Annotated in this window: 50 protein-coding genes, 1 pseudogene and 1 riboswitch (1 of these 52 only partly in view); of the genes and pseudogenes, 30 read left to right on the forward strand and 21 right to left on the reverse strand. The window is 74.6% G+C overall.

Annotated elements, in window-relative coordinates; translation table 11 throughout:
• Together LPA42_RS00005 and LPA42_RS00010 are read right to left on the reverse strand one after the other, a co-directional pair.
• Positions 1–640 (reverse strand): PfkB family carbohydrate kinase (locus LPA42_RS00005; protein ID WP_228986204.1); only part of this gene is annotated, 640 nt, incomplete at its 3' end.
• A 121-nt stretch (positions 641–761) separates the two neighbouring features.
• Positions 762–1,400 carry an LOG family protein gene (locus LPA42_RS00010; RefSeq protein ID WP_077940014.1) on the reverse strand — a complete coding sequence of 213 codons (639 nt, stop codon included), beginning with the start codon at positions 1,398–1,400 and terminating at the stop codon, positions 762–764.
• Positions 1,401–1,573: 173 nt separating this feature from the next.
• Here LPA42_RS00010 and LPA42_RS00015 point away from each other — a divergent pair, with 173 nt between their 5' ends.
• The 5 genes from LPA42_RS00015 to LPA42_RS00035 all read left to right on the forward strand — a co-directional run bounded on the left by LPA42_RS00015 (position 1,574) and on the right by LPA42_RS00035 (position 6,435).
• On the forward strand, positions 1,574–2,545 hold the full coding sequence (locus LPA42_RS00015) for a dihydroorotate dehydrogenase (RefSeq protein ID WP_198956761.1): 972 nt from the start codon (positions 1,574–1,576) through the stop codon (positions 2,543–2,545).
• 68 nt (positions 2,546–2,613) lie between these two features.
• Positions 2,614–3,063, forward strand: a complete 450-nt coding sequence (locus tag LPA42_RS00020; protein WP_077940015.1) for a hypothetical protein — start codon at positions 2,614–2,616, stop codon at positions 3,061–3,063.
• A 24-nt stretch (positions 3,064–3,087) separates the two neighbouring features.
• Positions 3,088–4,350, forward strand: coding sequence for a Zn-dependent hydrolase (locus tag LPA42_RS00025; protein WP_077940016.1), 1,263 nt, complete (start codon positions 3,088–3,090; stop codon positions 4,348–4,350).
• On the forward strand, positions 4,347–5,201 hold the full coding sequence (locus LPA42_RS00030) for a hypothetical protein (protein WP_077940017.1): 855 nt from the start codon (positions 4,347–4,349) through the stop codon (positions 5,199–5,201). The genes LPA42_RS00025 and LPA42_RS00030 overlap by 4 nt, the downstream gene beginning before the upstream one ends.
• Positions 5,188–6,435 carry a dihydroorotase gene (locus tag LPA42_RS00035; protein WP_077940018.1) on the forward strand — a complete coding sequence of 416 codons (1,248 nt, stop codon included), beginning with the start codon at positions 5,188–5,190 and terminating at the stop codon, positions 6,433–6,435. Before LPA42_RS00030 ends, LPA42_RS00035 begins: the two co-directional genes overlap by 14 nt.
• Before the next feature lie 35 nt (positions 6,436–6,470).
• Here LPA42_RS00035 and mmsB read toward each other — a convergent pair whose 3' ends face one another.
• The 3 genes from mmsB to chvE all read right to left on the reverse strand — a co-directional run bounded on the left by mmsB (position 6,471) and on the right by chvE (position 10,480).
• Entirely contained in the window at positions 6,471–7,724 is a 1,254-nt protein-coding gene (gene mmsB, locus LPA42_RS00040) for a multiple monosaccharide ABC transporter permease (RefSeq protein ID WP_091280631.1), read from the reverse strand.
• Complete coding sequence (gene mmsA / locus LPA42_RS00045; protein ID WP_077940019.1) at positions 7,724–9,259, reverse strand: multiple monosaccharide ABC transporter ATP-binding protein; 1,536 nt, start codon at positions 9,257–9,259, stop codon at positions 7,724–7,726. Before mmsA ends, mmsB begins: the two co-directional genes overlap by 1 nt.
• Positions 9,260–9,355: 96 nt before the next feature.
• On the reverse strand, positions 9,356–10,480 hold the full coding sequence (gene chvE / locus LPA42_RS00050; RefSeq protein ID WP_096761731.1) for a multiple monosaccharide ABC transporter substrate-binding protein: 1,125 nt from the start codon (positions 10,478–10,480) through the stop codon (positions 9,356–9,358).
• A 249-nt stretch (positions 10,481–10,729) separates the two neighbouring features.
• Between chvE and LPA42_RS00055 the strand changes: the two genes are divergently transcribed.
• Positions 10,730–11,758, forward strand: a complete 1,029-nt coding sequence (locus LPA42_RS00055) for a serine hydrolase (protein WP_077940021.1) — start codon at positions 10,730–10,732, stop codon at positions 11,756–11,758.
• 46 nt (positions 11,759–11,804) lie between these two features.
• Here the strand turns inward: LPA42_RS00055 and metH are convergent, their stop codons facing one another.
• A complete protein-coding gene (metH, locus tag LPA42_RS00060) occupies positions 11,805–15,449 on the reverse strand; it encodes a methionine synthase (RefSeq protein WP_255378747.1) in 3,645 nt (1,214 codons plus the stop codon).
• A riboswitch (S-adenosyl-L-homocysteine riboswitch) is annotated at positions 15,424–15,501 on the reverse strand. Its footprint overlaps the gene before it by 26 nt.
• A 98-nt stretch (positions 15,502–15,599) precedes the next feature.
• Between metH and LPA42_RS00065 the strand changes: the two genes are divergently transcribed.
• Positions 15,600–16,469, forward strand: a complete 870-nt coding sequence (locus LPA42_RS00065; RefSeq protein ID WP_077940022.1) for an LLM class F420-dependent oxidoreductase — start codon at positions 15,600–15,602, stop codon at positions 16,467–16,469.
• A 41-nt stretch (positions 16,470–16,510) separates the two neighbouring features.
• Here LPA42_RS00065 and LPA42_RS34280 read toward each other — a convergent pair whose 3' ends face one another.
• Positions 16,511–18,100 carry an FGGY-family carbohydrate kinase gene (locus tag LPA42_RS34280; RefSeq protein ID WP_077940023.1) on the reverse strand — a complete coding sequence of 530 codons (1,590 nt, stop codon included), beginning with the start codon at positions 18,098–18,100 and terminating at the stop codon, positions 16,511–16,513.
• A 4-nt stretch (positions 18,101–18,104) separates the two neighbouring features.
• Positions 18,105–20,372, reverse strand: a complete 2,268-nt coding sequence (locus LPA42_RS00075) for an aminotransferase class III-fold pyridoxal phosphate-dependent enzyme (protein WP_077940024.1) — start codon at positions 20,370–20,372, stop codon at positions 18,105–18,107.
• 141 nt (positions 20,373–20,513) lie between these two features.
• On the opposite strand from LPA42_RS00075, the gene LPA42_RS00080 reads away from it, so the two are divergent.
• Positions 20,514–21,680 (forward strand): CdaR family transcriptional regulator, encoded by a 1,167-nt coding sequence (locus tag LPA42_RS00080; RefSeq protein ID WP_228986205.1) that lies wholly within the window; start codon positions 20,514–20,516, stop codon positions 21,678–21,680.
• A 107-nt stretch (positions 21,681–21,787) separates the two neighbouring features.
• On the opposite strand, the gene LPA42_RS00085 is transcribed toward LPA42_RS00080, so the two are convergent.
• The gene (locus LPA42_RS00085) at positions 21,788–22,396 is read right to left on the reverse strand and encodes a TetR/AcrR family transcriptional regulator (RefSeq protein ID WP_228986206.1); all 609 of its coding nucleotides are present in this window, start codon (positions 22,394–22,396) and stop codon (positions 21,788–21,790) included.
• A 68-nt stretch (positions 22,397–22,464) separates the two neighbouring features.
• Between LPA42_RS00085 and LPA42_RS00090 the strand changes: the two genes are divergently transcribed.
• Positions 22,465–22,956: an FBP domain-containing protein gene (locus LPA42_RS00090; protein ID WP_077940035.1), complete on the forward strand. Its 492-nt coding sequence runs from the start codon at positions 22,465–22,467 to the stop codon at positions 22,954–22,956.
• A gap of 107 nt (positions 22,957–23,063) precedes the next feature.
• Here LPA42_RS00090 and LPA42_RS00095 read toward each other — a convergent pair whose 3' ends face one another.
• The gene (locus LPA42_RS00095; RefSeq protein ID WP_077940036.1) at positions 23,064–23,534 is read right to left on the reverse strand and encodes a hypothetical protein; all 471 of its coding nucleotides are present in this window, start codon (positions 23,532–23,534) and stop codon (positions 23,064–23,066) included.
• Positions 23,535–23,635: 101 nt separating this feature from the next.
• Here LPA42_RS00095 and LPA42_RS00100 point away from each other — a divergent pair, with 101 nt between their 5' ends.
• Complete coding sequence (locus LPA42_RS00100) at positions 23,636–24,481, forward strand: alpha/beta fold hydrolase (RefSeq protein ID WP_077940037.1); 846 nt, start codon at positions 23,636–23,638, stop codon at positions 24,479–24,481.
• On the opposite strand, the gene crcB is transcribed toward LPA42_RS00100, so the two are convergent.
• The 3 genes from crcB to LPA42_RS00115 form a co-directional block, all read right to left on the reverse strand.
• Positions 24,478–24,840: a fluoride efflux transporter CrcB gene (crcB, locus tag LPA42_RS00105; protein WP_043968868.1), complete on the reverse strand. Its 363-nt coding sequence runs from the start codon at positions 24,838–24,840 to the stop codon at positions 24,478–24,480. The two genes, LPA42_RS00100 and crcB, sit on opposite strands and share 4 nt — an antisense overlap.
• Positions 24,837–25,376, reverse strand: coding sequence for a CrcB family protein (locus LPA42_RS00110; protein WP_077940038.1), 540 nt, complete (start codon positions 25,374–25,376; stop codon positions 24,837–24,839). Before LPA42_RS00110 ends, crcB begins: the two co-directional genes overlap by 4 nt.
• A gap of 200 nt (positions 25,377–25,576) precedes the next feature.
• Positions 25,577–26,269: a trans-aconitate 2-methyltransferase gene (locus tag LPA42_RS00115; RefSeq protein WP_228986265.1), complete on the reverse strand. Its 693-nt coding sequence runs from the start codon at positions 26,267–26,269 to the stop codon at positions 25,577–25,579.
• A gap of 332 nt (positions 26,270–26,601) precedes the next feature.
• Here LPA42_RS00115 and LPA42_RS00120 point away from each other — a divergent pair, with 332 nt between their 5' ends.
• Together LPA42_RS00120 and LPA42_RS00125 are read left to right on the forward strand one after the other, a co-directional pair.
• The gene (locus tag LPA42_RS00120; protein WP_198956763.1) at positions 26,602–27,036 is read left to right on the forward strand and encodes a DUF6766 family protein; all 435 of its coding nucleotides are present in this window, start codon (positions 26,602–26,604) and stop codon (positions 27,034–27,036) included.
• Between the two features lie 87 nt (positions 27,037–27,123).
• The gene (locus tag LPA42_RS00125; protein WP_077940039.1) at positions 27,124–28,092 is read left to right on the forward strand and encodes a zinc-binding dehydrogenase; all 969 of its coding nucleotides are present in this window, start codon (positions 27,124–27,126) and stop codon (positions 28,090–28,092) included.
• A gap of 106 nt (positions 28,093–28,198) precedes the next feature.
• Here LPA42_RS00125 and LPA42_RS00130 read toward each other — a convergent pair whose 3' ends face one another.
• Positions 28,199–29,311: a hypothetical protein gene (locus LPA42_RS00130; protein WP_144082803.1), complete on the reverse strand. Its 1,113-nt coding sequence runs from the start codon at positions 29,309–29,311 to the stop codon at positions 28,199–28,201.
• Between the two features lie 309 nt (positions 29,312–29,620).
• Between LPA42_RS00130 and LPA42_RS34680 the strand changes: the two genes are divergently transcribed.
• A complete protein-coding gene (locus LPA42_RS34680) occupies positions 29,621–30,610 on the forward strand; it encodes a nucleotide disphospho-sugar-binding domain-containing protein (RefSeq protein WP_255703649.1) in 990 nt (329 codons plus the stop codon).
• Positions 30,611–31,323: 713 nt separating this feature from the next.
• Here the strand turns inward: LPA42_RS34680 and LPA42_RS00145 are convergent.
• A pseudogene (locus LPA42_RS00145) lies at positions 31,324–32,490 on the reverse strand (adenylate/guanylate cyclase domain-containing protein); the annotation flags it as partial.
• Positions 32,491–32,678: 188 nt separating this feature from the next.
• On the opposite strand from LPA42_RS00145, the gene LPA42_RS00150 reads away from it, so the two are divergent.
• The 5 genes from LPA42_RS00150 (at position 32,679) to LPA42_RS00170 (ending at position 41,252) form a co-directional block, all read left to right on the forward strand.
• Positions 32,679–35,600 carry a helix-turn-helix transcriptional regulator gene (locus LPA42_RS00150; protein ID WP_077940042.1) on the forward strand — a complete coding sequence of 974 codons (2,922 nt, stop codon included), beginning with the start codon at positions 32,679–32,681 and terminating at the stop codon, positions 35,598–35,600.
• Positions 35,601–35,735: 135 nt separating this feature from the next.
• Entirely contained in the window at positions 35,736–36,506 is a 771-nt protein-coding gene (locus LPA42_RS00155) for a DUF5995 family protein (RefSeq protein ID WP_043968872.1), read from the forward strand.
• 102 nt (positions 36,507–36,608) lie between these two features.
• Positions 36,609–37,358, forward strand: coding sequence for a phosphotransferase enzyme family protein (locus LPA42_RS34295; protein ID WP_198956764.1), 750 nt, complete (start codon positions 36,609–36,611; stop codon positions 37,356–37,358).
• Between the two features lie 93 nt (positions 37,359–37,451).
• Positions 37,452–39,500 carry an amino acid transporter gene (locus tag LPA42_RS00165; RefSeq protein ID WP_077940043.1) on the forward strand — a complete coding sequence of 683 codons (2,049 nt, stop codon included), beginning with the start codon at positions 37,452–37,454 and terminating at the stop codon, positions 39,498–39,500.
• 189 nt (positions 39,501–39,689) lie between these two features.
• On the forward strand, positions 39,690–41,252 hold the full coding sequence (locus LPA42_RS00170) for a hypothetical protein (RefSeq protein WP_077940044.1): 1,563 nt from the start codon (positions 39,690–39,692) through the stop codon (positions 41,250–41,252).
• A gap of 171 nt (positions 41,253–41,423) precedes the next feature.
• Here LPA42_RS00170 and LPA42_RS00175 read toward each other — a convergent pair whose 3' ends face one another.
• The 5 genes from LPA42_RS00175 to LPA42_RS00195 form a co-directional block, all read right to left on the reverse strand.
• The gene (locus LPA42_RS00175) at positions 41,424–41,633 is read right to left on the reverse strand and encodes a hypothetical protein (protein WP_043968875.1); all 210 of its coding nucleotides are present in this window, start codon (positions 41,631–41,633) and stop codon (positions 41,424–41,426) included.
• A 203-nt stretch (positions 41,634–41,836) separates the two neighbouring features.
• A complete protein-coding gene (locus LPA42_RS34300; protein WP_077940046.1) occupies positions 41,837–42,541 on the reverse strand; it encodes a helix-hairpin-helix domain-containing protein in 705 nt (234 codons plus the stop codon).
• Between the two features lie 614 nt (positions 42,542–43,155).
• Positions 43,156–44,505 carry an NAD(P)/FAD-dependent oxidoreductase gene (locus LPA42_RS00185; RefSeq protein ID WP_077940047.1) on the reverse strand — a complete coding sequence of 450 codons (1,350 nt, stop codon included), beginning with the start codon at positions 44,503–44,505 and terminating at the stop codon, positions 43,156–43,158.
• Positions 44,506–44,522: 17 nt separating this feature from the next.
• A complete protein-coding gene (locus LPA42_RS00190) occupies positions 44,523–44,873 on the reverse strand; it encodes a TcmI family type II polyketide cyclase (RefSeq protein WP_077940048.1) in 351 nt (116 codons plus the stop codon).
• 94 nt (positions 44,874–44,967) lie between these two features.
• A complete protein-coding gene (locus tag LPA42_RS00195; protein ID WP_077940049.1) occupies positions 44,968–45,777 on the reverse strand; it encodes a BTAD domain-containing putative transcriptional regulator in 810 nt (269 codons plus the stop codon).
• A 422-nt stretch (positions 45,778–46,199) separates the two neighbouring features.
• On the opposite strand from LPA42_RS00195, the gene LPA42_RS00200 reads away from it, so the two are divergent.
• From LPA42_RS00200 to LPA42_RS00230, 7 genes are all read left to right on the forward strand, one after another.
• Positions 46,200–46,532, forward strand: a complete 333-nt coding sequence (locus tag LPA42_RS00200) for a TcmI family type II polyketide cyclase (RefSeq protein ID WP_077940050.1) — start codon at positions 46,200–46,202, stop codon at positions 46,530–46,532.
• Positions 46,533–46,653: 121 nt separating this feature from the next.
• Positions 46,654–47,382, forward strand: coding sequence for an SRPBCC family protein (locus LPA42_RS00205; RefSeq protein WP_077940051.1), 729 nt, complete (start codon positions 46,654–46,656; stop codon positions 47,380–47,382).
• On the forward strand, positions 47,375–47,806 hold the full coding sequence (locus tag LPA42_RS00210) for a cupin domain-containing protein (RefSeq protein WP_077940052.1): 432 nt from the start codon (positions 47,375–47,377) through the stop codon (positions 47,804–47,806). The genes LPA42_RS00205 and LPA42_RS00210 overlap by 8 nt, the downstream gene beginning before the upstream one ends.
• On the forward strand, positions 47,803–49,116 hold the full coding sequence (locus LPA42_RS00215) for a beta-ketoacyl synthase (protein ID WP_077940053.1): 1,314 nt from the start codon (positions 47,803–47,805) through the stop codon (positions 49,114–49,116). Before LPA42_RS00210 ends, LPA42_RS00215 begins: the two co-directional genes overlap by 4 nt.
• Positions 49,113–50,402, forward strand: coding sequence for a beta-ketoacyl synthase N-terminal-like domain-containing protein (locus LPA42_RS00220; RefSeq protein WP_077940054.1), 1,290 nt, complete (start codon positions 49,113–49,115; stop codon positions 50,400–50,402). Before LPA42_RS00215 ends, LPA42_RS00220 begins: the two co-directional genes overlap by 4 nt.
• Entirely contained in the window at positions 50,399–50,716 is a 318-nt protein-coding gene (locus LPA42_RS00225) for an antibiotic biosynthesis monooxygenase (RefSeq protein ID WP_077940055.1), read from the forward strand. The genes LPA42_RS00220 and LPA42_RS00225 overlap by 4 nt, the downstream gene beginning before the upstream one ends.
• Positions 50,717–51,118: 402 nt before the next feature.
• Positions 51,119–52,513, forward strand: a complete 1,395-nt coding sequence (locus LPA42_RS00230; protein WP_077940064.1) for a class I adenylate-forming enzyme family protein — start codon at positions 51,119–51,121, stop codon at positions 52,511–52,513.
• 50 nt (positions 52,514–52,563) lie between these two features.
• Here LPA42_RS00230 and LPA42_RS00235 read toward each other — a convergent pair whose 3' ends face one another.
• Entirely contained in the window at positions 52,564–53,235 is a 672-nt protein-coding gene (locus tag LPA42_RS00235; protein ID WP_096761733.1) for a 4'-phosphopantetheinyl transferase superfamily protein, read from the reverse strand.
• A 15-nt stretch (positions 53,236–53,250) separates the two neighbouring features.
• Between LPA42_RS00235 and LPA42_RS00240 the strand changes: the two genes are divergently transcribed.
• The 5 genes in view from LPA42_RS00240 to LPA42_RS00260 are tightly spaced (at most 38 nt apart) and all read left to right on the forward strand, a layout consistent with a single transcriptional unit that may run on beyond the window.
• A complete protein-coding gene (locus LPA42_RS00240; RefSeq protein ID WP_043968887.1) occupies positions 53,251–53,517 on the forward strand; it encodes an acyl carrier protein in 267 nt (88 codons plus the stop codon).
• On the forward strand, positions 53,517–53,762 hold the full coding sequence (locus tag LPA42_RS00245) for a hypothetical protein (protein WP_043968888.1): 246 nt from the start codon (positions 53,517–53,519) through the stop codon (positions 53,760–53,762). Before LPA42_RS00240 ends, LPA42_RS00245 begins: the two co-directional genes overlap by 1 nt.
• A complete protein-coding gene (locus tag LPA42_RS00250) occupies positions 53,755–54,849 on the forward strand; it encodes a beta-ketoacyl synthase (RefSeq protein ID WP_077940057.1) in 1,095 nt (364 codons plus the stop codon). The genes LPA42_RS00245 and LPA42_RS00250 overlap by 8 nt, the downstream gene beginning before the upstream one ends.
• A 38-nt stretch (positions 54,850–54,887) precedes the next feature.
• Positions 54,888–55,430 carry a beta-ketoacyl synthase chain length factor gene (locus LPA42_RS00255; protein ID WP_077940065.1) on the forward strand — a complete coding sequence of 181 codons (543 nt, stop codon included), beginning with the start codon at positions 54,888–54,890 and terminating at the stop codon, positions 55,428–55,430.
• Positions 55,427–56,835, forward strand: the 5' portion of a protein-coding gene (locus LPA42_RS00260; RefSeq protein WP_077940058.1) for a class I adenylate-forming enzyme family protein. The gene runs 208 nt beyond the window's last position; 1,409 of the gene's 1,617 nt are visible here — the first part of the coding sequence; its start codon is at positions 55,427–55,429; its stop codon lies off the right edge, out of view. The genes LPA42_RS00255 and LPA42_RS00260 overlap by 4 nt, the downstream gene beginning before the upstream one ends.

Consider the following 56,835-nt stretch of genomic DNA (forward strand, 5'->3'; position numbering starts at 1 on the left):
CTCCGTCGACCACGCTAACCGGGCGGCCGTCGAGCAGTTCGAGCAGGTCGCCGGCCTCGTGCTCGTTGACCACGAGCGGATCGGCGTGACGCAGCGTCTCGGGGGCGACCGGGACGACCGGGGCCAGGTTCAGCACGAACCTCGTGCCGGCCGCGCCGGCCGAGTCCGCCGCCCACGCGAGGACCCGGGGCGGCACCTCGCCCTGGACCACCACGACCGTCGGCGGTGCCGCGTGGTCGCGGAGGTTCGCGTCGACCGTGGCCCGGTCGATCCGGTCCACCGGCCCGGGCTCGACGACGATCAGGTTCTCGCCCGTCGCCTCGACCACGACGGTGGCCCGCCCGGTGTGCCGGCCGGGGACGACGCCGACCTGCGCGACCGAGACACCGTGGGCGACCAGTTGGTCCCGGACGAACGCCGCGCTGGCGTCGTCGCCGACGGCGCCGAGGAGTGCGCAGGACACGCCCATCCGGGCGATGGCCACCGCCTGGTTGGCTCCCTTGCCGCCGAGCCCGTCGCGGGCGCCGCCGGAGAGCACCGTCTCGCCCCGCCTCGGCAGTCGGGGGACGGCCAGCGAACGGTCGTGGTGGACCGAGCCGATGACCAGGGCTTTTGGTGTCGCCCGCACCAAGTTGATCACTAGGGCGTTCCTTCCGGCCGGCGTGAGGTCCCGTAATCTACGCGCGTTGAATCGGCGCCGTCAACGGTTGTGGAAGAGTGGTTTCCAAGCTGGTTTCGGCTGCTGGCGCACCGGCCGGAGGTCAGGAGCCGGCGGGTGGCCGGGCGGCCCCGGGCGCTCCCGGTCTGCCATCGAGGCCGGTCGGCGACCCGGCGCCGGCACACCCGCCCCCGCGCCCGTCCTGCCCGGCCTCGCCATCGCACAGGGCGGCGACGTCGCGCGCGGTGGCGACGGTGGCGACGAGGTCGGCGCGCGGCTGCCGCAGGAATCCCTGGGCGGCCATCTGGTCGAGCTGCCGCAGGAACGGGTCGAAGAAGCCCTGTGCGTCGAGCACCGCGCACCGGGCCCGGGTGAGGCCGAGCCGCCGCAGGTTGACCGCCTCGGTGATCTCCTCCAGCGTGCCGGGGCCGCCGGGCAGGGCGACGACGACGTCCGACAGGCCCAGGATGCGGGCCCGCCGGGCGGGGCGGGAGGTGGCGACCTCCACCCGGGTCAGCCCCGGATGGGGGGTCTCGTCGCCCTCGCCGGGCGGGGCCAGGATGCCGGTCACCCGGGCGCCGTGGGCCAGCGCCGTCCGGGCGGCGAGCCCCATGACGCCGTCCGCGCCGCCGCCGTAGACGAACTCGCAACCGGAGTCGGCGAGTGCCGAGACCAGCGACGCCACGGCGTGGTGCAGCTCTTCGCGTCCGCTGGCTGCGCCGCCGTACAGGCCGACCCGCACGGGTCCTCCAAGGGGGTGAGTGGGTGGGGCGGCCGGGTGGGCGGCCCCGAGGGGCCCGCCGGCGCTGGGCTTGACACGCCCGACGGGGCGGCCGATACTCCGTAGCCTACTTATGGAAGCAAGCTTTCCGCTAGACGGAAAGCTGCGGCGATTGTGTGACCGAGGGAGTTGGAGTGCAGCCACCAGCCCGGGACCCGGGTCCGTCCGACGCCCCCACGGACCCCCTCGGTGCCGACCCCGGCGTCGACCTGTCCATGCGTATCCGGGGCCTCGCCCTGGCCTCCCCGGTGATGCCCGCCTCGGGCTGTTTCGGGCCGGAGCTGGGCCGGCTGCTCCCCATGCGGGAGCTCGCCGCCGCCGTCACCAAGACGGTCTTCCTCCAGGCCCGCGCCGGCAACCCGGCGCACCGGCTCACCGAGATCCCGGCCGGCGTCGTCAACAGCGTCGGCATCCCCAGCCGAGGCCCGGGCGGCTTCCTCACCCACCAGTACGCCGACTACCAGGCGCTGCCCGCGCCGACGATCGTCAGCATCGGCGGCCACGCGCCCGCGGAGTACGAACAGGTCGCGGAGCAGCTCGGCGGAGCCGGAGCCGGATACGAGCTCAACGTCTCCTGTCCCAACCTCGACACCGACGGCCGGGACATCGGGTCCGATCCCGCCGTGCTCTTCGAGACCGTGGCCCGGGTCCGGGCGGTCACCGACAAACCGGTCATCGCGAAGCTGCCCGTCATGGTGGCCTCCATCGCCGAGTGCGCCCGCGCCGCCCAGGAGGCCGGCGCCGACGCGGTCTGCGTGGCCAACTCGGTCCCGTCGCTTCCCCTCGAACCCGGCAGCCTGCGGCCTGCGCTCGGCAACCGCGTCGGCGGCCTCACCGGCCCACACATCCGCCCCATCGTCCTGCGGCTCGTCTGGCTCGCGGCCAAGGCCGTCGACGTGCCCGTCATCGCCTGCGGCGGGATCGCCACCGCGGACCACGCCCTGGAGTACCTCTCCGTCGGCGCGTCGGCCGTGCAGGTCGGCACCGCCAACTTCAGCCGCCCCACCGCCATGGTCGACGTCGTCCGTGGCCTGCGCTCCCGGTGCCACGCGGCGGGCGTCACCACGCTGTCCGCCCTGCTGCGTACCGATCTCACGCTCGCCTGACCCGGGGCGAGCCAGCCCAGCCCGCCGCGCCCGGCCGCCGCCGCGCGCCGACCAGGAACGAGGAGACCATGCCCGAACTCGCCGACCTCTCCGCGCTCACCGCGCCGCTGACCCGAACCGACGGCGTCGAACGGTGGTTCGACCTCGGCCACGACCCGTCGGCGTCCATCCGACTCGGCGACGCGCTCGCCGCCGTCCTCTCCGCCCGCGCCGTGACCGCCGTCGTGCACTGGGAAGGCGAGGAGGAGGCGGTGCTCGCCCACGTCGTCGCGGCCGCGATGCGCACCCGCCGGGTCACCGTCGTGCAGGAACGCGGCCTCCTCTTCACCTCCGCCGACCTGCCCGCCAGCTCGACCGTCGCCCTGGTCGCCACGGCGTTCACCAGCGTCCGGGCCCTGGCACCGGTCGACGCGATGATGCGCGAGCGGGGACACCGGCTCGACTGCGCCATCACCCTGGACCCGCCCCGACTGCACCTGCCGGCCCCGCCGCACGGGCCCGCACCCGACGGTCACTAGCCCTCTCCGACAGCCAGGAGCACCATGTCCACCCTCGCCACCGTCCCCGCCCTGCAGCCGGCCCGGCTGGAGGAGACGCTGCGGCGGTTCGCCGCCCTGTCCGAACCCGGGCCGGGGGTGTCCCGCCTGGCGTACACGCGCCTCGAACGCCAGGCCCACGACCTCTTCGCGTCCCTCCTCGCCGACCTCGGCATCGCCTCGTACACCGACGCCGCCGGCAACACCATCGGCGAGCTGGCCCCCGACGCCGAGCCCCGCCCCGGCGCGATCGGCACCGGCTCCCACCTCGACAGCGTCCCGCACGGCGGCGCGTACGACGGGACCGTCGGGGTCGTGGCCGCCCTCGCCGTGGCCGCCGCCGCGAGCGCCGGACCCCGCCCCCGGCACCGCCCGTGGCGGTTCGTCGCCTTCGCCGCCGAGGAGGGCGCCCGGTTCGGGCAGGCGTGCAACGGCAGTCGCATCGTCGCCGGCCTCACCGGCGCCGCCGACCTGCGCCAGCTCACCGACCGCACCGGCACGACCATGGCCGCCGCCATGACCGAGTGCGGCCTCGCGCCGGAGCGGGTCGAGACGGCGCGGTGGGACCCCCGGGACTGGCGGGCCTTCGTGGAGCTGCACGTCGAACAGGGCACCGTGCTGGAACACCGGCGGGTGCCCGTCGGGGTGGTCGACACCGTCTCCGGCTCGACCCGGCTGCGCGTCTGCCTGACCGGGGTGGCCTCGCACACCGGCGGCACCCCGATGGACAACCGCCGCGACGCGCTCGCCGCCGCCGCCGAGTGCGTGCTCGACTGCGAACGGCTGGCCGTGGCAGCCACCGACGTCAACACCCGGATCACCGTGGGCGCCCTCACCGTCGAACCCGGCGCGATCACCATCATCCCCGGCCGGGTGGTGTTCACCGTCGACGTCCGCGAGACCGACTACGGCCGGCAACGTGCGGCGGCGCACGCCGTCGGCCAGCGGTGCCGCACCGTCGCGGCGCGGCGCGGCGTCGACGTCGAGGTGGAGGAGCTGGCCGACACCCCGCCGGTGAGCCTGTCCCGCGAGGTGGCGGCGGTGGCCCACGCCGCGGCGACCGCGCTGGGACTGCCCGCCGAGGTGCTGGCCAGCGGCGCGAGCCACGACACCCAGCAGATCAGCCGGCTCATGCCGGCCGGGATCGTCTTCGTCCCCAGCCGCGGCGGGCTGTCCCACTCGCCCGGGGAGTTCAGCACCGCCGACCAGGTCGCCGCGGGCGCGGCCGTGCTCCTGGAGACCATGTACCGGCTGGACGCGACCGCATGACCACCCTGCCACCGGCGGCCGTCCTGGACGTGCTGCCCACCCGTGACCGGCCGATGCCCGCCTGCGACCCGGCGGTCGTCGTCGGCCACGCGCCGCTCGCGCCGGCCATCCACCGGCTGGTGCTGCGCGCCCCCCGCGTCGCCGCGACCGCCCAGGCCGGCCAGTTCGTGATGCTCAGCGTGCCGCAGGCGGCCGGGGAGCTGATCCAGTTGCCCCGGCCGATGGCCGTGCACCGCCGTCGGCCCGGCGGCGACATCGAGGTGGTCTACAACGTCCAGGGACGGGGCACCGAGGCGCTCAGCCGGGTCCGGCCCGGCGACAGCCTCCTGGTCACCGGCCCCCTCGGCCGTGGCTTCGACCTTCCCGCCACCGCCGGCCCGTTGCTGGCGATCGGCCGGGGAATCGGGGTGTGTTCGTTCATGACCCTCGTCGAGGACGCCAGCGCCGCCGGCGTCCCCAGCACCGTGGTCCTGAGCGCCCGCACCGACGATCGCGTCATCGGCCGGTCCGACTGCGCGGAGCTCGGTGCCGAGGCCCTGGCCGTGACCGACCTCGACGGCACCAGCGCCGTCGAGGCCCTCGACCGCAGGCTGGCCGCCCGGTTCGCCGACCGGGCACCCGGGCTGGTCGTGGTGTGCGGCTCCCACCGGCTGACCGCACTCGCCATGACCCTCGCCAGGCGGTGGCAGGTGCCGCTGCAGGTGTCCGTCGAGGCGCACATGGCGTGCGGCCTCGGCTACTGCCACGGCTGCGCGCTGCCCCGCCCGGCAGACCCGGGGCGGGAGGGCCCCCTCGTCTGCTTCGACGGGCCCGTCTTCGCCGTGCAGGGGAGCCCCGGTGCGCCGGCTTGAGGCCGTCCGGCTGACGCCGGACGGGCCGCTGGTCGACGTCACCGTCGCCGACGGCGTGATCGGCGCGATCGAGCCGAGCGGCGGCGGGCCGCCGGCCGTCGAACGGATCGTCCTGCCCGCCCTGGTCGACCTGCACACCCACCTGCGCGACCCCGGCCACCCCGAGGCCGAGGACCTCCGCTCGGGTACGGCCGCCGCGGCGGCGGGCGGGTACTCGGACGTGTTCGCCATTGCCAACACCGCACCACCCACCGACCGCGTCTCCCGGGTCGCCGACCTGCTGGCGCGCGTGCCACGGGGGACCACCCGCGTCCATCCGGTGTCCGCGGTGACACGTGACCTCGCCGGCCGGCGGCTCGTGGACGTGCCTGCGCTCGTCGCGGCCGGGGTGCGGGTCTTCTCCGACGACGGCCGCTGCGTCGCCGACCCCGCCCTGGTCCGGGCGATGCTGGAAGCCTCCCGGGAGCTCGGCGTCGTCTTCGCCCAGCACGCCCAGGACCCCCTCGCCGCCCGCGCCGGCGTCGTCAACGCCCGGGTCGCGGCCCGGGCGGGCGCGGCACCGTGGCCGGCGGCCGGCGAGGAACGCGTCGTCGACCGGGACCTGTCGATCGCCGCCGACACCGGCGGACACCTGCACGTCTGCCACCTCTCCACCGCGGGATCGGTCGAGCTGATCCGGCAGGCGAAGCGGTCGGGCGTCCGGGTCACCTGCGAGGTGACACCGCACCACCTCGTCCTGGACGACGAGGCGGCGCTGCGCGCGGGCGGGGCGCTCAAGGTCAACCCGCCGCTACGGGCCGCCGCCGACGTGCTGGCCCTGCGCGCCGCGCTCGCCGACGGCACCATCGACGTCGTCGCCACCGATCACGCGCCGCACCCGCAGGCGACGAAGACGCGCGGGTGGGCCGACTCGGCGTTCGGGCTGACCGGGCTGGAGACGGCCCTGTCCATCGTCGCCACGGTGCTGCGCGCACCCGACACCGGCCGGGTCGACTGGGCGCGGCTCACCGAGGTGCTCTCCGTCGTGCCGGCCCGCATCGGCGGGATCGCGCCCCGGGCGGGGCGGCCCGTGCGGGTGGGGGAGCCCGCCGACCTGTGCGTGGTCGAGACGGGTGTCCCACGGCCCATCCGCGTCGACCGGCACCGCAGCCGGTCCCGGAACAACCCGTTCGGCGGCTGGACCGTACGCGAGCGGGTCGTCCGTACCCTCGTCGGCGGTCGCGTCGCGCACTGACCGCGACCGCCGACGTGACCCCGGGCCCGCACGCGTCAGCGGGCCGACCCGGCGCGGCGCTTGTTGTAGACGTCGAACGCGACGGCGACGAGCAGCACCAGGCCCTTCACCACCGACTGCATCGACTGGTCGACGCCCATGAGCTGCATGCCGTTGCTCATCACGGCCATGATGAGGCCGCCGACCATCGCGCCGACGACCGTGCCGACCCCGCCGGTGACCGCCGCGCCGCCGATGAACGCCGCGGCGATCGCGTCCAGCTCGAACATGTTGCCGGCGGCGGGCTGCGCCCCGTTGGACCGCGACGAGTAGATGATCCCCGCCACGGCCGACAGGAAGCCCATGTTGACGAAGACCCAGAAGTTGACGGTCTTCACCTTCACCCCGGAGAGCATGGCGGCGGGAAGGTTGCCGCCGATCGCGTAGACCTGGCGGCCGAACACGGTGCGCCGGGTCAGCAGCCCGTACGCGAGGACGAGCACCGCGAGGACGATCAGCACGATCGGCAGGCCCCGGGCGTTCGCCAGCTGCCAGGCGAAGTACATGACGACCGCGCCCACCAGCACGACCCGGGCGACGAACAGCGGGAACGACTCGACCGGCTGCTGGTAGCGGATACGCGCCACCCGCGTGCGGAAGCCGCCGACCGCATACCCGGCGACCGCCACCGCGCCGATGAGCAGGGTGAACGCGTCGAAGCCCTGCCCGCCGAGCAGCCCGTTGAGGAAGCCCGCCGCGATCTGCTGGTATTCGCCCGGGAACGGCGACAGCGAGATGTTGTCCAGCACCCGCAGGGTGAGGCCGCGGAACAGCAGCATGCCGGCGAGGGTCACGATGAAGGCGGGAATGCCGGCGTAGGCGACCCAGAAGCCGTGCCAGGCGCCGACGGCGAGGCCGACGGCCAACGCGGCCAGCACGCCGAGCCACCACGGGTAGCCCTGCTGGATGACGAGCACCGCGGAGACCGCGCCGGTGAGCGCGACCACCGAGCCGACCGACAGGTCGATGTGCCCGCCGATGATCACGATGACCATGCCGATGGCGAGCACCAGGATGTAGGAGTACTGCAGGACGATGTTGGTGATGTTGCCCGGGCTCAGCGAGACGCCGTCGGTCAGCACCGCGAAGAGCGCCACGATGATCACGAGGGCGACGAAGATGCCGCTCTGGCGCAGGTTGCGCATGATCAGCGTACGCGGGTCGCTGATGCCGGTGTGCAGGGCGAGGGCGGGGGCGGCCCCGTCGGCCGGCGGGCGCTGCCCGGGGGAGGAGGATTTGATGTCGGTCATCAGGCCGGTTCCTTGTCCTTCGCCATGAGCTGCATGAGCTTCTCCTGGGTGGCCTCGCCCGCCGGCAGTTCGCCGGTGAGCCGGCCCGCCGCGAGCGTGTAGATGCGGTCGCACATCCCGAGCAGCTCCGGCAGCTCGGAGGAGATGAGCACGACCGCCTTGCCCTGCGCCACGAGCCGGTTGACGATCGTGTAGATCTCGAACTTCGCCCCGACGTCGATGCCGCGCGTCGGCTCGTCGAGGATCAGCACGTCCGGGTCGGTGAACAGCCACTTCGACAGGACGACCTTCTGCTGGTTGCCGCCGGAGAGCTTGCCGACCGTCGCCATGACGCTGGGCGCCTTGATGTTCATGTCGCGGCGGCTGGCCTCGGCGACCCGGATCTCCTCGTTGTCGTGCACCCAGCCGAGGCGGGCGAGCTTGCGCAGCGCCGCCGCCGAGACGTTGTGGCGGATGTCGTCGATGAGGTTGAGGCCGTACCGCTTGCGGTCCTCCGTGGCGTACGCGATGCCGTTGCCGATCGCCTCGGCGACCGTGCGCGCCCGGATCGGGCGGCCGCGCAGGAAGAGCCGGCCGCTGATGTCGCGCCCGTACGACCGGCCGAAGATGCTCATGGCCAGCTCGGTGCGCCCGGCCCCCATGAGCCCGGCGATGCCGACGACCTCGCCGGCGCGGACGGTGAAGCCGACGTCGTCGACCACCGTGCGGTCCTGGATGGGGTGGCGCACCGTCCAGTTCTCCACCCGCAGCACCTCCTCGCCGGGGGACGACACCCGGTCGGGGTAGAAGCTGTGCAGGTCGCGCCCGACCATGCCGCGGATGATCCGGTCCTGGGTCACCTCGCCGGAGCGCACGTCGAGCCGCTCGACCGTGCGCCCGTCGCGCAGGACGGTGATCGAGTCGGCGATCGCGGTGATCTCGCCCAGCTTGTGCGAGATCATGATGCAGGTGATGCCCTGGTCGCGCAGCCGCCGCAGCAGGTCGAGCAGGTGGGCCGAGTCGACGTCGTTGAGGGCGGCGGTCGGCTCGTCCAGGATGAGCAGCTTCACCTTCTTCGACAGCGCCTTGGCGATCTCGACGAGCTGCTGCTTGCCGACGCCGAGCGCCGCGATCGGCGTCACGGCGTTCTCGCGCAGGCCGACGGATTCCAGCAGGGCCGTCGCGTCGGCGTTGGCGCGATTCCAGTCGATGAGGCCGCTGCGCCCGCGCCGCTCGTTGCCGAGGAAGATGTTCTCGGCGATCGACAGGTGCGGCACCAGGGCGAGCTCCTGGTGGATGATGACGATGCCGTGGGCCTCGCTGTCGCGGATGCCGCGGAAGTGCACGGGGCGGCCGTCGAAGACGATCTCGCCGTCGTAGCTGCCCGACGGGTACACCCCCGACAGCACCTTCATCAGGGTGGACTTGCCGGCGCCGTTCTCGCCGCAGATGGCGTGGATCTCGCCGCGCCGCACGGTGATCGAGACGTCCTGGAGCGCCGCCACCCCGGGGAACGTCTTGGTGATGGTGCGCATCTCGAGGATGGTGTCGCTCACGGGCATCCTCCCGCTGTTCGGGTCGTCGGGTGGCGTCGCCGGCCGGGCCGGCGTCCGTCGGGCCCGGGCGACCGCCCGGGCCCGACGGAGACCGGGCTACTTCTTGGCCTGCCCGGCCGCGACCTCCTCGGCCGTCCAGTAGCCGGAGTCGACGAGGACGGACTTGATGTCGTCCTTGAAGACGGTCTGGATCGGCAGCAGGTACGCCGGGACGACCTTGACCTTGTTGTTGTAGGTGGTGGTGTCGTTGGCCTGCGGCTGCTTCTCCTGCAGGAACGCCTCGGCGGCGATGACGGCCTGCTCGGCCAGCAGCCGGGTGTCCTTGAAGACGGTGGAGCTCTGCACGCCGTCGTTGATGAGCTTGATCGAGGCGATCTCGGCGTCCTGGCCGGTCACCACCGGCAGCTTCTTGTTGCCCTTGCCGTAGCCGGCGTTCTGCAGGGCGGTGATGATGCCCCGGGAGATCCCGTCGTACGGCGACAGCACGCCGTCCACCTTGGACCCGTCGTTGTAGCTCGACGTCAGCAGGTCCTCCATCCGCGTCTGGGCGACCCCCTGCTGCCAGCGCAGGGTGGCGGCCTGCTCGATCTTCGTCTGGCCGGACTTCACCTTCAGCGCGCCGTTGTCGAAGAACGGCTTGAGGGTGTCCATCGCCCCGCCGAAGAAGTACTGCGTGTTGTTGTCGTCGAGCGAGCCGGCGAACAGCTCGATGGTGAACGGGCCGGTCGCCGTGCCCTTGGAGCCGTCCTTGTTCTGCAGGCCGAGGCCGACGAGCAGCGCGGTGGCCTGGGCGACGCCGACCTTGTAGTTGTCGAAGCTGACGTAGAAGTCGACGTTGGGGCTGCCGAGGATGAGCCGGTCGTAGGAGATGACCGGGATCTTGGCCTGGGCGGCGGCCTGGAGCTGGCCGGTGAGGGCCGTGCCGTCGATCGCCGCGATGATCAGGACGTCCGCGCCCTGCGTGATCATCTGGTCGATCTGCTGCGACTGGGTGGGGATGTCGTCCCCGGCGTACTGCAGGTCGACCTTGTAGCCCTTGGCCTGCAGCTTCTCCTTCACCGAGTTGCCGTCGGCGATCCACCGCTCCGAGGTCTGCGTCGGCATCGAGACGCCGATGGTCAGGTCGGTGGGCTTCTTGTCGGCGGTGTCGCCGCCTCCGCCGGCCCCCTCGCCGCTGCACGCAGCGATGCTGAGCGCCAGCACGGCGCTGCCGAGTGCCATCAAGAATCTTCTGGACACAGGCTTCCCTCCCAGGACCTCGTGCCGAAAGTGCGGAGCGCGTCCACGCCCCGGTCAGTGTTAGCGCTCACATCCGTCTTGGTCAACATGTTTCGGGAAATGCCGGGGTCACGTTCTCGTAACAGCTCTGACCACTTCGGACCGGGATCTCTCGGCGCAGTCCCGACCTGCCGGGACGCCGTCCGATCGACACGTCTGAGACCATCGTGGCCGACCACTGGGGAGGTTCACATGACCAGCAACGTCACCCGTCGGGCCGCGATCGGGCTGGGCGCGGCCGCCGCCGCGCTCGCCGCCACCGGCCGACCCGCCGCCGCCGAGGGCCGGGCACCGGCCGTCCCGGCTCCGGGGATCCGCACCCGCAGCAGAGCCGAGGTGATCCGCCAGACCTATCTGCAGCAGAAGGCCGCGGCCGGTGGCGTGTGGCACTCACACATCGCGATGGTCGACGGCTCCGGCGCGCTCGCCACGGTCGTGGCCGACGACGCCGACCGCGTCACGCACGGCTACAGCGTGCAGAAGCTCGCCGTCGCCGTCGCGGTGATGGACAAGATCGATCGCGGGCAGCTGCAGCTGGACCAGCGGCTCGACCTGACCGCCGACATCATCCTCGGCGGCAGCGGCATCTACTTCCTGCAGACCGTCTGGGGCGACCAGGTCACCGTCGCCAACTTCCTCACCGCGATGCTGCTCGTCTCCGACAACACGGCGGTGCGGATGTGCGGCCGGGTGGTGCCGGCGCTGGAGATCAACGACATCCTCGCCGCGAAGGGATTCACCCACACCCGTGTCGAGCCCGTCGCCAACCCGAACCGGTTCTACCTCGGCGTCACCACGCCCCGCGAGACCCACGACCTGCTGTGGCGGCTGGCCAACAAGACCATCGTGAGCCCCCGGTCCGCCGACTTCCTGCTCGGCATCCTCCGCTGGATCAACGGCTACCACGACGGCATCCGGCACACCATGTCCTCGGCCGAGCGCAGCCGGGTCGCCACCAAGTACGGCGCCGACTACGACGACCTGGGCGCGGCCCGGCACGAGGCCGGCATCATGTTCGACCCGGCGGGCGCGCCCACCCTGACGTACGCGCTGTTCGCCGACTCCCTCGGCGACCTGGACAACTACGGGTCGACCCACCCGGCGGTGCGGGCGCACGCGGTCCTCGGCCGGACCATGTTCGACGCGATCTGCACCACCACCAACCGCACCGCCCGCGCCCGGCACCACGTCCCGCCGTTCCGCCCGGTCAACGGCGGCTGACCCCGCGCCGGCCGGGCCCGCCGCCGCGCGGGCCCGGCCGCGCCGGTCACGGCTCGTAGGCGAGGTTCGGGCGCAGCCAGCGCTCGACCTCGGCGAGGGCGACGCGACGCCGCGCCGCGTAGTCCTCGGCCTGGTCGCGGCCGATCCGTCCGACCGTGAAGTACCGCGAGTCGGGGTGCGCGAAGATCAGCCCGCTGACGGCGGCCGCAGGCGTCATCGCGTACGACTCCGTCAGGTCGATGCCCAGCGTCTGCGCGCCGAGCAGGTCGAACAGGTCCCGCTTCTCGCTGTGGTCCGGGCTGGCCGGGTAGCCCAGCGCGGGCCGGATGCCCCGGAACCGCTCGGCGTGCAGGTCCGCCAGCGCCGGGGCGGCGTCGGGCTCGAACCAGTCGCGGCGGGCCCGCAGGTGCAGGTGCTCGGCGAACGCCTCGGCGAGCCGGTCGGCCAGCGCCTTGACCATGATGGCGCGGTAGTCGTCGTGCTCGGCCTCGTAGCGGGCGGCCAGCTCCTCCGCGCCGTGCACCGCCACCGCGAAGCCGCCCAGGTGGTCGCCGGCCGGCGCGACGTAGTCGGCGAGGCACCGGTTGGCCCGGCCGGCGGGCTTGGCGGTCTGCTGCCGCAGCATCGGCAGGCGCACCCCGGCGTCGTCGAGGACGATGTCGTCGCCCTCGGCGTGCGCCGTCCAGAAGCCGTACGCGCCCCGGGCGCGCAGCGACCCGTCGGCGATGATCGCGTCCAGCAGGGTGTTGGCGTCGTCGTACAGCTCGCGGGCGACGGGCTGGTCGAGGATCGCCGGGAACTTGCCCTTCAGCTCCCAGGCCAGGAACAGGAACTGCCAGTCGATCATCTCGCGCAGCTCGGTGAGGGACGGCTCGACGACGCGTACGCCGGTGAACGCGGGCACCGGCAGGTCGGCGAAGTCGACCCGCTCGCGGTTGGCGCGAGCCTCGGCGAGGGTGAGCAGCGGCTGGGCGTGCCGGTTGGCGTGCTGCTCGCGCAGCCGCTCCTGCTCGGCCCGGTTGGCCGTGTCGAGGGTCTGCGCCCGGTCGGCGTCGAGCAGGTCGGAGACCACGCCGACGACCCGGGACGCGTCGAGCACGTGGACCGTCGGCCCCTCGTACGCGGGGGCGATGCGCACCGCCGTGTGCTGCCGGGACGTGGTCGCGCCGCCGATGAGCAGCGGCACCCGCAGCCCCCGGCGCTGCATCTCGCCCGCGACGGCGACCATCTCGTCCAGCGACGGCGTGATCAGCCCCGACAGGCCGATCGCGTCGGCGCCCTCGGCCACGGCGGTGTCCAGGATCCGCGCGGCCGGCACCATCACGCCCAGGTCGACGACCTCGTAGTTGTTGCAGCCGAGGACGACGCCGACGATGTTCTTGCCGATGTCGTGCACGTCGCCCTTGACGGTGGCGAGGACGACCTTGCCCTGGCCGTGCCCGGCGGCCCGCTCCTTGGTCATGTACGGCTCGAGGTAGGCCACCGACCGCTTCATCACCCGGGCGCTCTTGACCACCTGCGGCAGGAACATCTTGCCCGCGCCGAACAGGTCGCCGACGACCTTCATGCCGTCCATCAGCGGGCCCTCGATGACGTCGAGGGGCCGGTCGAACAGCAGCCGGGCCTCCTCGGTGTCGGCCTCGACGTGGTCGACGATGCCGTGCACCAGCGCGTGCGTGAGCCGCTCGGCGACGGGCGCGGCCCGCCAGGACAGGTCGACCTCCCGCTTGGTGCCCGACCCGGTGACCGTGGACGCGAAGGTGACCAGCCGGTCGGTGGCGTCGGGCCGGCGGTCGAAGATGACGTCCTCGACGAGTTCGAGGAGGTCCGCCGGGATGTTCTCGTAGACGCTGAGCTGGCCGGCGTTGACGATGCCCATGTCCAGCCCGGCCCGCACGGCGTGGAACAGGAACGCCGAGTGCATCGCCTCGCGCACCACGTCGTTGCCCCGGAACGCGAACGACAGGTTCGAGATGCCGCCGCTGGTGCGCGCGCCGGGGCAGCGGGCCTTGATCAGCGGCAGGGCGTCGATGAACGCCTTCGCGTAGCCGTTGTGCTCGGCGATGCCGGTTGCCACGGCCAGCACGTTCGGGTCGAAGATGATGTCCTCGGGGGCGAAGCCGGCCTTGCCCACCAGCAGGTCGTACGCCCGCCCGCAGATCTGGACCTTGCGCTCGGTGGTGTCGGCCTGGCCCTGCTCGTCGAAGGCCATCACCACGACGCCCGCGCCGTAGTCGCGGATCGTCCGGGCCTGGGCGAGGAACGGCTCCTCGCCCTCCTTCAGGCTGATCGAGTTGACCACGCCCTTGCCCTGCACGCACTTCAGGCCGGCTTCGAGCACGCTCCACCGGGAGCTGTCGATCATGATGGGGATCCGGGCCACCTCGGGCTCGGTGGCGATCAGGTTGAGGAACGTGGTCATCGCCCGCTCGCTGTCGAGCAGGTCGGCGTCCATGTTGACGTCCAGCAGGTTCGCGCCGCCGCGCACCTGCTCGACGGCCACGTCGACCGCGCCCTGGTGGTCGTCGGCCTCGATGAGCCGGCGGAACCGCGCCGAGCCGGTCACGTTGGTGCGCTCGCCGATCATCACGAACCCGGTGTCCGGCCCGATGGTGAACGGCTCCAGACCGCTGAACCGGGTCGCCGGGGTCTCCCGGGCGACCGGCCGTGGCGGCATGCCCCGCACCGCCGCCGCGATCCCGGCGATGTGCGGCGGGGTCGTCCCGCAGCAGCCGCCGACGATGTTGACCAGGCCGTCGCCGGCGAAGCCGCCGAGCAGCGCGCCGATCTCCTCCGGCGTCTGGTCGTAGCCGCCGAACGCGTTGGGCAGCCCGGCGTTGGGGTGCGCGGCGACGTAGGTGCCGGCCAGCCGGGACAGCTCCGCCACGTGCGGGCGCATCTCCGCCGCGCCGAGCGCGCAGTTGACGCCGACGACCAGCGGCTCGGCGTGCGCGATGGAGCGCCAGAACGCCTCCACCGTTTGCCCCGACAGGGTGCGGCCGCTCAGGTCCACCACCGTGACGGAGATCCACAGCGGCAGGTGGGGGGCCGCCTCGCGGGCCGCGGCGATCGCCGCCTTCGCGTTGAGCGTGTCGAAGATCGTCTCCACCAGCAGCAGGTCGACCCCGCCCTCGGCCAGCGCCGCCATCTGCTCCGCGTACGCGGCCTTGACGTCGTCGAACGTGACCGCCCGGTACGCGGGGTCCTCCACCCGTGGCGACAGCGACAGGGTGACGTTGAGCGGGCCGACGGAGCCGGCGACGAACCGCCCGCCCGCCTCGTCCGCGGCCTGCCGGGCGAGCTGCGCGCCGCGCACGTTCATCTCGCGCGCCAGCGCCTCCAGGCCGTAGTCGGCCTGCCCGATGCTCGTGGCCGTGAACGTGTTGGTGGTGGTGATGTCGGCCCCGGCCGCCAGGTATTGCCGGTGCACGTCCAGGATCAGGTCGGGGCGGGTCAGGTTGAGCAGGTCGGGGTCGCCGGTGACGTCGCGGGGATGGTCGTCGCCGATCAGGTCGCCCCGGTAGTCGGCGGGGGAAAGCTTCGCGCCCTGCAGCATCGTGCCCCAGGCGCCGTCGAGCACCACGATGCGCTCGGCCAGCAGCCGCCGCAGCGCCGCAACCGCACCTGAACCGTCGACGGACGAAACCACACCGACCACCCCCGAAGTCTCGGAGGCGCCCTTGGTCCACATGCTCCCAGGTCGAGCGTGGCGGGCCGGGCCCGTCGCAGCGCCTCTCGGCCTGGTAACGGGAGACTACCGGATACCGGCCCAGAACCGTCGAATCGTTCCCACCCAGTGCGACGGCCCGGACGCCACTAGGCTCGACCCGGAGGTGTGGAGATGAAACTCGGGCTGCACTACTGGACGTTCTCGACCCCGGCCGACCCGGCGGCGATCGCGCCGACCCTGGCCGAGACCGCGACCCTCGCCGAGCAGGCGGGGTTCGCGTCCTTCACGGTGATGGACCACTACTTCCAGATGGAGGCCCAAGCCCCGGCCGAGGAGCCGATGCTGGAGGCGTACACGACCCTCGGCTACGTCGCCGCGCTGACCCGGCGGATGACGCTGGGTGTGCTGGTCACCGGCGTCATGTACCGCCACCCGGGGCTGCTCGCCAAGATCGTCACGACGCTGGACGTGCTCTCCGGCGGCCGGGCCCGCCTCGGCATCGGCGCGTCCTGGTACGAGCGGGAACAGCGCGGGCTCGGCGTGCCGGTCGTGCCGGTGGCCGAGCGGTTCGAGCGGCTGGAGGAGACGCTGCGCATCTGCCGGCAGATGTTCGGCGACGACGACGGGCCCTTCGAGGGCCGGCACTACCGGCTGGCCGAGACGCTGAACTCACCGCAGCCGCTGCGCCGCCCGCACCCGCCGATCATGATCGGCGGCGGCGGTGAACGCAAGACGCTGCTGCTGGTCGCCCGGTACGCCGACGCGTGCAACCTGTTCGGCTCCAGCCCCGACGACGTGGCCCACAAGCTGGACGTGCTGCGCGGCCACTGCGCCGCCGAGGGCCGCGACTACGACGCCATCGAGAAGACGGCGATCATGATGCGGCCGCCGCTGGCCGACGTCGACGCGTTCGTCGCCGACGTGGCCGCGTACGCCGCGCTCGGGGTGACCGAGGTGCAGGTCATGCCGGACCGGCACCCGGTGGAGTTCACCCGGCGGGTCGCCGACGAGGTGCTGCCGAGGCTGGCCGACATCGGCTGACCGACGGGCCGGGCCGCCCGCGCCCGCCAGGCGCGGGCGGTCTACCGGCGCAGCCGCCGGTAGACCGGGGCCAGCCGCTGGTGCAGCTGACGGTAGACGGCGAAGATCTCGTCGTACGTGGCCCGGTGCGCGGGCGTCGGCGTGAACGTCCGGTCGCTGCGCATCAGGCCGGGCAGGTCGGCGAAGTCGACCATCCCGGTGCCGACCGCGCCGATCCAGCCCGCCCCCCGGGCGTTGACCGCCAGGGGATTCGCGTCGCGCCGGATCTCGACGCCGAGCACGTCGGCGAAGATCTGGCACCACGAGTCCGACAGCGCGCCCCCGCCGGTGATCGCCAGCGAGGTGACCGGCGCGCCGAGGAACCGGTCGACCGCCCGGAACAGCCAGCGGGTGTTGAACGCGACGCCCTCGAAGACCGCCCGCAGCAGGTCGGAGCGGTTGGTGTCCAGCGAGATGTTGAGGAACGCCGCGCGCAGGTGCGGGTCGTCGACCGGCGCGCGTTCGCCGTAGAGCCACGGGGTGTAGATGACGCCGTTCGCGCCCGGCGGCACCGTCGGGATGATCCGGTCGAACGCGTCGAAGATCGTGCCCTCGTCCCGGCTGACGTGCCCGGCGCTCAGCAGCGGGTCGTCGTACTCGACGACCTTGTCGCGCAGCCACGTCAGGTTCGCCCCGGCGGTGGCCTGCAACGCGGTCATCAGGTAGCGGTCGGGGATGGCGCACGGCACGGAGGCGATCCCGGCGACCACGTCGGTCTTCTTCGCCGGCACGTGCGCGGCGACCCACGACGAGGTGCCGAGATACAGGTGCGGCTCGTTGTCGCCGGTCGTGCCCGCCCCGATCGCGGCGGCCGTGTTGTCGATGGCGCCGGCGACCACCCGCACCGACTCCGGCAGGCCCAGGTGCGCGGCGGCGGCCGGCGACAGCGTGCCGATCACGTCGGTGCAGGCGACGATCGGCGGCAGCTTGTCCCGGTCGATGCCGCAGTCGGCGACCAGGGCGGGGGAGTAGCGGACGTCGCCCGGCCGCCGGTTGTCGGTCACCCACGAGGTGAGGATCGAGTCGACGGTGGCCACCGTCCGCCCGGTCAGCTTCAGGTTGATCCAGTCGAGCACGTTGAGGAACGACGCGGTGCGCGCGTACACCTGCGGCATCTCGTCGCGGACCAGCAGCATGTGCGCCGCCGGGTCCTTGCCGGTCGGCGACGGCATGCCGCCGGTGAGCCGCAGCCAGCGCGCGATCCGACGCACCGACATCCCGTGGTACGCGGGGAAGCCGCCGAACTGGCGGCGCAGGTTCGCCGCGCCCCGCATGTCCAGCCAGCTGATGCACGCCGTCAGCGGCTCCCCGGCCGCGTCGACGGCGATGGTCCCCTCGCCCTGGGTGGAGGCGCACACCACGGTGACCGCGCGCAGGTGGTCGGGGTGGGCCCGGCCCAGGTCGGCGGCGACCTGCCCGAGCGCGTCCCACCAGGCGCGCGGATCCTGCTCGGCGCCGCCGCCGGGCAGCACCCGCAGCGGCACGGCCCGCTCGGCCCAGCCGGTGACGGTGCCGTCGGCGGCGACCAGGGCCGCCTTCATCCCCGAGGTGCCCAGGTCGATCGCGAGCACCTGCGGTGCCGTGCCTGCCACCGGCTCAGACTCCTTCGACCAGCGCGAACACCTGGTCGAACCGCGCGAGCGCGTCGTCGATGACCTCGTCGGTGTCGGCCATCGAGGTGTACATCCGCGAGCCGGCCAGGGTGATGATGCCGTGCGCAGCGTACGCCGCGCCCATCTGCTCCATCAGCCGCTTGCGGGCCTTGTTCTCCTTGAGCAGCTTCACCGGGTGGCGCATGTCCAGCAGCATGACGCCGCTGCACTCCAGGTGCACGATCGAGCCCTGGTTGTAGGCGACGTACGGCAGGCCGTAGCGGTCGATGAGCCGCTGCAGTCCCCGGGTGAGCCGGTCGCCGGCCCGCCCGGCGATCACCGGCGCGTTCGTGCGGGCCATCTCCTCGATGGCGAAGTAGCCGGCCGCGCAGGACAGCGGGTTCGCCGACAGGGTCCCGCCGACCTGGATGTGCGCGCCGCTCTTGCCGTCCAGGCCGGAGCCGAAGACCGCCATCACGTCGGCGCGACCGCCGACGCCGCCGGCCATCGGGTACCCGCCGGAGACCGCCTTGCCCAGCACCGTCAGGTCGGGGGTGACGCCGAAGTAGCCGGCCGCGCCGCCCAGGCCGAGGCGGAACCCGGTGACCACCTCGTCGAAGATCAGCAGCGCGCCGAACTCGTCGCAGAGCTGGCGTACCTTGGCGTTGAAGTCGCGCGGCACCGGCCGGGTGCCGGACTCCGGGCCGACGGGCTCGACCACGACGGCGGCCGTGCCGCCCCGCAGCCGGTTCTCGATCAGCTTGCGCCGCAGCTGCCCCAGGTCGTGCGGGAACGCCTCCCGGGTGCGGCTGGTCGCGCCGAACGGGATTCCCTTGGCGTTCATCCGGTAGGTGCCGGGCACCCGCAGGCCGTAGACCATCGTGTCGGACCAGCCGTGGTACGCGCCGCCGACCTTGATCACCATCTTCTTGCCGGTGAATGCCCGCGCCCCGCGCACGGCGGCCATCACCGCCTCGGTGCCCGAGCCGAGCGCCCGGTACATCTCCACGTGCGGCAGGTACCGGTGGATGATCTCGGCGAGCTTCAGCTCGTACTCGTGGAACAGGCCGGTGACCGGCCCGGACGCCCGCACCACCTCCGCGACCCGCTCGTTGACCGGCCCGTAGTTGCTGCCCAGGATCGTCGGGCCGCCGGCCTGCAAGAAGTCGATGTAGGTGTTGCCGTCGCGGTCGACCAGGTGCGCGCCCTCGGCCCGCTCGATGGCGAGGGGGAACGGGTAGTTGAACGCCAGGTTGTGCTGGACGCCGCCGGGGATGCGCCGCTTCGCCCGGTCGGTGATCTCCCTGCTGGCCCGGCACTTGGTGTCGTAGTAGTTGAGCACGTCGAGCAGCGCGTCGTGGCGCAGCCCGCGGATCGGCTGGGCGATCAGCGCCTTCAGCCGGCGCAGCACGTCGTCGACGTCGGGATACTCGCTGATCGCGTACCCGAGCCGGGCCGCCTCGCCGCCTTCCGTCTTCCCCTCGGTGGGCGCGGTGAGCTTTCCCTCGGTGGGCGCGGCGAGCGCGGCGGCCGTCGCGTCGGCGCTGGGCGGCTCCTCGTCGGCGGGCACCCGCAGCGGCGGCACCGCCTCGGTGATCTGCGCGGCGATCCGCTTCTCGTCGGCGCGCAGCTTGCCGAAGGCGACCTCGCGGATGGCCGTCGGGATCGTGTAGACCTTCCCGGTCTCGGTGGTCAGCGCCAGCAGGTAGGCGATCGACACCTTCTCCAGCAGCGCCATGTTGAACACCGCCCGGTCCGGGTCGGTGCCGAGGGCCACGATCCCGTGGTTGGCGATGATGAACGCGTTGTCGCCGCCGGCGACCTTCTTCTGCACGTTGCGCGCCAGGAACCCGGTGCCCGACGGGGCGTAGTCGACGATGGCGACCCGCTTGCCGAGGAAGCGCACCTGCTCGTCGGTCAGCGCCGGGATCGGCCGGCGCAGGAAGGCCAGCGCCGAGGCGTACGGCTGGTGGGTGTGCACGATCGCGTTGACGTCCGGCCGCTGCCGGTAGATGTTGGCGTGCATCCCGCACTCGATCGACGGCGCGAGGCCCGTGCCGGAGCCGTCGGGCACGTGCTTGCCGGCGAAGTCGACGATGCAGACGTCCTCGACGCGCATCCGGTCGTAGTCGTAGTTGCTGGGGGTGACCGCGTACAGCTCGTGGCCGGGGACGCGGACCGACACGTTGCCCTCCGTGGCCTTGAGGTAGCCGCGGGCGAGCATGGTGCGGCACATGTCGACGACGTGCTGGCGGGACGTGCGGTGCTCCACGGCGCTCTCCTCGGTCGGGCCACGGCGGAACGGCGGGGGTGCCCGTCGCGGTCCATCGTCGCCGGGCGGCCGACGCGGAGCACCGTCCCGCCGGACGCGAGAATCGGGCCCTCGATTGTCACCGCGTGACAAAATCGCGGGATGACCGCCCCCGCCACGCCCTGGCAGCGGCTCCCCGCCGACCTGTCCGCCGCGATGCGACCCCACCTGCCCGCCACCGTCGGGGCGGTCGCCGCGGCGGTCACCGAGGCCACCCCGGCCTTCGCCGCCATCTCCGACGCCAAGTTCGCCCGGGACGTGCGCACCGCCGTGCAGGTCGCCTTCGAGCGCTTCGTCGACCTCGTCGGCACCGCCGAGCCCGCCCTGCCGCCGCGCGTGCGGGACGTGTTCGTCGCGCTCGGCGCGGGCGAGGCGCGCGAGGACCGGGGGCCGGAGGCGCTGCTGGCGGCGCAACGGACGGCGGCGCGGCTGATGCTGCGCACCGCGTCGGAGTCGTTGGCCCGGCTGCGCCCCGTCGACACCGCGGAGCTGATCGACCTGTCCGACGCGATCACCGCGTACGTCGACGAGTTGGCCGCCGCGAGCACCGACGGCTACGCCCTGCAACTGCGCGAGCAGGCCGGGGAGGGCGACCGGCGGCGTCGGCAGCTCGCCGAGCTGCTGCTGCGCGGCGACGGCCTGCCCGCCGCCGTCGGGGCCGCCGCCGCCCGGATCGGCTGGCCGCACCTCGACGAGGTGGTGCCGGTGCTGCTTCCGCTGGAGCAGGCCCGCGACGCCCGGTTCCGCTACGGCGCGGACGGCCTCGTGGTCGAACGCGGACGCGACGCCGTGCTGCTGCTGCGGGCCGGTCCGCGCTCCGCCCGACCGCAGCTCGCCGAGGCCCTCGCGGGGCGCGGGGCGGTGGTGGGGCCGACCCTGGGCTGGGCGCAGGTGCCGGCGGCCCTCCGGCTCGCCGAGCTGACCGCCGGACCGGCCGGGGCCGACCCGGGGCCGGTCTTCGTCGACGACCACCTGATCGCGCTGACCCTACGCGGGGAGGCCGGCGCGCTGGCCGTGCTCACCGCCCGCCGGCTGGCGCCCCTGGCGCACCTGCGCCCGGCGCAGCGGGAGAGCCTGCTGGCCACCCTGCACAGCTGGCTGCGGCACTGGGGTTCGCGCGCCGAGGTGGCCACGGAGCTGTACGTGCACCCGCAGACCGTCAGCTACCGCATCCGACGCCTGCGCGAGCTGTACGGCGACGACCTGGCCGACCCGACCGCCCGCACGGAACTCCTCCTGGTCCTGGCCGCCCGCCCCACCCCACCCTGACCCACCAGCCCCTGCCCCGCCCCGCCCGCGTCGCCCCGCCCCGCCCCGCGTTGGTGATCAAGAGGAAAGTGTCAAAGGTGATCTCGGCGGTGACGCAAACCTCTTGATCACCGGGGTGTGGGCGGGGGCGGTGGGGCGGGGCGGGGGCCGGGTGAGGGCCAGGTGTGTAGGAGGGCGTCGAGGGCGTCCAGGATGCGGGTCCAGGTCTCCTGCGTGTCGGGGGCGCTGTGGTCGAACCCGCCTGCCAGCTCCAGGCTGACGTAGCCGTGGAAGACGCTGCCCAGCAGGCGCACGGCGTGCGTCTGGTCGGGCTCGGTCAGGTCGTACCCGCGCAGGATCGACCGGATCATCCGCGCGTGCCGGACGCCGGCGCTGGCGGCGGCCGTGGCCGGGTCGAGCCGGAGCTGGGCGGCGGCGTAGCGGCCCGGGTGCTCCCGGGCGTAGTCGCGGTAGACGTTCGCCAGGGCGGTCAGCGCGTCCCTGCCGGACCGCCCGGCCAGGGCGTCGGCGGCGCGGGTGGCGAGCTCGTCGAGGGCGAGCAGGGCGATCCGGGTCCGGAGGTCCTGGGAGTTTCGCAGGTGCGAGTAGAGGCTGGCGACCGTGACGCCGAACCGCCTGGCGACCGCCGAGACGGTCACCTGCTCGAAGCCGACCTCGTCGGCCAGCTCGGCCCCGGCCAGGGTCAGGCGTTCTGCCGTGAGTCCGGCGCGGACCATGGTCCTCCTCGTTGCTTAAACTCATTAAGCGTTTGCCTAAAGATTTTAGGCAGCCTAGCGTGCCGGCCATGGAGCCACTGACCGAACAACAGATCCGCGCCGCGTTCGTCAACTGCACCAAGGGCGAGTCGAAGCGCCTCTCCGTGCCGCGTGACCTGGCCGAACGCCCCTGGAGTGACCTGGACTACCTCGGCTGGCGGGACCCGCAGGCCCCGGACCGCGCCTACCTCGCCACCGCCCTCGACGGCCGCCCGACGGCCCTCGCACTGCGCTGCCCCAGCCCCACCGCCGCGCAGCGACCGCGCGGCATGTGCTCGATCTGCCTCACCACCCCGGCCGGCGGCGTCTCTCTCATGGTCGCGCGCCGGGCGGGCAAGCCCGGACAGCAGGGCAACACCGTGGGCACGTACATATGCAGCGACCTCGCCTGTTCCCTGTACGTGCGCGGCAGGAAGGACGCGGGGCCCGGCGCACGCCTCCAGGAGTCGATCACTTTGGAGGAGAAGATCCAGCGGACCGTGGCCCACCTCGCCGCGTTCGTCGCCAAGGTGACCGCGTGACCGGGCGACCGGCGTGATCCGCGCCGGCAGCGGGGCGACCACTCGACCGCACTCCGGCGAGCCGTGACATCGGGCGGGAAAAGCCCGGACGACGCTGCCCCAGGCCGTCAGGGGATCGAGAAGAGACGGTCAGCGGGGTCGACGGTGGCGGGCAGCGTCGCGCCAGGCACGAGGGCTGGGTCGACGGGGTGGTTCACGTCCGCCTCGAACGGGGCGAACCCGGGCCCGCTGATGCGCAGGCGGAGCGTCAGCCCGGGGTCTTCTCCGTCCACGCGGTCCGCCACGGTGAGAACCTCCGCCGTCGCGGCGACGCCCGCGGCGGACAGTTGACGCGCGTCGCGTCGCGACCGGGCGACCACCCGCAAGCCGAAGACACCGAAGCCGACGCAGACAATCGTCATGAACACGTCACCGGCGAGCATGCCCCAGAAGTCCTTGGGCGACGGTGGCGGGTCCATCGTCAGGCCGGCGACGAGCAGGGCCGGCCCGGGCAGGCAGATGGCGAGGAACACCAGCCGGCACAACAGCGCGCCGATCGGACCGATGCGGGCTTCGGCTTGCCGGGGCGTGCTCGTCACCTGCTCATCCTAGTTGGTCTCCCGCGCCATGATCGCCCCCGACAGAACCGTAGGCCGGTAACCCAGTGGACGGTGAACCGGCCATCCGGGAGGGTGGGGTTGTGGAACATGAGATCACCGTCGCGCCCGGCGTCCGGCTGTGGGCCGAGGAACGCGGCGACCCGCGCGCACCGGCACTGCTGCTCGTCATGGGTGCGAACGCCTCGGGCCTGACCTGGCCGGAAGCCCTCCTGGACGCGCTGGCCCGCCGGCACCGGGTCGTGCGTTACGACCACCGCGACACCGGGCGGTCGACGTGGTCCTTCGACGAGGACCCCTACCCGCTCACCGCGCTCGCCGCCGACGCCGTACGGGTCCTCGACGCCCTGGGGATCGACCGTGCCCACGTGGTCGGCATGTCGCTGGGCGGCACGCTGACGCAACTGCTGCTGCTCGACCACCCGGAGCGCGTGGCGACGGCCACCCTCATCGGCACCACCCCCCTCGACGGTGGCCCGGCCGACGGGCCCGGGATCGCCCCCGAGCTGCTGGCGCTGTGGGAGACCATGCTCGAACCACGGGACCGCGACGCCGAACTGGCCTGGCGCGTGCGGCACTGGCGCGTCCTCAACGGCGGCGAGTCGCCCTTCGACGCCGAGGAGTTCCGGCGTCGGGAGGAGCGCATCATGGCGCACGCGGGGCGGCACGAGAACCCGGCCGCGCACGCCCGCGCGGACCAGGGTGGCCTCGACCGCGCCGGCGAGCTGGCGGCGGTCACCACCCCCGTCCTCGTGGTCGACTCCCCGGCCGACCCGGTCGCCGGCACCGCCTCCGCGCGGCACCTCGCGACGCTGCTGGGCAACGCCCGGCTCGTCACCGTCCCCGGGCTCGGCCATGCCCTGCCGGAGGCGATCGCGCCCCAGCTGGCCGAGGTGATCCTCGACCACACGACCTCCCCCGGGAGCTAGCCGACCAGCGCGCGGGTCGCCGCGTAACCCAGCGTCGCCGCGCCCAGCCCGGCGGCGACGCTGGTCAGCGCGTTCACCAGCGCGAGCAGGCGGGAGCCGTCGCGGGCCAGGCGCAGCGTCTCGTACCCGAAGGTGGAGTAGGTGGTGAGCGCGCCGCAGAAGCCGGTGCCGAGCAGCGCGCTCACCGCCGGACCCACCGGCGCGGCGACCAGGGCGCCGAGCACCAGCGAGCCGACCACGTTCACGGTCAGGGTGCCCCAGGGGAACGGCGAGGCGTGCCGGGACTGCACGGCCCGGTCGGTGAGGTAACGCAGCGGCGCCCCGACGGCCGCGCCGAGGGCGATCAGCAGGACCGTCACGACGGCCCGCCGTCGGCCCGTGCCCCGTCTGCACCCGGGCGCCCCGTCGCCGTCTCGCCCTCTCGCGCGCCGGTCGCGCGGCCGAGCAGCCGGCCGGCGGCGGCGTCGCCGACCCAGACCGCGGCGACCGCCCCCAGCAGGGTGGCGGCGAGGTACGCCAGCGCGGTGCCCGCGGCACCGGCGGCCGCAGCCTGCCGCACGTCCACCACGTACGTGGAGAAGGTGGTGTAGCCGCCGAGCACGCCCACGCCCAGGAACGGTCGGGTGAGCGGCGGGACGCGGCCGGTGGTGACCACCGCCATCAGGGCGCCGATCAGCAGGCATCCGGACACGTTGACGCCGAACGTCGCCCAGCCGAACCCGGTCGGCGGGTGTGGGAACGCCGCCTGGACGCCCGCCCGGGCGAGCGCGCCGACCACGCCCCCGGCCGCGATGACGCCGAGCACGACCGCCGGGTGGGCGCGCAGTTCGCCCCGGTCGGCCGGCACCCGCAGGTCGACGTCGGGGTCGACCCGGCGCGGGGTCGGTTCTGTCACCCTCGCCCTCCCACCAGCCGCCTGGGCGTACGAGCGCGAGCCTACCCCCGCCGCCCCGCCGGAGGGCCCCTTGATCGTCTGCGGGAAACGGAGAGTGCGGCCGGCGTGTCGTCTCCTTTCCGCGCAGACGATCAAGGGGCGGCGCGGCGCAAGGGGCGGCGCGGGGCGGGGCGGGGCGAGGGGCGGCGAGGGGTGGCGCGTCAGTGCAGGGCGGCCACCGCGGCGTCTGCGCCGCCCCGCCACAGCGTGCCGGCCTCGGTGAAGCCGGCGGCGGTCAGCGCGCCGAGGTGCCAGGAGACCGGCGGGTTCCACTCGGGGCTGTGCCCGGTCGGGTAGATCTCGTGGCGGCGCCGCACCAGCGGACCCAGCACCGGGTCGGCGCCGGCCCGTGCCCACCAGTCGGACCAGGACAGGGCCGCGCCCGCGGCGTACCGGGCGGCACGTCGCTCCCGGGCGCGGGCCGTCAACCGGTCGGTCAGCGTCGGCAGCGCGTCGTCGGGCATCCGGTCGGCGTTGACGAACAGCCCGCCCGGGCGCAGCAGGTCGCGCAGCTCGCCGTAGAGCTCGGTGAGGCGGTCGGCGGGCAGCCAGTGCAGGGCGGTGGCGGTGAGCACGGCGTCGTAGTCGCGGTGCGGCAGCCGGCCGGGCCAGTCGGGACGGGCCAGGTCGGCGGCGAGCACGACGGCCCGGTCGCCCAGCGACGCGCGGGCGAGGGCGAGCAGGGCCGGGTCGAGGTCGACCAGGGTGACCCGGGCCCGGGGGAAGCGGGCCAGGGCGCGCAGCGTGATCGTGCCGGTGCCACCGGCGAGGTCGAGCAGACGGGGCGAGTCCGTGTCGACCACGGCCTCGACGGCGTCGAGCATGGCGGCGAGGCGTTCCTCCCGGTCCGGCATGAACCCCTCCTGCTGCCGGTCCCAGCTCTCCTGCCAGGCCGCCGCCGTCGCGGCGAGCCCGGAAACGGCGGGGTCGGGGTCGGCGGGGTCGGCGGAACCCGCGGTGATCGTCGCGGGGGGCCCGGCGGCCGCCTCGGCCGCACCCTCGCTGATGTAAGGAGTCATGCGCATCAGGCTAGTTACGCCCTCAGTCGGCGTCCAGACCTTGTTGCAAATTACTGGCAACAAGAGGGGAGTGCCGTTCGCGGCCTCCGTCCCTGTTCAGCACGGTTTCGACCGGGTCGGGGCGGGGCACATCACGGGTGAGATCGACTACCGAGAGGGGGATCGTGATGGCGGAGACCAGCACACCGACCGGCACGCGCCCGTCCGTCAGCGCCGACACCGGGGGTGGCCGCAGTCGCGGCCCGGCGGCCGGCCCACCGTTCCGTAAGCCGCGATGGCCCAAGGCGTACGCCTTCGCGCTGGTCACCGGCGCGCTCTTCCTCTTCTCGTGGGTCGGCCAGTTCCTCTTCCAGCTCGTCGTGCAGCGCAACGAGGCGAGCCAGCACGGCCAGGCGTTCGCCTGGTCCGAGTTCCTGCCGCAGTTCTTCGCGAGCACCTTCGAGAACTGGCAGTCGGAGTTCCTCCAGTTGATCTGGCAGGCCGCCGGGCTGGCCCTCTTCTACTACTGGGGCTCGTCCCAGTCGCGGGAGTCCGACGACCGGATCGAGGCCAAGCTGGACGCGCTGCTGCGCGAACGCAACCTGGACCCGGAGAACCCGTGACCCGGCCCACCCCGCGCGCCGGTTGACCTCAACCCCGCTTCACCTCCGACGCTGTGCGCACACGGTCGAGCGACACGGAGGTGCGGGATGCGAGTGGTCGAGGTGGCCCGGTTCGGCGGGCCGGAGGTGCTGACCCTGACGGAGGACCCCGACCCGTCGCCCGGGCCGGGCGAGGTGGTCGTCGAGACGGCGTACGCCAACGTGCTCTGGATCGACACGGCGATCCGCGCGGGCCGGGCCGGGCAGTGGTTCCCGGTCCGGCCCCCGTACCGCCCCGGGTCGGGGGTTTCCGGCACGGTGAGCGCGGTGGGGCCCGGCGTCGATCCGGCCTGGGCCGGCCGGCGGGTGGTCGCCCGGACCGGAGCGGTCGGCGGCTACCTGGACCGGGCCCCGGTGCCGGTCGACGACGTCCTCGCCGTGCCTGCGGCGGTGTCGCTGCGGGACGCCGCGGCCCTGCTCACCGACGGCGCCACCGCGTTCGCCGTGCTCGACCTGGCCGGCGTGCGCCCCGGCGACCGGGTGCTGGTCGCCGCAGCCGCCGGGGGAGCGGGCGCGCTGCTGGTCCAGGCGGCGCGGGCCGCGGGGGCCCGGGTGGTCGCGGCGGCGCGGGGGACGGCCAAGGGGGACGCGCTGCGTCGCCTCGGCGTCACCGACGTCGTGGACTACTCCGCCCCGGACTGGACCGACCGGGTACGCGCCGTCCTCGGCGGCGTCGACGTGCTCCTCGACGGTGCCGGCGGCGCGTACGGCCGGGCCGCGCACGACCTGGTGGCACCGGGCGGAAGGGTCTGCGCGTACGGCGCGCCGGCCGGCGGCTTCGCCGTCCCCGAACCCGCCTCGGCCCGCGCCCGGGGCATCGCGGTCACCGACATCGGGGCCCTGCAGGCGGCCGGGCCGCAGACCAGGCGGGCGCACCTGCTGGCCGCCCTGGACGCCGTCGCGGCCGGCCGGGTGACGCCGCTGGTGGGGCGGACGTTCCCGCTGGACCGCGCCGCCGACGCGCACCGCGCCGTCGAGGACCGGGCGGCGGTCGGCAAGACCCTGCTCACCCCGTGAGCGGGACCGCCGGGCGAGCCGCCGTGGTGCCCCGCGTCCCGCCCGGCCGGGCCGGCCCGGCCGGGCCGGTCGCGGCCGGGCGGCGGCCGGGCGGCGGCCGGGCAGGTCACCGCCTGCCGAGCGGAACCGCCTGGGCCGGGACCGCCGGCGTCGGCGCCGCCGGGACCGGCGCGGGCCCGGCGGGGCGGGCGGCCAGGCCGCCGAGCAGGGCACCCAGCAGCGCGGCGAGGACGACGACGCCGCCGGTCACCTCCGGCGTCCAGCGGACCCCGGCGGCCAGGGCGAGGCCGGTCAGGTGCCCGGCGACCAGCAGCCCGCCGAGCAGCGCCCCGGCCAGCGGCAGCCGCAGCGGCGCGGCCGGGCCGCGTACCGCGTCGAGCCGCCAGAGCAGCGCGTCGGCGAGGGCCGCCCCGCCCAGTGCCCCCAGCGCGGCCCACGTCTGCGTCGTCGGGAACTCGTGCATCACCAGGTCGTACAGCGCCACCCCGGCGACCAGGGCGGCGCCCGTACCGACGGTCGCGCGCCGCCGGTGGACCAGCAGGAACGGTCCGACCAGCAGCAGCGTCGTGAGCAGGTACGCGTCGACGCCGAGCACCGCCTGCTGCTGGGCGCCCAGGCCGATCGTCCGGGTCGGGGCGAGGGTGAGGAACGCCGACGCGTAGGTGAGCAGGATCGACGGCGCCATCGCGCCGAGCACGAGCGACGCGACGCCCGTGACCGATCGCGCGCCGCCCTCGCCGCCGGCCCACCACGAACGCAGGGGACTGGTCACCAGCAGCACCGCAGAGGCGTCGAGCAGCAGGTGGCTCGGGCTGAACGCGGCGTCGAGGCCGACCTCCACTCCCAGCGTCTCGTGCCAGGCCAGGTCGGCCAGCCCGGCGAGCAGGAAGGTCACCGCCGCGATGGCACCCACCCGGTAGCCGGCGGGCCAGCCGTCCCGCCACCACCGGGGCGCGCCGCCGCGCCGCCGGTACGCCAGCCAGAACGTCCACGCCGCCGTGGCGACGAAGCCCGCGTAGAGCAGCCCGTGCCACGGGGTGAAGAAGCCCTCGATGGTCTCGATGATGTTGGTGTGCGCCCAGCCGTCGGACATCGCCCCGGCGGTGAGCACCGCGCCGAACAGGACGGTGACGAGGTCCTCCCGGCGGGTGGCGGGTGGCACACCGGGGGAGGTGACTGCGGACGGTGAGGTGTCGTGGCGGACTCCGCTGCTGGTCATCGGCGGTCCTCTCGGGAGAAGGCAACTCAGCGTCATTGTGCGGCTCCCGTGGGCGACGGCCCGGGACCGGCGGCCGTTCGCGTCGGGCGCGTCGCGCCACCGTCCACATGTTGGGACGCTGGAGCGTCGGCAGTGGCCCGCCGCCCGGACTCGCGGCCCCACCGCCGCCCGGCGGCCGCCTACCATCGGCGGATGCGCGTCCTGGTGGTCTCCGCGCCGTTGATCGGGCACGTCTTCCCGCTGCTGCCGCTGGCCCTCGCGCTGCGCGACGCCGGTCACGAGGTGCTCGTCGCCACGGGCGCCGAGGGGATGGCCGCCGCCCGCAGCGGCCTGCCGGTGCGCGACGTCGCGCCGGGCTTCGACTTCGGCCGGATCGCCCGGTCGGTGCTGCTGCGCCATCCGCTGGTCGGCCGCGCCGAGGTCGCCGGCACGGCCGGCACCCGGGGCGCCGCGCTGCTCTTCGGGCAGGTCAACGACGAGCTGGCCGACGGCCTCGTGGCGCTCGCGGAAAGCTGGCGGCCCGATCTGGTGCTCTACGAGCCCTTCGCGGTGGCCGGCGCGCTCGCCGCCGCCCGGCTCGACGTCCCCGCCGTACGCCACGAGAACTCCCTGTTCGACGGCCGGGAGCTGGTCCGGGTGACCACCGCCCGGCTGGCCGGGGCACTGCGCCGGCACGGCCTCGCCGGGCTGCCGCCCCCCGTCGCCGCCCTGGCCATCGCCCCGCCCAGCGTGGCCACCCAGGACGGCTGGCCGCTGCGCCACGTCGCCTGGGCCGGCGGCGGGGAGCTGCCGCGCTGGCTCGCCGAGCCCGGCCCCCGGCCCCGCGTGCTGGTCACCCGCAGCACGATCGCCGGCCCGGTCGGCGCCGGCCTCATGCGCGCCGTGCTGGCCGCCGCCGGCCGGGTGGACGCCGAGTTCGTCCTGGTCCGGCCCGGTTTCCGGCGGGCCCGGCGACTGCCGGCCAACGTCCGGGCGGTGGGCTGGATCCCGCTGGCGGCCGCCCTGCCGGCGAGCGCGGCGCTGGTGCACCACGGCGGCTCGGGCAGCGCGTACGGTGCGTTCGTCGCCGGCATCCCGCAGTTGGCGACCACGGGGCCGGGGGACCGTCGGCACAACGCCGGGCTCATCGCCGCCCGGGGGGCCGGCCTCGCCGTCCCGGCCCGGCGGATCACCGCCGAACTGCTCACCCGGCTGCTCACCGACCCGGCGCTGGCCGGGGCCGCCCGCGAGGTCAGCGGCGAGATCGCCGCCATGCCGGCACCGGCGGACCTGGTGTCCCGGCTGGAGACGCTGCGCTGATCCCGGGCCTGGCCCGGCCGGGTGCTGCCCCAGCCCTGCCCCCGACCCCCGGGGGGCCGCAGGCTGCCGTCGGGTGACCGGTCGCCCGGGCGCGCCGGCCGGGCCGGTGCCGTCGGCCGCAGCCGCGCCGGGGCCGGATGCGTCGTCGGCCGCGCCGGTGCCGTCGCGCCGGCGTGACGGACGACGGCCGCCAGGACCGCCCGGGGCAGCCGGTCGCGCGCCACCCGACGCAGCGCCGGGTCGGCGACGTCGTACCCGCCGCGCGTCGTGGGACGCAGCAGCCCGCGCGCGGTGAGCCGGGACATGGTCCGCTCGGCGTGGCCCGCCGGCCAGCCGAAGGCCCGGTCGACCGTCGCAGCGGCGACCCCCGGGCCCAGCGCGGCGGCGACCATCAGCGCGGCCCGCTCCTGGCCGTCGCAGGCGTCCAGGCCGGCCGCGGCGGCCGCGAGCACCGGCTGCGGCGGCTGCGCCGGGTCCGCCCCGTCTGCCAAGTGCCGCACGTACGCCTCGGCGCGCCCCGGCAACCCGGCGACCAGCGGCAGCAGCCGGGTCGCCAGGGTCGCCGGCCGCCCGGCCCGGACCAGCAGGCGGCGCAGCAGCCGCCCGGTCTCCACCGCCGCCAGCGGGGGCAGCGGCACCTCGTCCTGCCTGCCCTCGGGGCCGGGGCGGTCGCCGCTCCACTGCGGACGTCGCGTCGCCACCACCGCCAGCGGCACCCGCCGGGCGACGGCCGCCGCGAACAGGGCGCGCAGGAACCGGTCCGTCGCCGGGGCGGCCCGGTCGGCGTCGTCGACCGCCAGCACGACGGGCTGCCGGTCGGCCAGGCGCAGCAGCACCCGCTGCCACACCGCCGCGCCGACCGGCGACGCCCCGTCGAGCAGCCCTTCCAAGGCGACCACCGTGGACAGCGCCCGCCCCGCAGGGACCACGCCGTCGAGCGCCGCCAGCAGCCGTCGGCGTACGGTCGCCGGCGTCTCGTCGGCGCGCAGGCCCGCGAACGCGCGCAGCAGGTCGGCGACGGGCTCCAACGGCCCCTCGGCGCGCGGCGGGCAGGCGGCGGCGTACCAGCGCACCGGCGCGCCGTCGACGGTGGCGACCGCGCGGCGCAGCTCGTGCAACACCCGGCTCCGGCCGCTGCCGGCCGCGCCGACCAGCGACACCCAGCGCGGGTCGCGCTCGCGGGCGGCCCGGACCACCCGGTCCCGGGCGGCGGCGAGCTGCCGGCGGCGGCCGACCAGCCCGCCGTGGTGGCGGACCGGCTCGGGACGGGCGGCCCCGACGGCGAGCGCCACGTCCATGGGCAGCGACTTGCCGGCGACGGCCAGCGGGCCCAGTGCCCGGTGGACGATCACCCCGGCGGTGGCGCGGCGGGTGGCCGCGCAGACCACGACGCCGCCGGGCGGGGCGTGTTCCTGGAGGCGGGCGGCGGCGGTGATCACCGCGCCGCTGGCCATGCCGTGCGCGCCGTCGCGGATGGCCGCGACGTCCACCAGCGCCTCGCCGGTGGCGACACCGACCCGCGTGCGCAGGGCCGCCACGCCGGGCAGGGCCCGCCCGTCCAGGGCGCGCTGGATCTCCAACCCGGCCCGCACCGCCCGGTACGCGTCGTGGCCGTCGGACTCGCGGGCCCCGAACAGGGCCATCACGGCGTCGCCGACGTACTTCTCGACCACGCCGCCCCAGCGGGCCAGCACCCCGACGACGGTGTCGAAGTAGGCGCTCTGCAGGGCCCGGACCTCCTCCGGGTCGAGCCGGTCGATCAGCGCGGTCGAGCCGACGATGTCGGCGAAGAGCACGCTGACCGTTCGTCGTTCCTCGGGCACCGGCCAGTCGGCCGGCGTCGACGACTGGGTTCCCGTGACGATCGTGGACATGGGCATCGCACCGCCTTTCCCCCCGCTTGGTGCCTGACGACCTCAGGAGACTCCCACCACCGGTCCGACGGGGGATCGGCAGAACGACGTATGTCGGCCTACCGCAACCTTTAGTCGCAATGTCGACGCGAGGCGTACCAGTGGGGGCGAAGACCCGTAGAACGGTCCGGGGACCTGTGACTAGGCTGCGAACCATGGCCAGCGATGTGGACCTCGCACCACTCGTCGGCCGTGCCGACCACCTCGCGACGCTGCGGTCCGCGCTGCTCGACGGCGTGGGTCCGGGGCAGACGGCGGCGGTGTTCGTCACGGGCGAGAGCGGGGTGGGCAAGACCCGGCTGCTGCGCGAGGCGGGCGACCGGTTCCGCGCCGGGGGCGCGCTCGTGCTCACCGGCACGTGCCTCGACATCGGCGACTCGTCCCCCCTGCATCCGTTGCTGCAGGCGTTGCGGCGCTTCGACGCCGAGCTGACGGCCTCGCACGCACGGACGTCGTCGGCGGTGCGCGGGCTGTTGCAGATGTTCGCCGCCGAGACGGCCGGCCCGGACGGGGCGGGCGCCCTGCTGGAGCGGGTCTCCCGGGGGCTGCACCTGGTGGCCCAGGGGCGCCCGTTGGTGCTGGTGCTCGACGATCTGCAGTGGGTCGACCGCAGCACCCGGCAGTTGCTGCTCTATCTGCTGGCCGGGCTCGGTGACCTGCAGTTGTCGGTGTTGGCGGCGGTGCGGGCGGAGTCGTTGCAGGGCGCGCACCCGCTGCGGCGGGTGCTGACCGAGCTGCGTCGGCTGCGGTCGGTGCGGGTGGTCGACCTCGCCCCGCTGGACCGGGCGGGCACCGAGCAGTTGGCCGCGGCGGTGCTGGGCGGGCCGCTGGGCGCGGAGGCGGCGGAGTCGCTGTGGCAGCGCAGTGGCGGGAACCCGTTCGTGGTGGAGGAGCTGGCGCGGGACCTGCGCGAGGGGCGCGACGGGCTGTCGGAGACGCTGCGGGAGGTGTTCCTGGCCCGGGTGGACGCGTTGCCGCAGGCCGCGCACGCGGTGGTGCACGCGGTGGCGGCCGGGGTGGAGCCGGTGGCGCACTGGCTGTTGGCGGAGGTGACGCGGCTGCCGGAGGGGGAGCTGATCGAGGCGGTGCGGGCGGCGGTGGCGCACCGGTTGCTGGTGGGCGACGACGACGGCTACCGGCTGCGGCACCGGTTGGTGGCGGAGGTGCTCGCCCACGAGCTGCTGCCCGCGGAGCGCTCGGCGCTGCACCGCCGCTACGCGGAGGCGCTGACGACGGCCCCGGCGGAGTTGCACCAGGCGCGGCTCGCGCACCATTGGCGGTTGGCGGGGGAACCGGCGCGGGCGCTGCCGGCGGCGGTCGCCGCGGCGCAGGAGGCCGAGCGGCTGCACGGCTACGCCGAGGCGCACCGCCACTGGTCGGTCGCCCTGCAACTGGCCGGCCCGCCGGCCGCCGGGGTCGCCCCGGCCGGCGGCGGGCTTACCGCCGACCGGGCGGAGCTGCTGCGCCACGCCGCCGAGGCGGCGCACCACTGCGGCGAGCACGCCCGCGCGCTGTCCCTGCTGGAGGAGCTGGCCGACGCCGAGGACGCGCCTCCGGCCTGCGCGTTGCACATCCGGCGGGCCCGCTACCTGGCTGCCGCCGGCCGGTCCGCGCCTGCCGAGGCGGAGTACCGGCGGGCCCTGGCCGCCGCCGACTGCACTTCCCGGGAACGGGCCACCGCCGCCGCGCACCTGGCCGAGCTGCTGCTGCACCTGGGCCGCTACGCCGACGCCGGCGACCGGGCCCGGGAGGCCCTGGAGCTGGCCGCGCAGGTGGAGGGGTCCGTCTCCGAGGTGGTGCTGGCCAGCATGGCGCTGGGCTTCAGCGAGGCCTACCTGGAGGACCCGGACGCCGGGCTGGCCGTCATGCGGGAGGCCCTCGACACCGCCGAGCGGGCCGGCCGGCCCGAGGACGTGGCGTGCGCGTACCTGCACCTGGCGGAGCTGCTGACCGGGCCGCTGAACATCCTGGAGGAGGGGGTGGTGGTGGCCCGCCGGGGCGCCGAGCGGGTCGCCGAGCTGGGGCTGGGCCGCACGTACGAGACCCGGCTGCTGGCCATCGCCACGAACGGGCTGTTCCGGGTGGGGCAGTGGGCGGAGGCGGAGAAGGTGGTCGCGGCGGCGCTGCGGCACCGCCCGTCCGGCGCGGACGCCGTCGAGCTGCTGCTGGCCCGCTGCCGGCTCTGGGTCGGGTACGGCGACATCGCCGCCGCCGACCGCGACCTGGAGGCCGTGGCCACCGTGCTGGCCGGCGGCGGCGCCCGGCACGTCATCCCGCTGCTGACCCTGCGCGCCGGGCTGGCCATGTGGCAGGGCCGGCACGACCTGGCCCGGCAGGCGGTGCAGCGCGGCCTCACCGAGGTCCGCTCCGACGACGTCGGCATCCTCGCCGCCCTGGTCTGGCACGGGCTGCGCGCCGAGGCCGAGGCGCACGCCGCCCGCGCCAGCGTCGACACCACGGCGGTGCGCCGGCTACGCGAGGTGGCCGAGCGGGTGGCCCGCAAGAGCGAGCACGCCGCCCGGCCGGTGCGCGACGTCGTCGACGGGTTCCTGGCGCTGTGCGAGGCCGAGGTCAGCCGCCTCGACGGCAGCGACCCGCAGCTGTGGGCCCGGTCGGTGACCGAGTGGGACCGCCGCCACCACCCCTACCCGGCGGCGTACTCGCGGCTGCGGCAGGCCGAGGCGCTGCTGGCCCGCCGCAGCCGCACGGCCACCGCCGGCAAGCTGCTGCGCGAGGCGTACCAGGTGGCGCAGGGGCTCGGCGCGGAGCCGCTGAGCACCGAGATCCGCACCCTGGCGACCCGGGCCCGGGTGACGCTGGAGGACCGGGGTGCGTCGGCCGAGGGGCGGTCCGTGGCCGGCGACGAGCCGTCCGGCGACGAGCTGACGATGCTGACGGCCCGGGAACGCGAGGTGCTCGCTGCCGTAGCCGAGGGGCTGACCAACAAGGAGATCGGCCAGCGGCTGTTCATCAGCGAACGCACCATCGGCGTGCACGTGTCGCACATCTTCGACAAGCTCCAGGTGCGCACCCGCGTGCAGGCCAGCGCGATCTTCCTGCGTAACCGTCCGGATTAGATCCGCCACGACGTACGCCCGTCGCCCGCTTATACGTCGTTCTACTGATCCGCCGGACGGACCACGGCTGAGAGGCTGTGCCCCGACGCCGCGGCACGGGAATGGCGCGGCGCGCAGGGGGGAGGACGAATGGGGATGGGCGAACCGGTCTGGGGCCCGGTGCACCAGGACATCGTGGGACTGCTCGCCGACCACCCGGCGGACGTGCCGGCGGTGGTCGACCACCTCACCAAGCTCCAGGACCTGCTGGTGCGGCTGCCCCCGCTGGAGCGCAGCTGCCCCCTGGCGGACTTCAACGAGCTGTACCTGACCATCACCACCAGCGTGCTGAACGGCCTGTACGACGACCGCTTCGCCGACCCGGTCTTCCTGGCCCGGCTCGACGTGGAGTTCGCCGCCCGCTACTTCGACGCGCTGCGCTACTGGACGGAGTCCAGCCCGGCCACCCCCCGGGCCTGGGCCTGCCTGTTCCGGCGGATGCGCGGCCCGGACGCCCGGCCGCTGCCGTCGGCCGCCGCCGGCGTGAACGCCCACATCAACTTCGATCTGCCGTTCGCGCTGGTGACCACGTTCGACAGCCTGGAGTCCGAGCCGGTCGACGGCACCGACCAGCACCGCGACTACCTGGAGATCAATCAGATCTTCGCCGAGCGGATCCCGGAGCTGCGACGCGGCTACCTGGACAACTGGCAGCTCATGATCGACATGCTCAACGGCGACATCGACGACTGGTACCAGGGCGAACTGGTCGAGTACACCCGCAACGTGGCCTGGCGCAACGCCCAGAAGATCTGGCGCTGCCGGCACGATCCGGAGGCCCGCGAGTGTGAGCGCGTACGGCTGGACGACAACGCCGCCGCGCTCGGTCGGCTGCTGCTCTCGCCCCTCGGGGCGTTCCTGCAGTAGCCGGGTACGGGGGGTCCCCGCGCTACCGGGGGGGAAGCGCGGGGACACCCCCTGTCCCGTAACGAGGTGGTGCACCGGCGGGCCGGCCGGCAGGATGGCGGGGTGAGCCACCACGAGGAGCCGCTGCCCGGCAACGCCACCGCCGGGGTGGTGCGGGTGGGCGACACCGTCCGCCGGCCGGCCGGCCCGTGGACCGACACCGTCGACGCCCTGCTGGCCCACCTGCACGACGCGGGGTTTCCCGGCGCGCCCCGCCCGCTCGGTCGCGACGACCGGGGCCGCCAGGTGCTGGAGTACGTGCCCGGCGCGGCCGGCGACGTCACCGGCACGTACACCCCGGGGGAGCTGGCCGGGATCGGGGCGCTCCTGGCCGACCTGCACCGCGCGGTGGCCGGCTTCGTGCCGCCGCAGCCGGCGGGATGGCAGCGGGTGATCCCGCCGGACCGCGAGGATCTCGTCTGCCACCACGATGCCGCGCCGTGGAACCTGATCCGCTCGCCCCGGGGCTGGGTCCTGATCGACTGGGACTGTGCCGGGCCCGGGTCGCGGCCGTGGGAGCTGGCGTACGCGGCGCAGAGCATGGCCGGGATGCGGGCGGACCGGCCGGTGCCCGAGTCGGCGGCGCGGCTGCGGGCCCTCGTCGACGGCTACGGCCTCGACGGCCCGGAGCGGGCCGAACTGCCCCGGATGCTCGGTCGACGGGCCCGCGCCATGTGTGACCTGCTCGAGGCCGGTGCCCGGGAGGGCCGGCAGCCGTGGGCGCGGATCTGGGTGGACGACGGACCCTACTGGCGGGCCACCGCCGACTACCTCGACGCCCACGTGGCCGCCTGGTCCGCCGCGCTGAGCTGACCGGCCACGGGCCAGCCTGACCTTCCTCGCCGTTCGGCCGGAGCGGGCGTCGAGTTGCGCCTACGGTCGGTGCAGGGCGTGGAGGGGGCGCGCATGGCGCAGCGGCGGGACGGCGGGCAGCCGAGGCGGACCCGGGGCCACCGGCGTGCGGCGGCCCCGGGCGACCCGGTGGTGGTCCCGGCCTGCGTCGACCGGGCGACCCGCCCCCGGCAGCCCGCCGGCCGGTTCGGCCGCTGGCTGTTCCAGCACCGGGTGCCGCCGGTCGGTCCGGAGACCGGGGAGGCCCAGGGCCGGGCGCACCCCTGGTGGCAGGTGATGTGCCTGACCGGGGTGGACTACTTCTCCACCCTGTCGTACCTGCCCGGCATCGCCGCGCTGGCGGCCGGGGCGCTCTCCCCGGTGGCGACGTTGCTGATCGTGGCGCTGACCCTGTTCGGGATGCTGCCGATGTACCGGCGGGTGGCCCGGGAGAGCCCGCACGGGCAGGGCTCGGTGGCGATGCTGGAGCGGCTGTTGCCGTTCTGGCGGGGCAAGGTCTTCGTCCTCGTCCTGCTCGGCTTCGTGGCCACCTCGTGGATCATCACGATCACGCTGTCCGCCGCCGACGCCACCGTCCACCTGCTGGAGAATCCGTACCTGCCGGCGTCGTTCCCGCGCGGCACCCTCGCCGCGGTGGCGGTGACCGTGGTGCTGCTGCTGGTCCTCGGCGGGGTGTTCCTGCTCGGGTTCCGCGAGGCGGTGACGGTGGCGGTGCCCCTGGTGGTGGTCTTCCTGGGACTGAACGCGGTGATCGTCGCGGCGGGCGTGGCGGCGATCGTCGCGGACCCGGCGACCCTGGGTGACTGGGCCGCCGCGCTGACGGCCGGCGGCGGCGGGGTCGCCGGCCTGGTCGGCCCGGCGGTGCTGGCGTTCCCGCTGCTGGTCCTGGGCCTGTCCGGTTTCGAGACCGGGGTGAGCATGATGCCGCTGGTGCGCGGTGACGGCCCGGACGCCGAGCGTCGGCTCGCCGCCCGGATCCGCAACACGCGCCGGCTGCTCACCGCCGCCGCGCTGATCATGTCGGTGTACCTGGTGGCCACGACCCTCGTCACCACCGTGCTGATCCCCGCGCGGGAGTTCCGGCCGGGCGGGGCGGCCAACGGCCGGGCGCTGGCCTGGCTGGCGCACGAGCGGCTCGGCGAGGCTTTCGGCACGGCCTACGACGTCAGCAGCGTGCTGATCCTCTGGTTCGCCGGCGCCTCGGCGATGGCCGGGCTGATCAACATCGTGCCCCGCTACCTGCCCTCGTACGGGATGGCGCCCGAGTGGGGCCGGGCGGTACGCCCCGTGGTGATCGTCTACACGCTGATCAGCATCGTGATCACCGTGGCCTTCCGCGCGGACGTCAACGCCCAGGCCGGCGCGTACGCGACCGGGATCCTGGCGATGATGGTCTCCGCCGCGGTGGCGGTGACGATAGCGACGGCCCGCGCCCGCCACCGGTTCGCGGCGGTCGGCTTCGCCGTGCTGACCGTCGTCCTGCTCTACGCCCTCACGGAGAACGTGGTCGCCAAGCCGGACGGCATCGCCATCTCCGGCCTGTTCATCGCGGGCATCATCGGCGTCTCGCTGATCTCCCGGGTCACCCGCACCACGGAACTGCGCGCCGACCGCATCGAGTTCGACGACGAAGCCCGCCGGTTCGTCGCCGAGTCCGTCGCCCACGACGGGCGGCTGCACCTGATCGCCAACAAGCGCGACAGCGGGGCGGTGAAGGAGTACACGGTCAAGGAGCGCGCGCAGCGCGGCATGAACCCGGTCCCGGGTGCCGCCGACGTGCTCTTCCTGGAGGTCGACGTGGTCGACCCGTCGGAGTTCAGCCGGGTGCTGCGGGTGCACGGGGTGGAGGTCGGCGGCTATCGGGTGCTGCGGGCGGCCAGCCCGGCCGTGCCGAACGCGATCGCCGCGATCCTGCTCGCGCTGCGCGACGCCACCGGGGTCCGCCCGCACGCGCACTTCGAGTGGTCCGAGGGCAACCCCATCGCCCACCTGCTGCGCTATCTGATCCTCGGGCGCGGCGACACCCCGCCGGTGGTGCGGGAGATCATCCGCAAGTCGGAGCGGGACCCGTCGCGCCGCCCCGGCATCCACGTCGGCGGCTGAGCGGCGGGGGGACCTCCCCCGGGGCCGACTGAATCACCCTCTCGACGTGAATCATACGTTTATTCACGTACGCCTGACTTGCCCGTTTCCTCTCCGTATCGTGACCTTCGGTGGCCCCCGCGAGGTACGCCACCCGGCGCCCCGTTCCGGTGCCGCCGCGTCATTTCGTGCAGGAGAGGCAGGACCGTGATGTTCACGTACCAGGGCAACCGGCGAGCGACGCCCAGCAGGCGACGGTCACGGTGGTTCTTAGCCGGCGGCGTGGTGGCCGGCAGCCTGGTGGTCGGCGCGGCCGGTGTCACCGGCGTCGCCGCCCTGGCCGCCGACCGCGCTCCCGGCGTCACCGACCAGGGGCAGCAGGCGGCGGCCGTGCGCGACGACGGCCCCGACGGGGGGCAGTGGACGAACGAGGGCGCCCCGGGCGGTCCCCGCCGGCCCGAGGGCAGGACGGAGGGGGCGGACGCCCCGGACGGCAAGCCGGAGGGCAAGCCGGACGGGCCGGGCACGCGCCGGCCGCCGCTGCTCACCGTGCCCTGCGACTCGGCCCGGCTCGTCGCCGCGCTCGTGCAGGCGAACGCGGAGGGCGGGGCGACGGTGCGGCTCGCGCCGAAGTGCACCTACACGCTCAGCCACGCCTTCCAGCAGCCCGACGAGTACGACGGCGGCATCCGCGACGCCCGGGAGGCCGCCGACGCCGCCGAGACCCCCGGGGACGCCGAACTGCCGCCGCGCCAGCCGGGCGACGACAACACCGGCCTGCCGGTGATCTACCAGGCGATCACCGTCGAGGGTTCCGGGGCGACCATCGCCCGGGGCGAGAACGCCGAGACCTTCCGCTTCTTCACGGTGCGCGACGGCGGCGAGCTGACGCTGCGCGACGTCACCCTGCGCAACGGCCGGTCCACCTCGGAGGGGGGCAGCGTCCACGTCGTGCACGGGGCCACGGCCGTCCTCGAACGCACCACGGTCGTCGGCAGCACGTCCGTCTCGCCGAAGGAGGGCGGCGGCGGGGTCTTCAACGACGGCAACATGGTGGTCCGCGAGAGCCGGTTCGTCGGCAACTCGGCCGCCGGCGCCGAGGGCAAGGGCGGCGGCATGCTCAACGGCGGCGTGCTGACCATGACGAAGACCGAGTTCCGCGACAACAGCGCCAACGGCTACGGCGGTGGGCTCGCCAACTACCGGGGCGCGGCCGACATCGCCACCACCATCCTCGCGCACAACATCGCCGGGCAGGGCGGCGGCCTGGCCAGCTTCTCGGCCCGGACGAAGGTCGAGGACACCCGGGTCGTGGACAACACCGCCAAGATCGGCGGCGGCATCGCCAACTCCGACGCGGTACTGGTCCTGCGTGGCCTGGTCGTGCAGGGCAACACCGCCAGCGGCAACGGCGGGGGCATCTCCAGCGTCCAGGGCCTGCTGCCGATGGACGACAGCGTCGTCAGCGGCAACCACGCCCGGGGCAACGGCGGCGGCATCTTCGCCGACCGCTCCAACACCCTGGTACGCACCAGCGAGGTGAGCGGCAACGCCGCGGTCGGCGCGAAGTCCACCGGCGGCGGCATCTACACCGTCGCCGGGCAGCTCTCGCTGTTCAAGAGCAAGGTGGTCGACAACAGCGCGACCCTGCCCCCGGGTGGGATCTTCGCCGACCGGGCCCAGGTCAGGGTCGACGACGCCAGCGTCGTCATCGAGAACCGGCCCACCAACTGCGTGGGCAGCAAGGTCACGATCGCCCACTGCTTCCGCTGACCCACGCTCTCGGCTCGCCCCGCTCGACGCGGTCGGCGCGCACCGCTGCAGATCGTGGACGGTTCGGGTTCGCTCGTGACGGCAACTGTCCACGAAGCTCGCAGCAGACGCGAAGCGAAAGCGGCCCGCCCCCCGCAAGGGGGGCGGGCCGCTCGTGCCGTGCCGCTCGTCCTACTTGGACGGCTCGGGAAGCTCGCAGTCGACCTTCGGGTTGGCGCCGATGTAGTTCAACGGCCCGGCGACGATGGTCACCAGGATGGTGCCCGCCTCGGCGCAGTTCGTGTCGTCGCCGTTGTAGTAGCCCCGCTGCCCAGCGGCGATGGCGCCGATGACCAGCCAGATGACAAGGATGATTCCCAGAATCGACGGGCCGCGCCGCATGGCTTCCTCCCGGGTAGTGGTGTTTTCGAGGTGAGCCCGATGTACCCAACCGCCACGAGCGGCTAAACGGCCGCTGCCCCGTCCGCACCTGCACGGACGGGGCAGCGATGTCGGCGGCACGCGGGGATCCCGGTGTCACCCGGAGCGTGGCCCGCAACCCGCTGGCCAGCCCCGACTGGTGCTACGCCTTCGGGGCGGCCCCGTCAGGCGTCGGCGCCACCCGCCGGGAGCACCCGGTCGGCCTCGGCCGGCGCGCCGGCGAGGACCTTGGCCTGCTGGGGCCACGTGGCCAGGCTGGGCGCGGCCCGCAGGCCGGCGGCGCGGATCGTCTCCCGCAGGGCCGCCTCGTCGAGGTCGGCGAGTTGCCGGTAGGTGCGGATGCCGGCGTCCTGGAGCGCAGCGGCCATCTTCGGGCCGATGCCCTGGATACGACGGAAGTCGTCGGCCGACCCGGTGTCCGCCGCCGCCCCGGCGGCGACCGGCGCGGGCTCGACCGGGGCGTCCTGCGCCTCGGAGCCGTCGGCGGTCGGCGGCAGGGCGTCGTCGACCGGGGTACGCGGCGCGGGGACGACGGGCGTCGCGGCTCCGGCTCCGGGCTCCGACACGGGTTCGGCCACGGCTGCGGGCTCCGACACGGGCTCGGCCATGGGCTCGGCCGGCAGGACGGGCTCGGCCGGCGCGCTCTCGGCCACCGGCGGGACGGCCTCGGCCTCGGCCTCCGCCACCGGTGGGACCGGCGCGGTCTCCACCGGCTCGACAGCCCCGGCCGCCGGCTCGGCGTCCGTGGTCTCCGCCGGCTCGGCGGGCGTCACGGCGACGGGCTCGGTGGGGGTCGTGTCCGTCGGCTCGGCGGGCGTCACGGCGACGGGCTCGGGCTCCGTGGCGGGCTCCGGCTCGGTAGGCGTCACGGCGACGTGCTCGGTGGGGGTCGTGTCCGTCGGCTCGGCCGGGGTCGTGGCGACCGGCTCGGGCTCCGTCACCGTCGCCGGCTCCGGGGCGTCGACGGTGGTGGGGGCGTCGGCGGAGTTGGCAGCGGCGGTGGGGGTGAAGGCGGCCGGGTCGGCGTCGCCGAGGACCCCGCCGGTCGGGGTGGGGGAGGCGGTGTCCGGGGTCGGCTGGTCGAGGACGGCGACCGGGGCCGACGCCGGCGCGACGGTCGCCTCCGGCCGCTGCTCGTCGACGGTGGCCTCGGGGGCGGGGCTGGACACCACCGCCACACCGGCGACCGGGTCACCCTCCACGATGGGCGTCGCGCCGGAGGGCGTCTCCTGCCGGCCACGCAGCGCCCATCCGGCCGCCGTACCCACCAGCAGTGCCAGGATCACGATCAGCCATTGCCCGAAACTCGACGGCACGTCGAACCTCCCTCTTTGAGAAGCATCGGTGAAAAGTCGCGAGAAAAATCCGTCGCAGCTTCGCACACGCGCCGTGTCGGCGACAGGGAGGTCCGGCGGCTTCCGGTGCTGGTGGGGCACTTCGAACCCGGGGTGGCACCGGGGCTACCGAGAGTGAGACGACGTCCTCAGTCCTCCTCGCCGCGATAGGTGTAGAAGTCGTCGACGAACTTGCGCCGCAGCCGGGGCACCCGACTGGTGATGCCGAAGTAGCCGCGCGCCCCGAGCAGCGCGAGCCGCCCGATCACCGGACGGTAGATCCGGTCGTCACCGCTGGTGCCGCTGCGGTGCAGCGAGTCGTGCACGCGGGCGAACCCGTACGGCAGCATGGCGGCCTCGTAGTCGGCGACGGCCTGCACCAGGGTCTTCTCCCCGGCGGCGGCCAACCTGACCTGCCGGCAGAGCAGGGCGGCGTCGCGCAGGGCGGTGTTCGCGCCGACCCCGCGCCCCGGGGTCATGGTGTGGATGGCGTCGCCGAGCAGGGTGACGGTGCTGCTCTTCCAGGCCGGTACGGGCTCGGAGGTGGACACCCTGATGGGCAGGGCGCTGCCGGGGTCGCTGCGGGCCAGCAGTTCCCGCAGGTGGGGGTGCCAGTTGCGGGTGAGTTCCTGGGCGATCCGGACGAGGTCCTCCCCGCGTCGGCTCATGACGTCGGCGGGGAACCGGCGGGCCGTGCTCCAGATGATGAAGTTGATGTTGTCTCGGGTGGTGTCGTGGCGCAGGCCGGGCCAGCGGCGCAACAGGTCGGCGTCGGCGGCGGCGACGCCGGGCTTGACGTCGCCGTTGCGGTCCCACTTGAACTCCATCACGTGCAGCACGCCCATCGTCCCGCCCGCGCCGAAGACCAGCGAGATGCCCTGCGCGACGCGTTCGGGCAGCAGCGAGCGGGTGTGTTCGGTCAGCGGGATCCGGGTGGCGATGTTGATGGTGCCGGCGTCGCGGATCACCGCGTGCGGCAGGTACTGGCGGCGGACGGCGGAGTGCGTGCCGTCGGCGGCGACCAGCAGGTCGCCGGTCGCCGTGGTGCCGTCGGCGAAGTGCGCGGTGACCGTGCCGTCGTCGCGCTGGTCGTAGTGGGTGAACGTCTTGCCGAACTCGACGGTGTCCTCCAGGCCGGTGAGCAGGACCTGGCGCAGGGTCATCCGGGCGACCGAGCGTTCGGTGCCGACGTCGTCGGTGTCCGGGCGCAGCGGGAACGAGGCGGTCTGCCGCAGTCGCTCGGTGACGACGTTGAAGTAGCGGGGGCCGCGGGCGCAGGTGACGGCGAAGATGTCGAACAGCTCCGGCGGGAGGCACTCCCGCAGCGCCCTGCTGCCGGTGGGTCCGATGCCGACCCGGTAACCGAGCAACCCGTCGGCGCGGGTGGTGTGCCGTTCGTGGACGGAGACGCCGATCCCGGCCCGGCGCAGCCCGTGGGCCAGGCAGAGGCCGCCGGTGCCGGCCCCGATGATCACCACGTGCGGTGGGTTGGCCACCATGGTCGCGGCCCTCCCGCTCAGCCGGCCGTGCCGGCGGCACCGACCGACGAGGTGGCGTCCCAGCTGTAGAAGCAGCCGGCGATCGCGTCGCGCGGCGAGCGCCAGGTCGGCAGGTACGGCGAGGTGTGCGCGGAGAGCCGCTCGTTGACCTGGAGGTAGAGCGGGTGGTTGCGGGCCGCGGCGAGGGCGTCGGCGTCGACGTCGGCGGTCTCCATCAGGTGTACGCACAGGTCGTGCAGGCAGTACAGGGAGCGGTGCCGGACCCCGGTGAGGCCCGGCAACTCCGTCGCGTCGGACTCGGCGAAGATCTGCGCCACGCGTCCCTCCGCGCCGGGGATGATCCTGCTGACGATCAGTAGACGACTCATGGGTCCCTCCCGCCGGCGGTGCTCCTGGATCAAGGTCGGGCGACCGTGGCACCGCTTCTGCGACCACCATGCCGACCGATCTGTCACGTTGCCGTCACCGTGGGTGTGTTTGCGGTGACGCGCCCGGCCTGCGCGGCTCGGGGGGCGTCGGGCGGCTGGCCTGCCGGATGGGCGCGAGCGTGTCGTGCAGCAGGGCGGTCATCGCCGGGGACGGCTCCAGGCGCAGTTCCCGCAGGAGCAGGTCGCGGTAGGCGTAGAAGGCGTGCACGGCCTCGAAGACGTTGCCCTCGGCGAGGTGGACCCGCACCACCAGCCGGTGCGGGGTCTCGCGTAGTGGTTCCGCCGCCATGGCCTCCAGCGCGGCCTCCAGGGCCTCGCCGTGCCGTCCCGCCGCGAGGTGGTTGCGGGCCACCTGTTCGAGCATGTGCAGCCGCAGTTGGCGCAGGCGTTCCCGTTCCAGCAGCACCCAGTCGTCGTACCAGCCGGGGAGCAGGTCGTGCCGGCCGGCGGTGAGGGCGGTGCCGGTGCTGCCCGGGTCGTCGCCGTCGCGGACGCGGGCGGCGGTGCTGGTCAGGTCGTCGACGTCGAGCCGTACGCGGGGGTCGAGGCGGGTGGTGTCGCCGCTGGTGACCAGGGGGCAGCACGGGTCCTGGCGCAGCCGCCACAGCGCGGTGCGCAGCGAGGACAGTGCCCGTTCCTCCGGCGCCTCGGGCCAGAGCAGGCCGGCGAGGTGGCTGCGGGTGGCGCCGGGGCGCAGCCCGATGAGCGCGAGGACCCGCTGCAGGCCGCGCGGCACGACGACGGGGGTCTCGTCGTGCAGCAGGCGGAAGCCGCCGAGCAGGTGCAGCGAGACGTCCGGGGCGGGGCCGTCGCCCGCGGTCGACGTGGGCGGATCAGCGGTCACGGCGGCACCCCCTGCACCGGACCTCGTCCGGACTCCTCGTGCGTCCCGGCGCGCTCGCCCGGGGGCGCCACTGTCTCCGGTGGCGCCACGCGGCGCGGCTCGGGCGTCGCGACCGCCGGGCTGGCCCGCTTGAAGATTAACAACAGTGATTACGGTGAGTCAACATGGGGTCAGGCGTGGCTGCTGCCATCGTGGACGGCGAAGTGCCCGCCAACTGCGAATATTTGTCGCCATCGGGGTCGTCTTCTCAGGCGGAGCATGGATTGTCCACAGGATTCATCAACGCAGCGTCACTGCTGGTCGTGTCGGTGGGTGGGCCGGCATTGACGCCTCGGTGACGGCGGTGCGCGCACCGTGGCGGCAGTCGTCCCGCGTGACGGCGAGTTCACGCCGCGCCGCCGCGCGCCCGAGGGAGGCAGTCCATGGATCGTTCGCTGATCGTCGCCAAGGTGGCACCCGACGCCGAGGAGCGGGTCGCCGAGATCTTCGCCGAGTCCGACGCGACGGAGTTGCCGCGCCTGGCCGGGGTCCGGCACCGGTCGCTGTACCGGCTGGGCGACCTCTACGTCCACCTGCTGGAGACCGAGCGGCCGGGGGAGACGGCGGTGGAGGGGATCCGGGAGCACCCCGAGTTCGCCCGGGTCAGCGCGCGGCTGCAGCCGTACGTCTCGCCGTACCTGCCGACCTGGCGCTCGCCCCGGGACGCCATGGCGCGCTGCTTCTACCGCTGGGACCACGGCGGGCTGCGGCCGTGACCCCCACCGTCGGCGGGCGGGTGCGGCCGCGCTGCGCCGGATGCGCCGCACCGGACGACGGGGGGAGTCCCGTTCGCGTCGCCGCCGCCGGTCCGTCCGGCCCCGACCAGAGGAGAAACTGATGACCGTCACCCACGGCCGCCCGCTCACCGCCGAGATCACCGAGATCCTGGTGGCGAACTGCGGCATGGACGCCGAGGCCGCGGCCCGGGAGCCCGAAGCGTCCCTGGAGGACCTCGGCATGGACTCCCTCGCCCTGCTCGAACTGTCCGCGGTGGTCGCCGACCGGTACCGGGTGCGCCTGCCCGAGGACGCCGCCCGGCTGAGCATCGCCGAGGTCGCCGACCTGGTGACCCGGGCGACCGACCCGCCCGGGCACACCGAGAACAGCATCGTCGTCGACGCGCCGCTGCGGCTGGTCTGGGAGCTGACCAACGACGTGGCGAACTGGCCGAACCTGTTCACCGAGTACGCCTCCGCGCAGATCCTCGAACGCGACGGCCGCACCGTGCGGTTCCGCCTCACCATGCACCCCGACGAGAACGGCGCGGTGTGGAGCTGGGTGAGCGAACGCACCACCGACTGGGAGAACCGCGAGGTGCGGGCGCACCGGGTGGAGACCGGCCCGTTCGAGTACATGCGCATCCACTGGCGCTACGACACCGAGCCGGAGGGCACCCGGATGACCTGGGTGCAGGACTTCGCGATGCATCCGAGCGCCCCGCTGGACAACGCCGGGATGACCGAGCGGATCAACACCAACAGCCGCGTCCAGCTCGCGGTCATCAAGGAACGGATCGAGCGGGCGGCGCGGGCCGGCTCCGCCACCACGGGAGGCGACGATGAGTGAGACCACCGCCCAGCGTACGACGGACGACCCGGCGTACCGGACGGTCGCCGCCCGCGACGTGCCGGCCGACCGGCGGCGCGGCGGCGAGCTGCGGGTGCTGCTCGGGCCGAAGACGGTCGGCAGCACCTCCGGGTTCATGGGGGTCGCCGCCCTCGCCCCCGGCGAGCGCATCGCCGAGCACTACCACCCGTACAGCGAGGAGTTCCTGTACGTGGCGCGGGGGGCGATCACCGTGGACCTGGACGACCGGCCGGTGCCGCTGGCCGCCGGGGAGGCGCTGCTCGTGCCGGTCAACGTGCGGCACCGGCTGCGCAACACCGGCGAGGAGCCGGCCGAGGTGGTGTTCCACCTGGGCCCCCTCGCGCCCCGGCCGGAGCTGGGTCACGTCGACACCGAACCGGCGGAACAGCGGGGCGCGTCGTGACCGCGCGCCGCACGGTGGTGACCGGCATCGGGGTGGTCGCCCCGGGCGGCGTGACCCGGGACCGGTTCTGGAAGACGATCACGGAGGGGCGCACGGCGACGCGGCGGATCACGTTCTTCGACCCGTCGCCGTTCCGTTCCCGCATCGCCGCCGAGTGCGACTTCGATCCGGTCGCCGCCGGGCTCACCGAGGCCGAGCGGCGCCGCGCCGACCGGTACGTGCAGTTCGCCCTCGCCTGCTCGATCGAGGCGGTCGCCGACAGCGGCCTGGAGCTGACCGACGCGCAGCGCGACCGCGCCGGGGTGGTGCTGGGCACCGCCGTCGGCGGCACCATGGCCCTGGAGCAGGAGTACGTGACCGTCAGCGACTCCGGCAGCCGCTGGCTGGTCGACCACGACCGGGGCGGGCCGTACCTGTACCAGGCGCTCGTGCCCAGCAGCCTCGCCGCCGACGTGGCCTGCCGGCACGGGCTGCACGGCCCGGCGCAGGTGGTCTCCACCGGCTGCACCTCCGGCATCGACGCCATCGGGTACGCCCACCAGCTCATCGCCGACGGCGAGGCCGACATCGTCCTCGCGGGGGCGGCGGACTCGCCGATCTCCCCGGTCACCGTCGCCTCGTTCGACGCCATCAAGGCGACCAGCCCCGACAACGACGACCCGGCGCACGCGTCGCGCCCGTTCGACGCCGACCGGCACGGTTTCGTCCTCGCCGAGGGCGCGGCGGTGCTGGTGCTGGAGGAGTACGGGCACGCCCGCCGCCGGGGTGCGCACGTCTACTGCGAGGTCGCCGGGTACGCCAGCCGCAGCAACGGTTACCACATGACGGGGCTGCGCCCGGACGGGCTGGAGATGGGGCTGGCCATCTCGGCGACCCTGAAGCAGGCGCGGCTCATCCCGCGGCAGGTCTCCTACATCAGCGCGCACGGCTCCGGCACCCGGCAGAACGACCGGCACGAGACGGCGGCGTTCAAGCGGGCCCTCGGCGAGGCGGCCCACCGGGTGCCGATCAGCTCCATCAAGTCCATGGTGGGGCACTCCCTCGGCGCGATCGGTTCCATCGAGATGGCCGCCTGCGCCCTCGCCATCGAGTACGGCGTGGTGCCGCCGACGGCCAACTGGGCCACCCGCGACCCGGAGTGCGACCTGGACTACGTGCCGAACGTGGCCCGGGAGGTGCCGGTGGACGTGGCGCTGTCGGTGGGCAGCGGCTTCGGCGGCTTCCAGTCGGCGATGGTGTTCCGCCGGCTGGGCGGGGCGACGCAGGGCGGCACCGCGCACGGCGGGGCGGCGTCGGGCGGGGCGGCGTGACCACCCGGGCGGTGGTCACCGGGATCGGGGTGGTCGCCCCGAGCGGCATCGGCGCCGAGGCGCACTGGTCCACGGTGGTGTCGCGGACCCGGCGCACCGGCCCGATCACCCTGTTCGACGCGGCGTCCTACCCCACCCGCGTCGCCGGTCAGGTGCCCGACTTCGAGGCGCTGACCTGGGCGGACAACCGCCGGCTGGTGCAGACCGACCGGTGGACGCACCTGGGGTTCGCGGCCACCCGGCTGGCGCTGGCCGACGCCGGGCTGCCCGAGCACGCCCCCGAGCCCTACGGGTACGCCGTGACCCTGGCCAGCTCGTCGGGCGGGAACCTGTTCGGGCAGCGGGAGCTGCAACGGCTGTGGGGCGGGCCGTCGCGCACCGTCGGGGCGTACCAGTCGATCGCCTGGTTCTACGCCGCCAGCGTCGGGCAGCTCTCCATCCACCACCAGTTCAAGGGGCCCTGCGGGGTGCTGGTCAGCGAGTCCGCCGGCGGGCTGGACAGCCTCGCGCACGCGGTGCGCACCGTGCGGCGGGGCACCCCCGTGGTGATCGCCGGGGCCACCGAGTGCCCGCTGAGCCCGTACGCGCTGGCCTGCCAGCTGCGGTCCGGGCTGCTCAGCGTCGCCGACGACCCCGCCCGGGCGTACCAGCCGTTCGACGCCGACGCCGCGGGGTACGTGCCGGCGGAGGGCGGCGCGGTGTTCGTGGTGGAGGAGCTGTCGCACGCCCTGGCCCGGGGGGCCCGCATCTACGGGGAGGTCACCGGCTGGGGGGCCACCCACGACGCCGTGCACACCGGCCCCGGCCGGGGCGGGGACACCGTCCAGTACGCGCGGGCGATGCGGCTGGCCCTGGACCGGGCCGGCGTCACCCCCGACGACGTGGACGTGGTGCTGCCCGACGCGCTGGGTACGCCGGGCCACGACCGGGCCGAGGCCGACGCGCTGCGCGCGGTGTTCGGGGCCCGTCCCGTGCCGGTGACCACGGCCAAGCCGCTGACCGGCCGGGCGCACCAGGGCGGGTCGGCGCTGGACGTGGCCACGGCGCTGCTGGCCTTCGCCCACGACACGCTGCCCGCCTCCGCCGGCCCGGACCGGCCGGCCGACGGCTGCGAGCTGGACTTCCTGCGGGAGCCCCGCCGGCCCGCGTCCCGGGTGGCGCTGGTGGCCGCCCGGGGGTTCGACGGTTTCAACAGCGCGCTGGTGCTGCGGGGCGCGGCGGCCCGCCTGGCACCGGCACCCCGCCGGGCGGCCGAGCCCGGCCCGACCCAAGGAGTGGCACGATGATCGAACAGCGGGCGCGGGTGGTCTTCCTGGTCCGGGTGCCGCAGCAGCGCACGGGGGACTTCCTGCGCGCCTACGAGGCCATCCGGCACCTGGTCGCCGAGGGGGTGCCGGGGCACCTGGTGGACCAGGTGTGCCGCTCGTCGGCCGACCCGGAGCAGTGGCTGATCACCAGTGAGTGGGTGAACCTGGCCGCGTTCGAGGCGTGGGAGCGCAGCCCGGAGCACCGGGACCTGGTCAAGCCGATGCGGGAGTGCTTCACCGACGCCCGGTCGCTGCGGTTCGTCGTCCACGCGCAGACGCCGGCCCTGGCCTGATTTCGCGGGCGGGGCACCCCGTCGCCATAAGATCGTGTATCTTCGATGGGTGGCTGCCGGTCGGCAGTCACCCATCGGCGTCAGGCCGACGTGGGGAGCCGTCAGGCCTCACGCGGGCAGGCGGTCGGGCCGAATCTGGGCAGGCTGCCGCCCGGGTGTGCCGGCTCTGCGGCGGGCAGGCTCCCGCCCCGCGGCGGCGACGTCGCCCACGGCCTCGCGGCCCCCGATCCTGCCCGGCGAACCGGCTGACCGGCAATCGGGCCGCACGACCTTTTTGATCTAGCCATTTGCATCTAGTAATGGTCTCGGCGGCTGTCGTAGTGTTCCGTCAGCACCCCGGAGGACGCACCACATTGGGCAGTTATGCCCATTTTCGATGCTGGGCGGTAGACCACAGTGACCATGGATCGTTCGGCAGCAGAATCTACAGTAGACCACCCTACCTGGGTTGACGACCTCTTGCTGGCCGGTCCGTCGGCCGAAGTTTGTCTGCGGCTGCCCGACCCGGTGGACCGGGGCACGCTGCGCCGGCTCGTCGCCGAGGCGCAGGCCCGGCTCACCGGCGCCGGACTGCGTCCCGGGGGCGCCGCCGCGCTGCGCCTGCCGCCGTCGCTGGCGTACGTGGTGAACCTCCTCGCCACCTGGCGCACCGGGGCCCAGGCGATCCTGCTCGACCACCGGCTCACCGACCACGAGGTGCAGGGCGCGCTCGCGCGGCTCACCCCGCAGGTCGTCGTCGCCCCGGTGCGCAGCGGCGGCGCCGCGCTGAAGATCTTCGTCGACGTCACCGAGGGCGTCACCGCCTACTCGGACCGGCCCGCCGGCAGCCCGCACGCGGTGATCCAGCTCAGCTCCGGCTCCACCGGACCGTCCAAGGTGATCGGTCGCAGCGCCGCGTCCCTCGTCGCCGAGGTGCGCCGCTACACGCGCATCGACGGCGTGGCCCTGCCCGGCGAGCGGATCATCCTGCTGCCGTCCATGGTGCACGTGCTCGGTCTCGTCGGCGGGCTGCTCTACGGCCTGCACGCCCACGTGACGCTGGTGCCGCCGGACCGGCTCAGCGGCGACGCGGTGCTGGCCGCCATCGCCGCCGACGACACCCCCGCCACCGTGCTCGGCGTGCCGTTCCACATCGGACTGCTCGCCTCCACCCGGCCGACCGGCCCGCTGCCGCAGTTCAAGCGGATGACCACCGGCGGCGAGCTGGTCCCGCCGGCCGTCGTCAATGCGTTCGTCGACCGCTTCGGCGTGCCGCTGGGCAACATGTACGGGATGACCGAGGTCGGCGTCATCGGCACCGACCTGCACGGCTGGCACCGGCCCTCGATCGCCCCCGCCCCCGGGATCACCGTCCGCGAGTCGACCACCGGCGAGCTGTGGGTGAGCTGCCCGGACTCGCCGTACGTCGGGCTGTCCGACCCGGACCGCTGGGCCGACGGCTGGCTGCACACCCGCGACGCCGGCACCGTCGACCCCGGCACCGGCCTGGTCACCGTGCGCGGCCGGCTCGACTCGCAGGTCTCCGTCGGCGGGCTGAAGGTCGACCTCACCGAGGTCGAGGCCACCCTCGCCGGGCTGCCCGGCGTCGCCGCCGCCGTGGTCGTGCACGACGGCGACATCACCGCGTACGTGCAGCCGGACGGGCCGCTGTCGGAGGAGGTGCTGGAGAAGCTGCTCGCCGAGCGGCTCGCCGCCTACAAGCGGCCCCGCGTCCTGCACCTGCTCGACCGGCTGCCCCGGACCACCACCGGCAAGCTGGTCCGGTCGACCGAGGCGCTGCGGGCGGCCACGCCGTGACCGGTCCGCTCCGGCGGCCCGTCGCGGTGCCCGCCGACCTGACTGATCGATCAGTCGATCACCAGCTCGACGCCGTCCGCCGGCCCGTCGACCGCCAGGGCCAGCACCAGGTCACCGGCCAGCACCAGGTCACCGGCCGGGACCGGCCCGTCGCCGGCCCGGCCGCTGCCGCCGCCTGCGGGCAGCCGGGGGTGGCCGACCCGCAGCCCGCCGGCCCCCGGGACGGGGCGCAGCAGCTCACCCGGGCCGCCGGGGACCGGCATCGGCCGGCGCAGGCCGCCGTCGCGCAGGCCGCGCCCGAGCGCCTTGCCGACCGCCTCCTTCGCCGTCCACAGCAGCAGGAACGCCTCGACGCGCTGCCCGGGCGGGCGTCCGCGCAGCCAGGCCGCCTCCTGCGGGGCGTACCAGCGGCGGGCCAGCGCCAGCGCGGGCAGCTCCCGGCGGCGCTCGACGTCGACGCCGACCCCGCCGCCGCGGCGGGCCGCCGCCACCACGACCCCGCCGGTGTGGCTGACGCTCACCGGCAGCTCCACCGCGTCACCGGCGTCGACGAGCGGCCGCCCGGCCGCGTCGCGTCGCACCCGGATCTCCGCCTCCGCCCGGCCGAGCAGCGTGCCACCCGCGCGCCGCAGCAGCCGCCGGGCCGCCGCCGGCCGATCGCCGTCGGTACGGCCGAGGAACACGTACACGGTGTCCCGACCGGGCACCGCTGACTGGCTCACGGAAAGAGGTTAACCATGCGCGACGAGGTCCGTGCCTTCGTCATCTCCCAGCTCGACGACATGAACTACGACGTCGACGGCATCGACGACGACACCACCCTCGGCCCGGCCGGCGTCGACCTGGAGTCGCTGGCCCTGGCGGACCTGGCCGTCCGCGTCGAGGACCGCTACGGCCTGAAGTTCGCCGACGACGAGTCGGAGAAGCTGGCGCTGATGACGGTCGGCGAGTTCACCACGATGGTCGCCGACCGGGTCGCCGCGACGGCCGACGGCAACTCCTGATGGCCGGTCAGCCCGACCTGGGGCGAGCTGACCTGCTGACCATGCTCGCCGAGATGACCGCGAAGCCCGTCGACCAGGTGTCCGACCGGGTGGGCTCGATGGAGCTCGCCTGGCTGGTCCACCTCGTCGAACAGCGCTACGACCGCCGGCTCGACCTCACCGACGACCAGCTCGCCGGCATCCGGACGGTCGACGACGCCCTGGCGGTGTTCCACACCTGCCTGACCGCCCCCGCAGATGGCTGAGCGGGCCCCCGTACGGATCACCGGTGTCCACGCGCTCAGCGCCCTCGGCAGGGGCGCCGACGCCCAGCTCGCCGGGGTGCTCGCCGGCACCCCCGCGTTCCGGCCCGTCGGCCGCTTCGACACCAGCGCCCGGCGGGTCGGCGTGGCGGCCACCCTGGCGGACGCCGGCCCGCTGGCCGACGAACTGACCGAGGCGGTGCATACCGCGTGCGCCGCCGCCGGGCTCGACACCGCCGGCCGGGCCGTCGCGCCGCTGCTGCTCGCCGCCCACGGCGGGACGGGCGTGCCGGCGCTGGCCGGGGAGCTGGCCCGCCGGTGCGGGCTGGCCGGTGCGCCCCGGGTCTACACCAGCGCCTGCGTGTCGGCGTCCACCGCGGTCGCCGACGCCGCCGCGCTGATCGGCCGCGGCGACGTCGACCGGATCGTCGTCGCCGCCGGGTACCTGGTCGAACCCGACCAGTACGCGCTCTTCGACGCCGGCCGGGCCCTCGCCACCGACGGCGCGGTCCGCCCGTTCAGCGCCGGGCGGCGTGGGCTGCTGCTCGGCGACGGCGTGGCCGCCGTGGTGCTGGAGTCCGCCGCCGCGGCGGCCCGGCGGGACGCGCCGACGCTGGCCTCGGTGCTCGGCTGGGGCCGGGCCGGCGACGCCTACCACCCCTGCCAGCCCGACCCGCAGGGGCGCGGCCTGGCCCGCGCGCTCGGCGCGGCCCTGCGCCGCGCCGGCCTGCGCCCCGAGGACATCGGGTACGTCAACGCCAACGCCACCGGCACCGGCTACAGCGACGCCGCCGAGGCGGCGGCGCTGCGGCTGGCCTGGGGCGAGCACGCGCACCGGGTGCCGGTCAGCTCGACCAAGGCGCTGCACGGGCACGCGTTGGAGGCGTCCGGGCTGCTGGAGCTGGTGGTGACCGTGCTGGCCGTACGGCACGGGAAGCTGCCGGTCAACGCCGGCTGGCTCGGCCCCGACGAGGCGTGCCCGCTCGACGTCATCCGCGACGCGCCCCGCCCGGCCGCCACCGGTTACGCGGTGAGCCTCAACGCCGCGTTCGGCGGCGCCAACACCGCCCTGCTGGTCGGTGCGGCGTGACCGGCACCAGGGAGCTGCCGACGGCGACGGACGGCCGGCTGCGGGTGCTCGCGCAGGCGCGCTGGCCGGAGCCGGGCGACGCCGCCCCACCGACCCTGCCCGGGTTCGTGCACTCGCGGTTCAGCCCGGTCGTCGCGGCCGTCGCCGACCGGTGCCTCACCCGACGCCACGGCGAGCGACCGGCCCCGGAACCGGCCGGCGGGCGGACCGCGGTGGTGCTGGTCAGCGCCGCCGGGGACCGGGCCAGCGCCGACCACGTGCACGCCACGGTCGCCGCCGGGGGGCGACCGGGCCCGCTGTTCTTCTTCCAGTCGGTGCCCAACAGCGTGGCCGGGCACGTCGCCGCGCGCTGGGGGCTGGGCGGGCCGGTGGTCTGCCTCGCGCCGACCGGGGACCCGCTGGCCGAGGGAACGGCCGAGGCGGAACTGCTGCTGAGCGACGGCGACGCCGACGAGGCACTACTGATCCTGATCGAACAGGCACCCGACGACGCCGGTGCGGGCGTCGAGGCCGCAGTGCCGGGCGACCCGCCCGGGACCGCCGCCGTCGCGGTGCTGCTGGGGGGAGGAGTCACACCATGAGGACCAAGGGACTGCGCGGCCTGCTGGCCGCCGACACCGAGCTGGGCGCCGGCAACGTGCTGGCCCGGGTGCTGGCGCACGGCGCCGACCCGGACGGCCCCGGCCTGACCTTCGACACGGAGGTCGACGGGCACCCCGCCGAGCGCCCGCTGACGCTCGGCCAGCTCGACGAGCGGGTCGCCGCCCGCGCCGCCTGGTTGCGCGCCCGGGGCGTCAAGCCCCGCGACCCCGTCGCCGTCTGGGCCACCGCCGCCGCCGACATGGTGCTCAGCTTCCTGGCGCTGACCCGCCTCGGCGCGATCCCCGCGCTGATGAACGGCAGGCTGCGCCCGGAGATCGCCGCCGAGTACATCCGCCGGCTGCGCGGCGCGGGCGTGCTCGCCGACGCCGCGCACACCGAGCTGCTGGCCGGGCACGACCTCGGCGCGCCGCTGCTCGGCACGCCCGCCGACGCCGGCACGGGCGACCCGGCCGCCGCCGGGGCCCACTACCGGCACCACCCCGACGACCCGATCGTCATCACCCACACCTCCGGCACCACCGGCGTGCCGAAGGCGGTGCTGCACTCGCACGCGAGCCTGTTCGCCGCCACCCGGCACCTGCTATCCATGCCGCAGGCGCAGGGCACCCGCCGCATCCTCAACGCGCTGCCCGCCCCGCACACCGCGACCGTGCTCATGGTCAACCAGGCGCTGGGCAACCGGGCCGAGATGTTCCTGCTGTCCGACCAGGGCGGCGAGCGGGTCCTCGACGCGATCCAGCGCTGGCGGCCCGACGGCGTGTTCGGGTTCTCCGTCACCTGGGCGGAGCTGGCCCGCTTCGACCTGTCCGCGTACGACCTGGACTCGGTGCGGCTGTGGTTCAACACCGGCGACTGCTCGCACGAGCCGCACGTGCGCCGGCTCGTCGCGGTCGGCTCGCGGGACACCGTGACCCGCCAGGGCGTGGTGCGGGTGCCCGGGTCCGTGTTCATCGACGGGCTGGGCTCCAGCGAGATGGGCCACTCGATGTTCCACATCACCCACACCGCCGACACCGACCGGTACGGCCGCTGCGTGGGCCGCCCGTACCAGTTCACGAAGGTCGCCGTGCTCGACGCCGACGGCAACGAGCTGCCCCCGGGGCAGGTCGGCTTCCTCGGCATCGACTCGCCGTCGCTGTTCCGCGGCTACTGGAACGACTCGGTCACCACCTACCGGTTCCGGCTGCGCGGCTGGTATCTCACCGGCGACCTGGTCTACGCCGACGCCGACGGGCGCTACTACCACCTGGACCGGGCCGTCGACTCCGTCGAGGTCGGCGACGGCCGGCGGTTCTTCACCGCCCTGTCCGAGGAGCGGGTCCTCGCCGCCTGTCCCGACGTCACCGACTGCACGGTGGTGATCGTCAAGGAGGACGACCGCGT

Origin of the sequence: Micromonospora sp. DH13 (assembly GCF_020873825.1) — a bacterium.
In the GTDB taxonomy this organism is placed as follows: Bacteria; Actinomycetota; Actinomycetes; order Mycobacteriales; family Micromonosporaceae; genus Micromonospora; species Micromonospora haikouensis.

Coding starts and splice junctions, on each gene's coding strand:
- LPA42_RS00250 (WP_077940057.1), top strand. CDS start 53,755: ATGGCTGAGCGGGCCCCCGTACGGATCACCGGTGTCCACGCGCTCAGC.
- mmsB (WP_091280631.1), bottom strand. CDS start 7,724: ATGACCGACATCAAATCCTCCTCCCCCGGGCAGCGCCCGCCGGCCGAC.
- LPA42_RS00090 (WP_077940035.1), top strand. CDS start 22,465: ATGGAGCCACTGACCGAACAACAGATCCGCGCCGCGTTCGTCAACTGC.
- LPA42_RS00080 (WP_228986205.1), top strand. CDS start 20,514: ATGACCGCCCCCGCCACGCCCTGGCAGCGGCTCCCCGCCGACCTGTCC.
- LPA42_RS00175 (WP_043968875.1), bottom strand. CDS start 41,633: ATGCGGCGCGGCCCGTCGATTCTGGGAATCATCCTTGTCATCTGGCTG.
- LPA42_RS00130 (WP_144082803.1), bottom strand. CDS start 29,311: ATGACCAGCAGCGGAGTCCGCCACGACACCTCACCGTCCGCAGTCACC.
- LPA42_RS00210 (WP_077940052.1), top strand. CDS start 47,375: ATGAGTGAGACCACCGCCCAGCGTACGACGGACGACCCGGCGTACCGG.
- LPA42_RS00150 (WP_077940042.1), top strand. CDS start 32,679: ATGGCCAGCGATGTGGACCTCGCACCACTCGTCGGCCGTGCCGACCAC.
- LPA42_RS00030 (WP_077940017.1), top strand. CDS start 4,347: ATGACCACCCTGCCACCGGCGGCCGTCCTGGACGTGCTGCCCACCCGT.
- LPA42_RS00155 (WP_043968872.1), top strand. CDS start 35,736: ATGGGCGAACCGGTCTGGGGCCCGGTGCACCAGGACATCGTGGGACTG.
- LPA42_RS00085 (WP_228986206.1), bottom strand. CDS start 22,396: ATGGTCCGCGCCGGACTCACGGCAGAACGCCTGACCCTGGCCGGGGCC.
- LPA42_RS00020 (WP_077940015.1), top strand. CDS start 2,614: ATGCCCGAACTCGCCGACCTCTCCGCGCTCACCGCGCCGCTGACCCGA.
- LPA42_RS00025 (WP_077940016.1), top strand. CDS start 3,088: ATGTCCACCCTCGCCACCGTCCCCGCCCTGCAGCCGGCCCGGCTGGAG.
- LPA42_RS34680 (WP_255703649.1), top strand. CDS start 29,621: ATGGCCGCCGCCCGCAGCGGCCTGCCGGTGCGCGACGTCGCGCCGGGC.
- LPA42_RS00190 (WP_077940048.1), bottom strand. CDS start 44,873: ATGAGTCGTCTACTGATCGTCAGCAGGATCATCCCCGGCGCGGAGGGA.
- LPA42_RS00055 (WP_077940021.1), top strand. CDS start 10,730: ATGACCAGCAACGTCACCCGTCGGGCCGCGATCGGGCTGGGCGCGGCC.
- LPA42_RS00170 (WP_077940044.1), top strand. CDS start 39,690: ATGTTCACGTACCAGGGCAACCGGCGAGCGACGCCCAGCAGGCGACGG.
- LPA42_RS00185 (WP_077940047.1), bottom strand. CDS start 44,505: ATGGTGGCCAACCCACCGCACGTGGTGATCATCGGGGCCGGCACCGGC.
- LPA42_RS00240 (WP_043968887.1), top strand. CDS start 53,251: ATGCGCGACGAGGTCCGTGCCTTCGTCATCTCCCAGCTCGACGACATG.
- LPA42_RS00230 (WP_077940064.1), top strand. CDS start 51,119: ATGGATCGTTCGGCAGCAGAATCTACAGTAGACCACCCTACCTGGGTT.
- LPA42_RS00065 (WP_077940022.1), top strand. CDS start 15,600: ATGAAACTCGGGCTGCACTACTGGACGTTCTCGACCCCGGCCGACCCG.
- chvE (WP_096761731.1), bottom strand. CDS start 10,480: ATGGCACTCGGCAGCGCCGTGCTGGCGCTCAGCATCGCTGCGTGCAGC.
- LPA42_RS00225 (WP_077940055.1), top strand. CDS start 50,399: ATGATCGAACAGCGGGCGCGGGTGGTCTTCCTGGTCCGGGTGCCGCAG.
- LPA42_RS00115 (WP_228986265.1), bottom strand. CDS start 26,269: ATGCCGGACCGGGAGGAACGCCTCGCCGCCATGCTCGACGCCGTCGAG.
- metH (WP_255378747.1), bottom strand. CDS start 15,449: ATGTGGACCAAGGGCGCCTCCGAGACTTCGGGGGTGGTCGGTGTGGTT.
- LPA42_RS00165 (WP_077940043.1), top strand. CDS start 37,452: ATGGCGCAGCGGCGGGACGGCGGGCAGCCGAGGCGGACCCGGGGCCAC.
- LPA42_RS00120 (WP_198956763.1), top strand. CDS start 26,602: ATGGCGGAGACCAGCACACCGACCGGCACGCGCCCGTCCGTCAGCGCC.
- LPA42_RS00245 (WP_043968888.1), top strand. CDS start 53,517: ATGGCCGGTCAGCCCGACCTGGGGCGAGCTGACCTGCTGACCATGCTC.
- LPA42_RS00205 (WP_077940051.1), top strand. CDS start 46,654: ATGACCGTCACCCACGGCCGCCCGCTCACCGCCGAGATCACCGAGATC.
- LPA42_RS00125 (WP_077940039.1), top strand. CDS start 27,124: ATGCGAGTGGTCGAGGTGGCCCGGTTCGGCGGGCCGGAGGTGCTGACC.
- LPA42_RS00200 (WP_077940050.1), top strand. CDS start 46,200: ATGGATCGTTCGCTGATCGTCGCCAAGGTGGCACCCGACGCCGAGGAG.